Here is a 57,671-nt window from a genome sequence, read left to right on the forward strand (position 1 = left end):
ATGAAAAACGCACCGCCATGCCGAACTAAGTGAAGCCGCCGCAACATTATGCTTCTCAATAGCGCTTATTCTTCATTGAGTAGTTGAATTGGTAGCCGCCATAGAGGCTCATAGACTTCGTCTAGAGCACCGTCAAGTCTTAACCGATAGTCCATTTTATTAAATCCCCCTACTATTTCTGGTTTTGTCATACAAACAAACGGCTGCACTTACAACCCACATCTCAAGAATCCTCCTTTCAGGAAGGTGGATTCAGTGTCTTCTTTTAGTACTTTTATGGAGGCTACTCTATAATGTAGTCACATTTGAGTCAAAATCCTACAATGTGGCCACTTTTGTGCATTTTTTGATGACACAAATTATTCTACATAAAAATAAAAAAGCCTGATATGTCAAGCTTTTCGCAAATAATAAATGTAGACACTTTTGTGTCATTAGACACTTCTAATATGATGTGCCACATTATATAATGTCGGCCCTGCACAAGGCAGCCGATCATTATGACCGGCTGCCTTAATAATTCAATGGGCCAACTAAAGATAATACCCCTCGTCTCCATGGACTTTTAGATAGTCTCCCATTGCCTTCAGATCAAAACGTATCTGTAGCGGTCCTTCATCATTCCATGCACCGATATGAATGTGCGGGTGTCTTGCGTATCCGTTGTTTCCAACTCTTGCAATAACATCGCCAGCCTTTACCTTATCACCTTCGCAAACAATTATATCCATTACGTGCGCGTAGTAAACTCGAACCCCATCTGGACGCAGAAATGTAATCGAACTCGCTCTAGTATCCTCCCTTCCCTCCATGCTCCATCATGTGTCGCTTAAAGTCAGCAATATCTTTCTGCGTGGCTTGACCGGCATCCTGCAGATCCGGATCAGTCCGAAGCATCCACTTCCTAAACGTGCTCCAAGTTGCCTTGTAATTGTTAATCGTGGAAGTGGTTCTTTTCACTCCCAACGTTTTTGATTTAATATCAATTCGGCCTTCTGATATCTTGCCCGAGATTGTACCCAACGCGGGTTCTGTTCTAAAACTCGTATTAGACCGTATAGAAACTAATTCTACACGGCCCTTCAAAAATCCTATTTTATTGGATAGATTGTCAACAGTCACGTTTCCGCGGACTTATTACGAACCCGGATATAAGATCAATGATTGATATAATGGGCATATAATTGCTCGAAGGTTGTAAAATGTTCGACTTCTCTGCCGACCTTACCATATTCGTCTACATATTCATCCATCATTTCAAGGAACTTCTCTTTCATTACTGGTAAATCACTTGCATCAAAGTACTGCATGAGATCAAATTTCTTGGTTCCTTTTTCCGCAGCCATTTCATCAAGATATCCTTGTACTCCAAAGGCTGAAAGAAAGGCATAGGAGGCATCGTTCGTTTTAACACTGTTCAAGATTTTATTGCGGTAGTTGCACCACAATTCTTCGTAAGTTCCCCTCAGATTATCAAAAGTCGGAGCGGGTTTAACAATGAAGTTATCACACATCTTGCTATGTAACCTCGTAACGCTGTTCAACATATTAAAAGAAGCAATTCGGATCTCTTCAATGGTATGAGCTTCGATGACTGACATGTATAAGGATTCGAGATCATCTGGAACATAGCGATACGAGCGTATTTCTTCTAAATATCGCTTGATTCCTCGTTTGATGCACGTGTTGTTCATGTTGACCAAGGCATTGACCAGATTGTACAGAACGCCGGCAGATGCATGTCTCACTGAACCGATATTATCACCCAGCATCGTATCGCTGTATGCTTGCTTAGCCAGATCGATCCATTTTTTTGCTCGATTAAGACACGCTTCTCCTATCGGCTCCGCAAGCGCATCAAGAGCTTTTTGCTTAAAGTCGTTCAATTTCTCCAAATCCTCAGGCTTTGCATAATAGAGAATTTTAAGCTCGGTTAGGCTTGATACGTTGGGACTCTCTAAGATGGATTGTGCGTGTATTCTTGTATCCCATGGTGTGCAATAGATGTCATAGCCAACGTCATCTAAGATGAAGCAATCGGATATTCCCCATCCCCTTTCTGTATTATTTATGATAATTAAATCAAGATCGCTCTTCTCGTGAAAGTCCCCGGTGCTAAACGAACCAGTAAGCCCAATAATTGCGATATCGTCTCGAAAATCTCTTCTTGCGCGTTCGATCACCATGTTGATCAGCAGTTCATTTTTGTCCAGCAGCTTCTTCTTTATGATTTCGTTCATTCATTACACCCCTTTATATGAGCCGGCCGTCCTTCATTACAACAACCTTTAACTAGAGTCTATCGATTTAGAGGTGCGGTTGCTATGTATAAGTTGATTTAATTCATCTTTGCACAAAATCCGCTAAGCCGACGATCTGACGATTTAGCGGATTTCATTAGTTCTTTTTATAAATAATTTTAAATCAATTGTTCCCGCGTCTACTACTGCAGCTGCCCCTCGATTAATTGAAGAACGCGATACAAGAACGTCGCCGCTTCAGCCCTGCTGGTCGTACTCTTCGGCTTCATATAGCCGTTAGAACCCGTAACCAGCCCATACTCGAACATCGTTACCACGCTGTCCGCAGCATATGGCGCAATCTGGCTCGCATCACGGAAGCCCTCAAGTGTTGAACCTGATGCGGACGGCTTTATTGCCCCCGTCGTTTGCAGCGCTCGGGTCAGCATAACCATAGCATCCTGGCGACTGATTGAATCACGAGGAGCGAAGTTAACTTCGTTCACCCCCGAAGCGATTCCCAATTGCTTGGCGATGGACACCGCATCGTAGTAATAATCATTCGGCTTCACATCGGCGAACGTCGAGGCGATTTCGGCATGCAGGTCAAGCATGTTTGCCAGCATCAAGATAAAATCAGCTCGCGTTACCTGATTTGCGGGGCTGAAAGTGCCCTTATCAATCGAGGTGCCTTTGACGATGCCTCTTTCGGCCAGCTTCTCGATCGCCTCGCGCGCCCATTCATGCTTGCCAAGGTCGGTAAATGCAGCCGGATTCTTCCCGCCGATAGCATAGACGCCGACATGGTCGATGGAGAATCGCAGCATATCCTTATCTTTGTCATAAGACGCGCCATTAATTGCCGCCGCGCTATCGCCCATCAGCTCGAAAGCTTGCAGATCAACAGCTTGCTCTCCCGCTTGAAGCGAATACGGAATGGCAATCGAAATCGGTGCCTTCGCATTTTTCCAAGACAGAGACTCACCGTCCAGTTGCAATGCAACTTCTACGATTGGCCTGTTGCCGATCCGCCCGGCCGCTTCGTTACTGCGATACTCGCCCGCATAATCGCTTACGATTACGAGCAGCTTTCCAGCATTCTCCTTGACTCCTGCCAGCATGTCACCAGTCAAAACAAGCTGAGCGTACGGCGTGGAGATATGCAGAATCAGATTAGACTGGTTCGTCAGATTAGCCGCCGGAAGCTCCAAAGCATAGCTCCCAGCCGCGTTCGACGACTTCAATTCAACATGAACATGTTTATTACCTTTGCTGTCGGCCACTGCCCTCTGAATGGCGGCATTCAGATCCGACGCCCCGACCGCAGCGGCAGCCTGCTGGCCGTTCATCGTCGGGACAAGCACGGCTTTGACTGAACCGTCCGATTGCAACGTATACGGATCTTGCGCCTGACCGCCTCCACCACTGCTGCCTCCACCGCTGCCACCACTGCTGCCTCCACCGCCGCCTCCATTGCCTCCACCACTCGTAGGCGGCTTGCGGTATTCGAAGGTTACCAGCTCGGGAATCGTCATGTCATCCGTTTCAAGCTCGACCGTATACTTCCCTTGCTCTTCTCCGGTCAACGTAAAGGTGATGCGGAAGCTTCCGTCATCCTCAGTGCCCGTCTGACCGGTATATTGAATGTTGCCTTTTGGGTCAAGCACTTTCACATACAAACGTTCTTTCTTGCCGTTCATGACCAGACCGTCAATCGTGACTTTCTTCGTGGAAGCGTCCACAGCGGCTTGTATGCCGTCCAACGTCTTTAGCTCTTGCTTCGGGGCAAGATCGTACACGCCGAATTCATAGAAGGAATAACCGTAAAACGTTGCCCGATTCAATCCCTCAAACTTGATGTATCTTGCCGTCGTTGCCGGGAATACCAGGGTGTTCTTGCCGTCGGCAGCTTTAACCACGCCATTGTTGCCGACTTTCAAGGGCTCCCACGTCTGCTTATCATCCGAGACGCTCAGACGGTATTGGTCCGCGCGCGCATATTCCCAATCGATGCGGATCGTATCGAAGGTTTGCTGGCTATCCAGATCAACCTGGAACCAAGCCGTATCGCGCACTTCGCTCGCCCAACGCGTGGCCGGTGCGCCGTCCAACGCCTTCGCAGGCTCCAGACCTGCGGCCTCCGTCGAGGATGCCTCTGCTTCTTTATCTTGTGCGATGCTGCCAGCCTCATAATACACACCTTCCTTCAGCGCCGTATAAGCGCCCTCCGTTACAAACTCAAGGCCTTTAGCTTCTTCCAGCTTCGCATTGAATGCCAGCAAATAGTCCCTGGCTTGCTCAGGGTCGCTCTCTTGCGTACGCTCCATCATGATCAAGGCGTTGCGCATAGCGCGTACCGTATCGGCATTGCTAAGCTGCTTGTTGTCCGCGTACTTATCAACAAGAGCCAATAGGCCTTCAGCGCCCAAACGAGCTTCTATTACGAATTTAACCGTCTTGGATTTGGCAGCCGCCACCGTCAGCTCCAGCACATGCTTACCCGGCTTACCCGTCAGATCTACAACAGTTCCTTCCGTATAAGGCTTGCCGTCATACTTGGCCGTAACTTTAACAATCCCGCTCCCGTCATCTCCCGGAATGGTCCAGGTGAAGGCGGCCTGTGTCGTATCAGGCACGATCGTATGCTCCGAGATCGGCTGTCCGTTCATGAGCGCTACAACATCGGGCGGAGCAGCGTCTTGCTTCTGATAAGTGCCTTTAGAGAATTGGTATAGCCAATCGTAAAGCACGCGGGTAGCAGGGTCTGTGCTTTTCGCCGCGTTGTATACAGCGTTGTTGCCTTGATAGTAAGCTTTATATCCATGCTGCATCAGACCGGTATCCACGCCGCTGTTCAAGTACTCGATGAACCGCTCGCGGAAGACGGCGTCGTTGATCATCCGGTCGTCGAATTCCAGCTCCAGCGACATGCCGTACCGCTTCGCCATATCCGCTGTATCCTCCAGACGCGAAGGGTCCAGTTTCTCGAAGAAATAGTTCGGCTGCAGAGATACGGCATCAATGCCGACATCCTTCCACATGAATGCCTTATAGGCCATAAAATGAGGAATCCAGAACAGCTTCAGGCCTGCGTTATGAACGATGTCGCTCGCTCTCTTGACCATCTCCGGCCCGGTCGCATGCGTGCTGATTTGTTCCTCCAGCCAATACATGCCGACGAGCTCCAGGTTCGAGTAGCCCGCAGCCGTCCATCTGGCTTGCACTTCATTGACCCACCACTGAATCGCTTTGGCCCTGTTATCCAGCGATGCGGCATCGCCGACCGCACCTACATCGAAGTTCAGGTCCTCGTCGTCAATGCTGCCGAAGTCGGACTGATACTCGCCCGGTTCTGGAATCATCAGAACAACCTTCGTTTTATGGTCGGGCTCGCCAAGCTTCACGCCTGCCTCGACCGTCGCCTCGTTCAACGCGCTCATATCGCCGCCAGCGTTAAACGTTTTATCCAAATACCATTCCCATTCCTGTTTTCTGGCTTTGCCAGCCGCTTCTGTAGCTCCGAAGCCTCTGCCGTTATCCGATGTCAAGCCCAGATACAGCACGCCGTCGAACAGCCAATCGACAGGCTCTCCCTGCTCGTTCACATAACTGATATTAGGGATAGCCCGTTCCTTCGTCCAATTTCCTGTGCCGTCCGCGTAGTGTCCGTTATACAGCAAGCCCAGGTTTTGAATCCCGCCAGTAGCATCTCCAGGCTGCAGGAGGGCGTAAGGCTCAGGCTGTACCGGCTGCGCTCCGGCGATCAAGCCATCCGCACCAGTAATCGTCACCTCGTCAATCATGCTCCATGCCCTCGGATGCATGGAGAACACTACTTTCACATACCGAGCGTATACGAGTCCTTCGGTATAATCGCCACGCTTGACAGCTCCCGTTTCAGGGCTGCCGTCCCATGCAAATGTCTCGATGTTGGTCTGGTCGCCCCATAACAACTGAGTTGCATTATGAGATAATACACCCCAGCTCACCCCATCGTCCGACGCGTAGAACGAAACGGTGAGCGGCACAAGCGTTTCGTTGTTCGGCCAATCGTGCAGGAAACGCGCGCTCACCTCCTGAACCGTCTTTTGCTCGCCTAGATCAAACACAACCGAACGGGATTTCTTGTTGCGGTGGCCCACCCAGTTGCCGCTGTCACGCGAGGGGTCGGCGGCATTGCCGTCCGTCAGCTTCGTCCCGTCATCCGGGAAAGCGCCCTCCGGCTGTTCCGACCATGTGTACGTTTTCCCTTGGGCCAGATTATAGAAGTCGGTGCTTTCTCTGCCCGCCTCCTCCGCATTCACAGACGATATTAACGATAACAGCATGACTGGGACAAGCAGCAAAGCAGTCAAACTTCGTCTAGTTTTCACCTAATCTCACGCTCTCTTTCTATGTATAATTAGTTCTGCTCCTGTTCCTTCAACTCCGCAAGAGCATCAAGCATATTCAGAATAACGGTCACTGCTTCAGCTCTCGTCGCCGAAGCGGCCGGCGCGAACCGGTTGTCCCCGCGACCGTTCATCACTCCCGCCTCCTGGGCTGCTGCCACATACGGCTTCGCCCAAGCCGGGATTTGATCCGCGTCCGTGTAAGAGAGCTCATGCCCTTCCGCAGTCTTCAGACCCAAGCCGCGAACAATCATTGCTGCCAGTTCTGCTCGACTAATCGAAACCTTCGGTCGGAATGTCCCATCCGCATAGCCGCTGATCAGGCCGGATGCCAAGGCTTGTGCAATATAAGGCTTCGCCCAGGTTTGAATCGAACCTGCGTCCGCGAAGTCCAGCGAACTGTTCGCACCTTGCAGCTTCAACGCTTTGACCAGCATGACGACGAATTCGTCTCTGCTGACCGTCTTATTCGGCTTGAACGTCTTGTCGGTGTAGCCCGCTACGAATCCAAGCTCAACCGCCCGTTTGATGGACGCTTCTGCCCAATGGCTCGCAATATCGTTCAGCCGAACCGTTGTCGATCCGCCGGACTCCCCGCCGTTGCCGCTGCCGTTCTCATTGCCATTGCCTGGATCTTCACCTCCCGGATTCGAACCGCCGTTTTGGCCTTCTTCCGGATCAGGAGTTACTGGAGTCGGAACCCATCCTCCGCCGCCGGAGCCAGGCAGCGCTTTGATTTTGATCTTGAACGTTTTCTCCGCGGATGCAGCTCCCTTGCTGATCGTCGCGGTCAGTACGACCTCCATGTCGCCTGACCCGCTTGACGGACGTTTCAACAACTGTCCATTCGCATTCAGGTAGTCGGGTTTTGAGCTGCTCCAGACGATGCGCGTACCGAGCTGCCCTTTCTGCGGGAGGTAAAGGTTGGATGCGATACTTCCGTTTACATTAAGCTCGATCAGACCCATTACGTCTTCGATCGTTAGACGATCACGCGCAACGCTCAGCCCTGCATACGCCTGTTCGGCCTCAGGACGAGATAGCTGGGCGGTTTGAATAGCCGCAGTCGCTTGCCCAATCGCTTGCTGAAGCTGTGCCCAGCCCTCAGGAGAGTAATTGTCCTCCACAAGCTTGTCGGCCTCGATAGCCGTCAACAGGTCGATAATCGGCCGTAGATTGCCAAGTTTATATTCCTCGCCATACACTTCAAATTCCTCAAAGGAATAGCCGAACATAGTAGCTCTGGACACGCCTTCGAACTTCACGTATCTGGCTGGCGTGCTCTGGAAGGTAGTCACGACTCGTCCCGGCTTTCCGTTAATCTCCCCGTTGTTGTCTTTCACAACGTTCGTCCAGTTCTCCTTGTCCTCGGACACGAGAATGCGGTACTTCGAACCATAAGCTGTTTGCCACAAAATAGATACAGCATCAATGTTCTTCACTTCACCTAGATCCACCATGAACCAGGTATCGTCCACCCAATCACTGGACCATCTGGTATCCCCTCTGCCGTCCACCGCTTTATCCGCCGTGTAGGACGAGGATTCCGGTTGCGAGGATTCAGCTTGCTTATGCAAAGCCAGATTTCCATGCAGGTCCAAGTAGGTGTTCCTTACGATGAGTTCGTCAATCAAGCCTTTAAAAGCATTCGTTTCGCTGCCGATTTTGGCTACCGGCAGAACGAATGTTTCCAGCTTGGAGCCGTCTTTGAGAGTAGCCTTATATTCACTGCCGTTAATGAAGATGGAGGTCCCCGTGTCGTCGCCGATCATCATGACATGGGTCCAGCGATCGGTCGGCAGCTTATAATTGAATTCACTGACGTAATTTTCTTTTGTGATGGCGATTTTGCCGCTGCCCCCAATGTTGTATTTCAGCTGTCCGTCCGGAGATTCCAGCAGCACAACTCCTTGCGGGTTGTCGGCGTCCGGTTTGATCCACATGGACATCGTCCAGCCGAAACCAAGCGTGCGAAGCGGCGTTTCCACGTAGCTGGCCCCGCCGTTTAGCCTCACGGCTTGACCTAAGATTCCCTTCTCTGTGCCTGCGTTCACCGCGTTGCCGTCAAAGCCGTTCCCCGAACGGTCCGCGAAGCCTTCGTCGAAGGTATAATCCAGCACGAGATGCCGCTCATTGTCGATTTGAAGCTTGTGTGACTGATGAACACCCGGCGGGTCCACGTACCTTGCGGCATCCGCCTGGAAGCTTGCGAAGTTCCGATCGATGCGGTTGCCTCTCCACAGCTTTTCCGCCAGCACTTGCATGGAAGGCAAGATCCGCTGATGCGAGTCCGCCATGGATACGCCTTTCTCTACGGACACATCGTTCCAGAGCGCGAACATGCCGCCTTTGACCTGCGGATGCGCATAAGGAAGCTTCGTCTCCAGCCAATCGTTAGGCTCCCACTCGTTGTAAATAAAATCGTAGTTCAAATAGCTGCGGTACAGCTGCGGAACGATGTAGAGCAAATTCGTATTGGTATTGATAATATCGTAGCCGAGCTCCACGGCCTGCTGAGCGCTTCCGTATGGCTCATACCAGATGTCCATCGTCGCATTGTTGATGACCGGCGTCGTGCCGTCGTATGCGGACAGACTGCCCCATAGACGGGCGCGTTTGCCTTTGCTGTTAATGTGGTTAAGGAGCATATCCACGTACCTGCGGAACGCCTCCTTGTCGTCGCCGAAATATTCATCCGTGCCGATGTGCACATCCGGGCCGACGAAGGTCGGATTGCTGCCGTCGAGATACTCGTCAAAGAGTGCTTTAATGAAGTCGAGCGTCTCTGGACGATTGATATCCAGCTGATTGTTGCTGCCCAATTGAGAATCGTAGGCGATGAACGCGCCGGAGTGGCCCGGCGTATCAATTTCCGGCACGACGTTTACGCCGTATTCCATCCCAAGCAGCTGCAGGTCTCTGAATTGCTGCTTCGTATAATAGCCGTCCTTGCTCGTCACTCCCGGAAATTTCTCGCTCTCCAGACGGAAGTAACCGACATCGCCCACATCATCGTTCAGGTGAATCTGGAACCGGTTCATCTTATAGTAGGACATCAGCTTGACATAGTCCTGCAAAAACTCGATCGTATAAAACTTGCGGCCCACATCGAGCATAAAGCCCCGATCTGGGTATTTCGGATAATCGCGCGATTGCCCCTTAGGCATCGCCTTATGATCGGCAGCGTGGCCGAGCAGCTGCAAGATCGTTCTCGTGCCGAACATGACTCCCGTCTGCTCGGACGCAGCAACAGAAGCATACTCGCCGATATTCAGCTCATATCCCTCTTTCCCCAATCCCGCTTGCGCGGCATCCAGCATCAAATAGATATCTCCCTCTTGAGGAGAACCAACCTCAACTGTCAGTGACAACTTCGTTAAATCCAATAAGTCCTGCTGCAAAATGTCAGCCGTTCCCCGCAGAGCCGCTTCATCATCTGCATGAATGACGATTTTGGATTTGTCCGACAAGCGGAACTCGCCGGTTGCGCCCAGCCACTCACGCAAAGAAGGAATGACGCGCGGCTCCGGGTTCCGATCACTCGTCTGCTCGTAGAGACCGGGTACGGTGACTAGCGCATTATCCGTTAAGAGATATGTCGGATCGCTGTCGCTCTGGATTTGCAGCAGCAGCTGAACCTGAGTATCGACAAGCGGCGCATGAATATTGCCCTGCACGTCGATCACCGGCAAGCTGTCCGTGTTCACCAGCGTCAGCGTATAACCTTCCGGTACAGCGGGCAGATTCAGCAGGGTATCCCCTTCGGAGACGACGATGCTGTTTTTCACCGCGTCCATTATTGGCTGCAGTTGCGGTCTGCCTTTGTATACCTCGAATTCCCAGAAGGAGTATCCGTAATAAACGCCCTCAATAGGACGTCGCGTCTCCCCTTGAAACTTGACGTATTGCGCCACTGTCGACTCGAAATCGATCGTATCTTCACCCGGCCCGGACGCGATGAGCACGCGGTTGTCCGCGAATACGTTCTGCCAGGATACCGCATCGTCGGATACGAGAATTTGATATTGCTCCGCCGGAGTCTGCCAGTTGATGATTACTCTTCCGATTTCTACAGGCTCGCCCAGATCAACGTAAAACCACTGATCGTCCGTTCTTTCCGAAGACCAGCGGCTTGCATTTTCGGTGCCCCCATCGACCGCTTTCTCAGGTCCGAAAAAATCCACTTCGTTCGACGACGAATAAGCCGTCTTCCCTAGAGCCATATTCCCTGTTGCGGCATTGGACATCTCCGAAGGGGTGGTCACCATTATGAAAGCGCTAACAAAAATAACTAAAAAAATAACCCTCTGCCGTAAACCCACGAATTTCCCTCCCATTGTAATTTGAATTACCACAAGCAACCCGCATGACCTTCCATGCTATTTGCTGCGGCAACTTCATTATAAGTAGAGGGCAATGAAGCATCGATATACATGTGTTTACATTCCATATACAAATGTGGACATTTGACCTTCTACGGTGAATCAAGGCTAAGCATGCCAGCATTTCGATCATATCTGGTGTCACTATCAAGGCGCTTTCCACTAAACTCGGACACAGTACTATTCGAGTCTCGTTAGATAGAAGTGGCTTTTCTTCATGTTATGGAATATCGAATCCTTCTATTGGTTCCGTCAGTTTGAAATATTCCTTTATATAATTCGGGTTTAAGACGCATAAAGAAACGCATTAGAGCAGCTTGTTCGATTCAATAATTCGCCCTGACCGCCTTTCAGCGGAGTAATCGGAGCAGAACAAATTGAACCGCCCTGCCTTCGACAGAGGACAGGGCGGTTGCTTTGCTTTAAGGAAACATAAAGGTCTGAACGGAGCATGCTCGCTTCAAAAAGTCCCAACGCCGCCAAAAAATATCTTAGTGTGACCAAATGTGTGGCTACGACTAAAAAAATCAAACGTGAGGACACAAGCCTAAAATGTTACGAACGCAAAAACCGAAACGTACAGAGAGAAACAAAAAAAAACTTTTTACGTAAGGGTTTATCGGCATTTTGGTGGAGCCTAGGGGGATCGAACCCCTGACCTCATCGCTGCCAGCGATAGAACTGCTTTCCGATGAGATCCGATTAAAACTGCTGAAGCCTTTCCCTGTTAGGTTTTCACAGTTATCTTAAAGGTCTTATCAGATGCAACGACATAATAAGTCGGATTAGAATTGTGTCTCATGGCATATAGACAGCTTGATATGCACTTCAAATAGTTTTTTCTCCAAAATCAATTAACGGATTGTAAAGTCAGATGCGACAACTCCTCTGAAAGGGATTCGTATGCCTTTTCAACTTTTACGATCCTCTAACCATGTCTTGCTGCGACCAAAATGGTTTCATCCGATACATTTTCTTTATGCATCGCTACACCCTGCGAAATAGCGCGGTCTGCTTAACGCCACATAAGCCAGATTTAATGTATCTTTCACAAGCGATTCTTCAATCAATTCAGATTGGTGAGTAATCCTGCCCGTTACCTTAATGAAATTGCATGGAAACATAGTTAGACGCTTATCTAATCGGTAATCGGCTCGACTTTCAATGGGACTTTGTTCTTGTCCCCCGACAATATATAACTGATTGAAACAAGGCTGCCGTTTTGCGAACGGCAGTCTTGTGTGTTGTTCATGTGGATTGGATCGGATCTAGATGACAATGTTTCTGGAGTGTGTGGTCCGTAGTTTAATTTTTAACTGAATCCCAAGCATTTTTAAAATCATAAATAGTTTGATATCGTTGTTCTCTATCTTTCCTAACTGCTCGTAAAGCGACTTCGTAAAGTGATCTGTTTGCTTCCCATTTTGAAAATGAATGATCCATTTCGCCACCAAGTAATCCAAAAGCGATAGCTCCCATCGTGAAAACATTCGTTCTTGCATCAATAGGCGCACCTAATATAAACTCTTCAGGAGATTTCGAACGTCTTGCTCCCCAAAAGCTCTCTCCCATGTCATTTACAGAAGGTGCCAACCTGTAGAAGTCGATGTCACAGATCCTGGTTAAATCCTTTGAAAAATCATACAGAATACTACCATCATAGAAGTCAACCGCAATGTAGCCTTTGGACTCCACATATTTATTGAACTCATATATAGTATCAAGTGACTGCAACCTTTTCTCTATGGATAACTGTTTGAACCTGTAGAAAGGCGATTCAGGATGACTATGTTTTGGTTGAACGGCAAACAACCAATGTGAATGCAGGCATTCGCCATTAATCCATTCAAATATAGCAGCATACCCATCTTTCGTTTCAAAATGATCAATAAGACTAATGAGATTTGGATGTCCTAAGGTCTTGTACAACGGAACGGCAACCTTTAACCTAGAAATTGCATCTCTAGGGTTTCCGGAAAACTCCATTGGTCTACAACCCGCGTATTTAACAAATAGCTTTTTATCGTTCTTTTCGATTCCGAAACTGATGTTACCAGAATCTTGCTGATCAAACACACAAAAAACGGTACCAATAGATTGAAGCCATGTGAAATCGTGCTGATCCTGAAGTTCAAAAGATACATTGTCGATCTTGAACTTAATCGGCTGTTGATTCATATAATCGTCCCCTCAACTTGGGGATTCACGTAGTTTCCAGGGCTATTTATACGTTATCCCCTGATTTTTATTTGCCCTATTATCGATTAAATGTCTTCCCATAAGACATCACTCCTCTCATTTCTAAAAACACAAATATCCAATAAATATGATTTGCAAACCAAGGTTGTGTTCATTCATTTATAAACTTCTCAAATTCATTTCTTAACCAATGCTGATTTTGATATGCGAAACGATTACTGTACCTTTAGATCATGTTATCAAATGGATTATAGCAGCCTCCCTTACAGCTCGCTCTTCAACACACGCTTGCTTTCTTCGGGAATCATGAATGTTTCTGCGTATTCTTTACGGGCTTCAATCCCCCGGACACGGGCAAGATGCTTGTAATATTCAAGGTAAGGGAACGACTTGCTGCCCGTTACGAACCAGTGCTGTGATACAGCCTTCATCCACAGATCGAACGCTTCTTGAGAGAAATCGACATATACATAAGGCTTGTAGTCAACGGCATCCTCCCAATTCTCCGCATAATACAGCGTGGAGGCGAAGAAGGCTGGCAGCTCACGCTCGAAGGAAGGCAGACCTGCATAGAAACGGGCATCGTTCACAATGCGGTGTGTCGTCATATGGTCTTTGTGCATGCTGTTTTTCCAGTGTGTAATAATCACGTTCGGCCGTACTCGGCGGATCACATCACACACAGCCCAGCGGTTATCGTCATCATCCTTCAGCTCACCATCCGGCGTATCCAACACAATGGCTTCCCCGTTCAGCATGTCTGCAAAAGCCTTGGCTTCCCTTACCTTCTGCTCCCGGTATTCTGCCATATCCTGCCCGGCAGGGACACCGCGCTCACCAGCCGTCAGGGCAAGCGTTACGATATGATCTCCCTTTAAGGAATGGTGGGCTAGCACACCTCCTGCTGTTAGCTCCGCATCGCCGACATGCCCGCCAATGGCGAGAATCGTTAATTTCTGATCGCTCATAGTGATAACTCCTTTCGCATAACTGCAAAGTATTTGACAGTTCTGAACCCAGCCTTCTCATAGATCCGAAGGGCCGGGTTGTCCTTGCCTGTATATAGTGACATATAGTCCGTGCCAATGTTCTTGAACGCCTCACAAAGCTTGAAGAATAATACACTGCCAAGACCATGACCTTCATGGTCCGGGTGTACGCCGATCCCTGCAAAATATCCTCTTCCGTTGTCCTGACGAATAACGGGTCCGGCGAATCCTGCTGCCTTGTCGTCTCTGACGGCGATCACAACCGGAGTTCCCTGCTCCGTTGAAGCCGTAATCTCCTTTTGCCACAGCGGATTGTCGAAGCCTTGAAGCATTTCGGTTACACCGTGATGCTTTGCTGCGTCAAACAGCTCCACGGCATACCCCTCTGAAGCGGCCTTCTGTTCTTTCGCTATCATCTCATCAAGGTAGGTGAACGCGGACAGATCCAAATACATCGCACATTCGGTAGCCCGTTCTATGTAACCCTGCGCTGCCAGGAACGAATGAAGTCTGCTGCCGATCGGAACGCCCGGTGCATTGTTATGTTCATGCTTCGGCGTATCCGGAATATACCAGGGCAGCATCATCGGATTGAAAAAAAGTACCTCGGATTGCTTCTTTCCCAGTGTCCTGAACCGGTTCTCAATCGCTTTAAGCAGCTCTGAGTAAATCTCGTCACTCTGCAGCTCCTCAGCTATCACAATACAAGTCAGATACCCTGCAACCTGCCCCAGCGGAAGATCATCCCCCGTGCATCCGCAGGCAAAGCCCTTCACCTGGCCGTTATCCATCCAGAGGAAGGTATTCTCTGGATCCAAATAAGGGCTCGATAGAAATATACGGTCCAGGCTTTCAGGTGTAAGCTCCTTATAGCCATCCTTCACCGCTTCCGTATTCCAAAATTCGATAACGGCTTCTGCATAACGATGATCCCAAGTCGTCAGCATACGGCGCGACACCTCCATGCTCAAACAAGAATTTCGATTCATTATAGGCAAGCCGGGTTATCGCTTCTCCTGCTTCCCGGCAGTTCTCAATGCTTTGTTACCGACAGGCTTGAATTCCTCTATATGGTATTTTGCAGACAATCCAGCAGGAAAGTCACCGCAAGCAAAATACGGATATAAGAAGAACCGCTGATGCCGCATGAATGAGGACGGCGGAGTCAAACCTTGCCTTTATGCTGGAGCACATGAAGAAGATAGGCGTTATGTTCCGCGAGGTCTGCAGCCTTGGCTCTTTCCTCATATTCATCGTTCTGTTGCCGGCATTCGGTTCATTCGCTACTTCTTAGCCTTTTACAGCCCCAACGGTAACCCCCTCCAGGAAGTACTTCTGCAGGCTAAAAAATAGAATGAACATCGGAATGGCGGATATCGTTGCTCCGGCCATCATCGGTGCGAAATAGGTTGTGTTGGCGAACCGGAAGTTTTTAAGCCCTACCTGTATGGTCTGCATATCCATCGTATTCGTTACGAGGAAAGGCCAGAAGAAGGTATTCCAACTGTCCATGAAGGTAAGGATTGCCATGACGGCAAGAACGGTTTTGGATAGCGGCAGTATGATTTTGAAATAAATCTGAAACTGGTTGCATCCCTCAATCTTGGCACACTCGAGGACTTCTGAAGGAATGCTTGACATAAACTGCTTCGCCAAAAAGATGTTGTACACCGTAACTAATCCGGGAACAATCATCGCCTCGTAGGTGTTCTGAATCTGGAATGTGTTAACGATCAGGATGTAAAGAGGCACCTGTGTCACCTGATATGGAATCATCATGGAAACGAGCAATACGGAGAACAGGACCGTTCTGCCCTTGAATCTGATTTTGGAGAATGCGTATCCCGCCAGACTCGCAAAGAATACGTTAGACACCATAACTGCGGATGCCACAATCAGCGAGTTGAGAAGCCACTGTACGGAATGTTCACTATAATCGAAGAAGAATTTATAGGAATCCAGCGATATTTTGGTAGGAAACAGTGCATAGTTCATCGCCCCTGCTTCCACCGGATCTCCGAATGACGAAATAAACATGAAGTAAATCGGAAACAGTGTAGCCAGAGCGAAAATAACCAGAATAACCATAACTGCTATATTGCGTGTCTGTCTGCGAACAGGCTTGCCGTTGTGACTGTTGTATAAAGCCATATCGGTGCCCTCCTCTCCTTAATACTCCACTTCTTTGCCCATAAATTTGAATTGAATGAATGAGATTGTAGCAATGATCAAGGCCAGAACAAGCGATTGGGCAGCTGCTTCGCCGAATTCAAAATATTTAAAGGCGTTGTTGAAAATAAGCAGGCCGACCATCGTTGTTGCATTATCCGGACCTCCGCCTGTCATCAGGTAAGCGTTCTGGAATACCTGGAAGGATCCGATAACGCCTGTAACCAGGAGGAATAGGGTCGTAGGCTTCAGACAAGGAATGACGATATACCACAGCTTTTTGAGAAAGCTTGCCCCATCCAGTTCAGCAGCTTCATAGTAGCTCTCGTCAATACCGAGCAGGGCGGCGAGATAAATAATAATGCTCGTTCCGTGACTGGAAAGCCATGACATCAGAACGAGAGAGAACATCGCGGTGGAGCTGGAGCCGAGCCAGTTGTTGTTGCTGATCCCGAACAGGCCGAGTAACTGATTAAGAATACCGGAAGGCATCGGATCAAAAATCCACAGCCATACCACGGACAAGGCCACGCCGGACGCAACTGCAGGCAAATAGTAGATGGCTTTAAACACGCTCTGAGTTTTCTTGCGCAGCGGCAGAATCAGGATCGCTACGGCAAATGATATGAACAGGCCGACCGGTACGGTAAGCACCGTGTAAACCAGCGTGTTCTTAATGGATTTCCAGAACAGGCTGTCAGCAAATGTGGCAGCGTAATTCTCAAATCCGATAAAATTGGAGCCTAGTGGTTTATACTTTTGAAAGCTGATGATAAACGCACTTACAACGGGGTAAGCGGTAAACATCGCAAAGACGATAAGTGCAACGGCGATAAAGGCGTAGCCATATCCGCTGTCACCTTTAATCCGGCGTCTTTTTACAGGTTTGGCGATTGGGGACATTATGCAAAGCTCCTTTCACTGTGCGGTTCAACAACCTGCATGTAAGAACCAAGGCAGCCGCATGCCACAGCATACGGCCACCAAGGGTGCAAAGAATTAGTCTTTTACGATTCCATCTTCTCCGAAGGCATCAACAGCAGCGGTCTTCACAGCATCATACATCTGTTCTGGCGTGATTTCGCCGGCAATCAAGGCCTGCAGTTTAGGGATCATAACTTCGTCTTCTAGCTTGATGGATTTAGCACCGAGATCCGTTGGAATGTCGGTACGTGCCGGTGTAGCTTGAGAGAGCAAGGTCTCTACTGCTGCCACGTTGTCTGGATTTCTGTTAATTGTCATTTCCTTCGCAGCTTCTCTGCCGCTTTTTGTAATATGAGCAGCGAACAGATCATTGTTCGTTGTAGCGGCTACTTTACCGGAAGCCAGGAAATGAGCAGCTTTCACGACATTGGCTTTATGCTCAGGAGTCGGCTCTTTCTTACCGCGGAATGCGACATAACCGTCAACGGCAACGCTGGCCTGCTGCTTCTCGCCAAGAAAGGTCGGAACCGGCAGCACGATGTACTCAACTGGAATACTTCCTTGAACGGCACTTCCGTCGTTCGCTTTAATCTTCTCATTGTTCTTGTTCGCAGAGTTCTCGAACGTAGCCAGACCTTTACCGGTAATCATCGTTTGACCGGTCAGGAACATATTCCAGCGCTTGCCAGCATCCACGGAGCTGAGCTCTTTCGGCATGGAGCCGTCGTCGATCATTTGACGGATCGCCTTCAGGACTTCAAGGAAGTTTTTGCTTGTGTAAGCATACTTCAGATCTTTATCGAAAGCGTGCGGCATGCCTGCGTTCTTGATGAGAATGTTCAGATAGTCCTTGGAGGCAACGCCAGAAGTTGCGAATACGAAGCCGTAACGGGATGTTTTATCCCCTTCCTTGACTACACCCTTCTTGATTTGCTCCCGGAATTCCTCATAGGTCCATCCCTCTTTTTGAACCTTTTTGTAATCAATGCCGGCTTCTTCAAGGAACTGCTTATTTCCGCCGATCGCGTGAACCTCCATATATCCCGGGAAGCCGTAAAGGGCGTCCCCAAGCTTCATATATTCCAGCGGAGCCGCATCAAAATCCTCAAGCATTTCAGGAGTAGCGGTATCCTTAATGTCCATCAGCATTTCCTGCTCAACATATTTGGAAAGACCGCCGGAGCCGATGAAGGCGATGTCAGGCGGGCTGCCTGCGTTCACCTGGGTATCCAGCTTCTGAGTCATATCCTCCCAGCTGGCGGGCTCGATTTTCAAGGTCAGATTCGGATAAAGAGCATTAAAGTCCTTTTCCATCTGAGCGAAGTTGTCTTGGAAGTTAGGAGAGATTGGCGGAAGAAGGGCTGTGATCGTATCTTTGGCCTCGGCCTTTGAGCCGCCGCCGTTTGACCCGGTGTTCGGATCAGCGGCCTTCGGCTCGCTGCCGCCGCCGCAAGCCGATAATGCAAGAGATAAAGCAAGAACAGGTGCCAACACACGCAATTTCTTTTTCATAAAATCACAAACCTCCCTTAGAATATACAAATTTACGATTTCTGCAGTTGTGCGAAAGCCTTCTTCAAGCTTCCTTCATTCTCGTTCAGTACCTGCTTCGCCTTCTCGGCGTCTAGGCCTGTCTTGATCATCATGATGGCCAGCTTACTGCTCATGTAAGCGCTTTCCAAATAAGCAATAGCTGTTTTGTCGTCTACCCCCGTAGCTGCCCTAATGATTCGTACCGAGCGGTCGTACAATTTGATATTGCTCGCCTTCAAATCAACCATCAGGTTGTTGTAGGTCTTGCCGAGCTTTACCATGGTGCAGGTTGTCAGCATGTTCAGAACCAGCTTTTGTGCCGTGCCCGCCTTTAATCGGGTTGATCCCATAATGACCTCAGGCCCCACGACCGGAGCGATACACACATCACAGACCGGCTCGACCTTAGAGTTCTTGTTGTTAACCACACCGATGGTGGCTGCTCCAATCTCTCCAGCCTTCCGTAGTCCTGCGATCACAAACTGTGCACTGCCGCTGGCTGTGATGCCAACCACTGCATCCTTGTCCGTCACGCCGCAGCGTTCAATGAGTGCTATCCCCTCCTCTGCGTTATCTTCATAACCTTCAACTGCCAGCCTCAGCGCCACATCGCCACCGGCGATATGACCCTGCACCAGCAACGGGTCAGTACCAAAAGTAGGAGGACATTCCGAAGCATCAAGAACACCAAGTCGGCCGGATGTCCCAGCTCCTATGTAAAACATCCTACCACCGTTTTTGAGCACATGGTGCAAAATATCAACCGCTTTCATAATTCGCGGTATTTCAGCTTTTACGGCGTCAGGCACCTTGGCATCCTGCTCGTTCATAAGACGCAGCATTTGTTCTGTTGTTAACTCGTCGATCATCTGAGTCTCCTCATTGATCTCTTCTGTCGTCAGGCCCGCCAGATACTCATCCATGGCTATCCCCCTATCCATGTTATGTAAATTTCTTAATTGCATCTTAGCGAGAATTCACAATTTGGTCAATAGTTTTTGAAATAAAATTTTATAATAAAATATATTTATGATTTTTTATTTCTCACAAAGACATAAAAAAACACCGGCAGAATCATCCCCCTCCCGGTGTTTCTCCTATTTATTTGCGGTTTTTGCTAGTAATAATGTTGTGGGTTCTTGTTAGATATTTTTTAACATTTCTGTAATCTGCACTGGCGACGCCAGCAAATAAAATGTCGATTACCGTCAGCATGGCGATGCGCGAGCCCATCGCGCCGCTCCGGATCGTCAGCTCCGGCGTCGAGATGCTGAGCACGATATTGGCTTTCTCTGCAAGCTCGCTCTTGTTGTATTTTGTGATGGCGATGATACATGCTCCCGACTTCTTGGCAATTTCAAGTGAATCCAGAATGTCCACCGTCTGCCCAGAATTGGAAATGAAAATAGCAACATCCTGCTTCTCGAGCAGTGTCGCGGCTGTCAGCTGGCTGTGGCCGTCCGTATAGGTATGGCACATTTTGTTGATTCTCGTAAACTTCTGTTCCGCATCAATCCCCACAAGCCCTGAAGCGCCAATACCGAAAAATACGATCCGCTTGCACTGTCTCAGCACCTTGACCGCACGATCAATCTCATCCTTGTTAATTACACTCAGTGTATCTTCTATCGATTTGATATTATTATGGGATATGTTCGCGATAATCGTGTTCAGATCATCACCGGGCTGAATATCCGTATACTGGTGCCGTTGCTCCTCATCCATAGAACCGAGCGAAGCCGATATGCTGACAATGAAGCTACGGTAGCCGCTGTATCCCATTGTCTTGCAGAAACGGAGCACGGAAGCATCACTTGTCTTGGTCAGTTGAGCGAGGCTTTTGATCGAGAGATGAGGGATTTCCTCCAAATTTTCAAGAATGTACTCTGCGAGCATTTTCTCCACAGGTGTCAGACTGTCCTTCATATCTCTGATCTTGATCAAAATATTATCATTAATTGACATATGTGTATCTACTCATCCTCATCGTCTGTAATAGTAAAACAGCCTGCCAGCGGCGCCCAAGCACCGCAAAATTAATTAAAGCATAATCTCAAAGGCGGCAAAAAACAAGATGAATCTACCGCTACCAGCAGTGCGCTGCATTGTCGTCCTCTCGAAATTTTATTTCATCTAAAAGTTGTGATAATGAAAATTCACAAAAAAGACGCTAATTAGCGACTTTCTATGGGATCATGTTCTTGTCCTCCGATATGTATGTATAAGCATCTTGCTACTATTGATAATTGATGTGTTTCTGCTTCCAGATGCCATTGTCACACTCTATGTTGGATCTTAACTCTACGTTTATATAATCTCCCCAATATCCCAATTACCACGGACAGGGGATTGGTAGTCGATTACTAAAAAACACTGAAAAATTGAAAGGTAGCCACCTCGAAGTTGATGTCAATGAGCAAAATGAGGGGGCTCGCGCTTTTTATAAACGGTATGGATTTGTGCAAACAGGACGATCAGAATTAGACGGAACAGGTCGGCCATTCCCCTTACTTCATCTAGAATTAAAAAATTGAGCCAACGGATAACGATAGAGCAATAAAGCAGCGGTAGTCTTGGACTCTTTTTCGTCCTAGTTCCTCGCTGCTTCTTTCCTTGATAATTTTGGTTTAATGATTGCCTGGTCCGAGCGGAAATGCAGACGTCAATCTGGCAAAGTCATCGGCTAAGTTAATATTAAACACCAACTGACGGTCAATGTCGGAATAGATCCGATAACGCGCCAGCCCGTATAACGCTCCCCCCAGCATGATGAGCAAGCAAAATACGACCGTACTATTCCATATCGTCATTCGTACTAGCGTGCGTTTAATCATATTGGGGTTTGCTCTCCTTTTATTTGGCGGACTTGATGTATTGATTCACTTGCTGCTCCAATATCGGAAATGGCATATTACCGTTTCGAAGAAGAACGGAATGAAATGCTTTGATATCGAAGCGATCCCCGAGTTCCCTTTTCGCCTTCTCTCGAAGGGATTGAAATTGCTCCGATCCGATCGCATAGTATTCCTTTTGTCCTGGATAGGCAATAACACTGTCGATAAAAGCATCGTCCCCCCTTCCAGTGACACTCATCAGATACTCATTAGCCTGTTCTCTTGTCCACTTCAGCCCATGGATACCCGTATCTATCACGGTACCTATTGAAAGGTTCGCCAAACGGATTAGTACGGTGTTCCGATCAAGCAAGCCCTTCTCCGCACATAAGCTTTCCATATAGACCGCCCATCCCTCTACGTATCCAGGCGTCATCGTTATTTTGCGGATTAATGGAATGGTTGGTTGATCATATTGAATCGAAAATTGAAAGTGATGTCCTGGAATACCCTCATGCAACGCAAGCATTTTAACCATTTCTTCGGAGGTCGGGTTTTCGAGCGGAATGACAAATCTCCCGCTCCTATCACCATCTATAGATAAGGGGATATACATTCCACCTGCCGATGCGATAAGAGCCGAATACGCCCGCACATCCACGGGATGGTTCGGGATAAGCTCGTCTTCAAACCAATCGGACAAGCAGGGCGTGGCATCCGACAGACTGCTATTTAACGCTTGCAGCAATTCATCTCCGGTTAGGAATCTGGTTATAAATGTAGTCTGTGCTTGACCCGAAGCACCGCTTCTTAGCTCCTTCACGATCTCTTCTACCTTGTGTTTAGCGATCTCGTGCATTTCCTGAGGACTGAGGTCCGTACCCGTAGTAAGTTTGAGCCTTGCAGAATAATACTCGCTGCCGTCCGGCTTACTCCAGATTCCTTGGCTCACGGATGCTTGTTTTATAAGATCGTTCTTGATCACATCGGCAAGTTTGCCGTAAGAAGCCAGTACATGATCGGTTAGGGTTTGCGCTAACGCTTTTTTTAGCTTCTCCTCTTCGGAGGGATCGAGTTTTAACTCTGTTAATTTCTCTGCATATAAACTGTACAGAATCGTTTCTTCCGGTTTCGTATTCCGCAAAATGCTGTAACTCGTAAGCATTTCCTTAAGAAATTCAGAAGCAGGGACAATACCTTTCTCCCGTCTGTCTTGAATTCTATCTATGACATGCGCGACTTTATCCGAAAATTTCAACCCCTGGCTTTCCAGCTCTGCCTGAAGCATCCGTGAGGCGGTATGATCGAGCTGACGTTACATTATCTCCTCAAACAGATGGACCACTGTCACATCCATCCCCAGTTTAAGCAGCCCCTTGGCCGCCTCCAATCCAAGCAAGCCCCCGCCAATAACAGCAACCTTCTTGTACTGATCTGCTACATGCAGCATGTTCTGGCAATCTGCGATATCTCTGAAACCTACAATTCCTTCTTTATCTGCTCCTGGAACAGGAAGCATAAACGGGTTGGAACCGGTTGCAATAATGAGGGTGTCATATGGAACCTCCATACCATTGTCTGCCTTCACGATTTTTTGTTCCGTATCAATATGCGTTACAGTCGTTCCCGTATATAGCTCTATTCCGTTCTCTAAATACCAATCCCAGTCGTTCAGAATGATGTCTTCTTGCTTCACTCTTCTCTAGCACATACGATAACTGAATACGATTGTAGTTGGGATAAGGCTCGCTTCCAAATACGGTGATCCTGTAGGTGCTGGGCGCCAGTTTTTATATCTGTTCCACCGTGTTGATGCCCGCCATCCCGTTGCCAATCAAGACTAGATGCCGACGTTCTTGTACTTTCACCATGCAGAAACCTCCTAAATATATATACGAATCCATGCAAAAGAGAACTTGTAACCTACTAAACATCACACGTACAATCGAACCAGTTTTAGCAGATTTTCTCTGTTTCCATCATAAGAAAAGAGGGTTATAAAAGGAACCCCCTTACTTTAATTTTTAACTGAATGATCCATCTTATGGTAACCTGATGTCTCTCCTCCAGCTTGGAATGGAAAAAGCAGCTTCTGTTAGTTCGAATCTGCTTTGATTGATTAATCATCTTGTTATGCCCGTTCAATGAATTCTTTCAATTGGAATGATCTTTGGTACGATAATCCCCCTATATCCTCTTCTTATTTATTTCTGTAGTTTTCTTATAATTTGACGGTAATACTAGCAACGTCCTCGCCATTGATTCCTTTCCAGTGATCCAACACTTCCTCCAGTTTCCTAGCTTTTTCATTTGCCCAACGTTTGGAGTGGGATCTTCCTGCGCTTCCTTGAATGACTTCGTTCCAATCTTCGGCATCTCCTTCTAAACAACGGGCCAGTACCGTCAATGACGTTGCCGAAAACACATTGTAGAATACCTGCTCATATGTCGGAAACACTTGCTCCAGTAAGACTCTACTGTTAATCCCCTTTTTAACAATAAATATCCGGAAACGTTCTCCAATACTCCTCGGCCTTTGCTGTAGATCGGATAAAAAAACGCTATAATAGCGACTTCAATGGGAATATGTTCTTGTCCCTCGAGAAAGTTTCCTAATAACCTAATTTGACATATCAATTATCACCTCCTATCCTCTCAAACATAAGAAAACACAAAAAAAGCCGCCAAATTAGCGACTTCCAATGGAACGATGTTCGTGTCCTTCGACAACTCGGTTCAGCAAATTCCAAAATTGTTCAACCATGACGGATGGCGGATACGGCATCGAACGGATAATCCACCATTCCAATACACCCACTGATGCTGAAATTAAAAATTGTACTGTAATGTCCCTGTTCCTGTCCTGATCGAGATTGATTGAATCCAGATGTTCCATCAGACTTTTTCTGAACATGGTCTCCATTTGGTTTCGAAATACCATGCTTCCCTTGCTCTTCAGCATAATCGAGTAGAAAGAAGCATGCTGCTCCAAATATTCAAAAGTGTGAAGTAGTGCGGTTTTGGAAGGAAGATGAACCAGGTCATCTCCAGACATACAATGTCGAACCAACTGGTTAATCTCAGCTGCTATGCATTGCTCGCGCAGATCGTACTTGTCATCGAAATGCAGATACACCGTTCCTCGATTGACATTCGCTTCTGCCGCAATTTGATTAATCGTTATGCTCTCGAATTCCTTTTCTGACATTAGCCTCATAAAAGCATCATTAATCGCTTGCCTTGATTTTTGAATACGCTTGGCCATAATCCTTCTCCCCTTTATCCCATTCAAAAAATGGTCACTTTGAAGTCCTGTGTTGAAAAATCAACAACTGAGCTTGTTTTAACCATTGAACCCCATTTATCGCCCTGATACATTCACTATATAAAACTCATGTTGTTAGATCAACATGTGATCAATTCAAGAGGAGGCTTATCCATGAAAGTTATTAATTCGACAATTTTGAAACTCCCGAAAAACAATAGGACCTAAAATGTTTATGTATTTTATTTATTACAAAATAATCGATAATTTAATTTAAATTAATTCAGGAGGTTTACAACATGAAACTTACAGGAAACACGATTTTTATTACAGGCGGCGGCTCGGGAATTGGACGTGCGTTAGCAGAAGCTCTCCACCATCTTGGAAACAAAGTTATTATCTCTGGTCGACGTAAAGAGCGATTGGATGAGACAATCAAAGCGAATCCCGGTATGTCCGCAGTGGAATTGAATGTACAAGATCCTGCCAGCATAGAGGTGGTTGCCAAGCAGCTAATCGAAGAATTCCCGGATTTGAATGTCTTGATTAACAACGCCGGCATCATACAGCCCGATGACGCGGCGGGCGTGATCGATGAGGATGTTTTGATTTCGACGGTCGAGACAAACTTGTTAGGCCCAATTCGGTTGACTTCTGCATTAATCGTTCATTTGAAGTCCAAAGAAGAAGCTATTGTCATCAACACGACTTCGATCCTTGGTTTTGTACCGTTAGCCGCAACTGCTATATATTCCGCAACGAAGGCTGCGCTTCATACCTATACGCTGTCCCAAAGATACATGCTTAAAGACACTTCGGTTAAAGTGATAGAAATGGTGCCACCGTGGGTTCAAAGCAACAACGATGAACCGCGTGCGATGCCACTTTCGTCATTCATTGATGAGACGATAAAGGTACTAGGTACGGATACAGACGAAGTTCTGGTCGAAGAAGCGAAAGTGTTTCGAAATAACCCTGGCCCGAACGAAGGTATTTTTGTGACCCACCTTAACGATACGATGAAGTCTGAACCTCCAAAGATTCATTAATTTACCTATAATTCAGCGTTTGCTCAAAAGGTTATGTTTCGTGTCGCCAGATTTGTATTATCATCTGGAGAAACAATTAAGTGGGATGGAAAGAAATATGAGTTCCGGCGTGAAACTATTCGGTAATAGGAACAAGTTCTTGTCCTTTACGGCAATCGGTACAAGTTCTTGTCCTTAGCTTGGGACACGAACTTGTACCGATAAAACAAAAAAAGCCGCTATAATAGCGACTTTAATGGGTATATGTTCTTGTCCCTCGACATTTATATTTAGTGTCATACACTTTAGGCTTACCTATTTTATCGATAAAAATATAAGTTGAAAATATTAAATGCCGGTTCTATTTACCAACCGGCATTTTTTCCTTATTATTTAATTGACTCGAGGTACTGAACAACATTAATTGAGTGATCTCCACCCGCCTTAGCGTGAGCCATTAATGTAATAGTATGGGGACCTAACAAATCTACTGTATTCGGATTATCGTTTATTATTCCTTTCACAATATCAAGCTTACCTAGCATAGCAGCAGCAAACAGATCAATTCTGGCCCCTTTATCCAACAAGTGAAGCGCTATATCACGTTTTCCCATATGTGCAGCTGCACCAAGGGCCGTTTCCCAATCGCCATTACCCCAATCCCATGCAGCATTAAGTAAACCTGGTTCTTGTTCGAGCATCTCCTTAACCTTATCAAAATCGGAGTGCGCATTATAAACAAATTCTTTAACTAATTCTGGAGCAAGACTATTGGACATTGGTTATCTCTCCTATCATCATTGTATAAATTGCGGAACCCAAACTGATCACTTTCTACTTCGAAATGTATGTTTGGTGTTTTTTGATGAACTCGGGTTGCGTTACATACTCTACGTAATTTACTGCTCCATTAAAATCCAAATAAGCCTGATAGCGAGTGCGAATAGCTGGTTGTATAATGAAATCAAGAACTCTATCTTTCGCAACCCATCGGCTATCGGTTGTTTCTTCAGTAACAGCTAACAACTCCCCACCAACGGGTTTACATACGAAATCAAACCCAACTTGCGTAGGAACATCTGTCACGCCATCATACCATTTAAAAATCCCTGTATTCGAATAGACACCAATTAAGTAGCTAACTGTGGTATCAATTCCGCTTTCCTCTTTGATTTCGCGAACCAAAGCATCCATCAGATTTTCTCCAACTTCCACTTGTCCACCTGGGTAAACCCAACCACCGTCACGGGTTTTTACTAAAAGGATATTTCCTTCTCCATCTTCCACAAATCCACCTGCGGCTACGATGTGTGTTGGAAATGGCATAGATAGTTACGACCTCCTTATGCAGTAACGTTTGTATTTTTATTCCACAGCCTTCTCGCACTTTCCTGCCCGTTAGCTTAATGAAGTAGCATTGGGTTACTTAGATATTCATCTAATCGGTAATCGGACTATGTTCTTGTCCTTTACGGCAATCGGGACAAGAACTTGTACCGATAAAATAAAAAAGCCGCTAAAATAGCGACTTTCAATGGGACCATGTTCTTGTCCCTCGACATAAAAAACCGGATCAATGTGTTTGCTTATCTCATCGATCTGGTTCTCTTCAATTGCCACGACAAACAACCGTAGCCGATAAAGGCAGCCTTGACCACTCTCTATAATCATTTCATAAAAATCGTGACAGCACACAATTATTGAAAACTGAGGTGATGTCCACTTATTTCTATAGTTAAAAGAAACGGTTATAAGTGCTACCTTATTCGACATTGTTGCTACTCCCTACTCGATATTGACTTCAATTGCCTTCGAAGCCGTTTTGAACACCCCGCCGCTGCGCTTCTCGGATATGTCCGGTATGAACAGATTCGTCATCTTCATAAGCGTACGGATGTTGACGGTTCGTAGTCGTCTGCAACAACCATGTATCCAAGTCCACCAAGCCCAATTATCGCTATCTTCTTGCCAAAGGAAGCACCCCGAAGGCAAGCGGCGAGTACATTGCAATCCCAGCACACAATAGCGGTGCGGCAACATCATATGACGTCAGGAATTCGAATTTGAAAACTCTGTCGATAGCCGCAAAGTTTGAATGTTCACGGATGAAATAAAAACTATCTGTCAAACTTGAAAGATACACCTGTTAATTTTTCAGAAACATTCCATAATAATTTTGAATCCTGAGGATCGTATAACTTTTCGATGATCGGGTCACTCTTTGGATAGCCTTTTCTTCCACCTTTGCTATCTGGACCAATATATTCCCCTCCCATAATCGTTGATTCCGTGGCACTATATAAGGTAGGCAACGCGCCCATATGTGCTGGTTGACTAATGATGCTGGTAAACATCCTTTTGAATATACTTGCTTGCTTCCCTGAACCAAAGGAAGATAAATTGGTATTCGCTATTCCAGGATGACAAGCGACACTAAAGGAATCAATTTGATGGCTGTTAAATTTATTTTGTAATTCTTTAGCGAACAATAGATTTGCTAGTTTACTTTGACCATAAAACTTTTGGCGGTTATATCCCTTAGATCCGTCCAAATTACCGAAATCAATAATGGCGTTATGAGCAAGTAGACTGCTCAGAGTTATAACTCTCGATTTTGGAGTTGAAATCAAGCGAGGCAATAGCAATCCAGTCAGTGCAAAATGACCTAAATGATTACCTCCAAATTGGGATTCAAAGCCATCCTTGGTTAATTGTAATGGCGGGAACATAATGCCTGCATTGTTAATGAGAATAGACAAGGACTCGTTCTTTTCGAGGAAATCTGCAGAGAACTTCCTAACACTATTCAAATCGCTTATGGCAAAATTGTACCATGTCTAAGTTTTTTTAAGAGAAAACCTGTCAGCTCGATACCATTCTATAAACGAGTCTATAACGAGAAAATACCTACCCCTCTCCCGGGCAGGTATTAAAGGTGAATCGTATGAATGGCTTACCAACATCGATCACTAAATATTAGTCCAGAAGGCTGTAGATCTGAATGCTCTCCACCTTGGCATCCTTGATATGAAACGACATCACATCCACATAATTGGATGGCTCGTAACGGTAGTCATCCTCCTCGTTAGGGGCTCCATCACCAAGCAGTTTCCCCTCAGGGTAGGCGTTTTTGAGTGTATCCAGGCTATCTCCTGCTTTAATGTTTCGCACTGTCGCGTACTTAGGATCTGTAATTTCGATATGAAAGATGGAGTCTTGTTTCCCCTCCGGTATACTGATTGTTTTAATCTCCAGACCAGGATACGTATAAACCTTTTCTGTAAAACCGATTAACGTATCCATGTTTGTTCCATCGCCGGCACTGTACGTATGAGATTTCAGGTTATCCGGTTTGCCCAGCATCTGTTCCATCTGATCTTCATTCGCTGTATCCGAAATCGCGATGGTGTGCTCATTATAGACAAAAGCAAGCTCCTTCAGCACCACATTGCCTTCCTTCTCCATCGAACCTTCCTTAATAGCTTCAGCACTCTGTCCTTCCGAATTTTCTGAAGCAGGCGCAGTAGAATTTGATGCTCCTTCGCCTTTGGCCTGTTCGTCGGGCGTGTTTTTTTCAGCCGAGTTCTGCGGCGCTTCTGGCGACTTGGCACCATTGGACTGACAGCCCGTCAGTGCCATCGTTAGTAAAATACTCAGCAGGATAACAGCTGTAGCTTTGTTTATCAATTTCATCATGATCCCTCCATAAATGTGTGATTTCTTCTTATGAAGTGATTATAAAAAAAGCATTTGTTAGTCTCATAACAGAATTGTATCAATCTTGTAACGTTAACTATTTACGCGCGTGTTTACGCACGGGGTAACACAATCGTAACGGTCGTTCCTTCCCCGATTTGACTTTCCATGTCGATATATCCATTAAACCGCTCTACAATCTCTTTGCAAATAGAAAGTCCAAGACCTGAACCGTTCGCTGTGCTTGCATTTTTCGCCCGGTAAAAGCGTTCCTGCACTCTCTCCAGCTCATCACCCGCGATACCGATACCTTGATCACGTATCCGTATAACGACCTCGCTTGGCGTATGTTCCAACTTCAATTCGATTAGCGATGGACTGCCTGAATATTTGATGGCATTGTCCACAAGGTTGGCGATCGCATGGGACATCAGCATTGGATTCACGTTGGCGTGGACTCTCGTCAGAAGCTTATCCTCCGGTTCCGCTTCCGCCTCCCTGAACATAATCTCGATTCCTTTATCTTTGGCCTTGGCACCCATACTCGTTGCGACTTGCTGAATCAGTTCGTTCATTTCCGTCTTCCGGGCTTCCAGTTCGTTAGAACCAGCCTTGTCGAATCGGGATAGCAACAACAGTTCATTAATCAAGCGCGTCAGCCGATCCGATTCCTGCAGCAGATGAGCATAGATTTTTTGCAGCTCCTTGTTCTCGTTCTCCCCTTCAACCAAGTATTGAGAGAAACCACGAATTGCTGCCAATGGTGTTTTTAACTCGTGAGATACGTTGGAGACAAATTGTTTCTGGTACTGAATGTAATCATGAAGCTGCCGCCCCATGGAATCCAGCCCATCTGCCAGCATGCCCAGCTCATCCTTCCGGTTTAGATGAACTCTCCGAAACTCCTGTCTAGAGAAACTTTGCGCAGCGCCAAGCAACAGCTTAATCGGCTTGGTTGTGTTGCGGGCAATCCACAGACTGGATAACGTAATCAGTACAATAAATCCGCCTGCACCCGCAAACAGGATATAACGGATTTGATCCATAATCGCATAAAAGTAGGAAATGTCCTCCACGAACTCATACACATAAGCGTTTTGGTAGTATTGATCCTGAATGGGAGTGGCAAAATAAAGCAGATGATCTTCCGTTACGGTGTAGGCATAACTGCCGCTCAGGGCTTTCTCAATATTCTTTTCAAAAATAAGAGGTTTGCCATCATTAATGATGATGCCATCCACAGCCAAGCCCAGCAACTGCTTGGAGCTATCATAGATACGTACTTCCTTGCCTGAAGCTTTCAGCTTCTCCAGAGCAAGTCTGACGATTTCTTTTGTCTGCGGCTCTCCTGTCGATGATCTATGCTGTGCCAACACCTCACGGAAGGACAACTCGGACAGATCCGCCTTCTCCATCATCTGTTTTTCAATGGTAATGAAGCTGTAGTAATCGATGGCTTTATTAACCGCAAAAATGATGATGCCAAAGGACAGCACGGAGAAAAATAAATAATTCAGCAGTAACCGGGTTGCATACTTCAGGCCTCGCCACCTCCAAGTTGATAACCAAATCCATAGATCGTCCTGACATACTTCGGTTCGTCCGCGTTATCCTCCAGCTTCTTCCGTAATCGCATGATGGTCATATCCACACTGCGACTGTCTCCCATAAAGTCATATCCCCATCCGATCTGCAGCAGCTCATCCCGGGTAAAGATTTTGTCTGGCCTTTTGAGTAACGTTTCCAGAATTTTAAACTCTTTGGCCGTTAAAGACACGGGTACACCGTTTTTCAGCACCCTTCGGCTTTCCAGATCAAATGTCAGCTCTTCATGAATGATGCGTGTAGATTTCACTTCTGTTCCTTCACTTGATTCCTCCTTGCTCTCGTTTCTTCTCAGAATCGCCTTGATCCGAGCGAGCAATTCACGATTGTCAAAGGGTTTGGTCATGTAATCTTCCGCCCCTAGCTCTAGTCCCAACACCTTGTCGATTACCTCATTTTTGGCAGAGAGCATGATCACAGGAACGGCACGTTTCCCGGTGATTTCCTTGCACAGGTCATATCCGGAGCAGTCAGGCAGCATCAAGTCAAGCACCACCAGGTCCGGCCCAAAAGCATCCAGCAGTTGCAGGGCTATTTTACCGTTTTCAGCCGTTTGAACGACGTAGTTTTCTCTTCTCAGTACGAGCTCAATTAAATCTCTGATTGCGACTTCATCGTCAATGACAAGTATTTTCTTCAATGTGCACCCCTTCTAGCCTTGTTCCCCAGCTTGAATCATAATTTACCCTCATCTTAGCACAGACACTTTAGATTCCTCCACCAACTGATTCCACTGAGCCCAACATAACTTGTAATAAACCCGAAGAAAGGAGAACAATCCATGGATCTGCTCTGGGTACTCATTGTTGGTGGACTTATTGGCTGGTTAAGCGGCAACTTGTCTTGGTGAAGAGATCGTAAGGTACCTTAAACGAAAAAAGTACCTCTCTCGAGATGCAAACGAATCTACAATATATTCAATCTGTTGGAACGTAACCATATCAACCATTCACCGTTACTTGTGGTATCGACTCATGTTCCTGTCCTTTACGGCAATCGGTACAAGTTCTTGTCCTCGACTCGGGACAAGAACTTGTACCGATAAAACAAAAAAGCCGCTAAATTAGCGACTTTGAATGGTACCATGTTCTTGTCCCTCGACAAATGTATTCCGAGAATAGCTCCCGGCTCCTACATCCTGTTTTATTACTCGCCGGTTTCAGCGAACTTTTGAATACGCTCGCCGATTTGATCACGAACACGCTGGAAAACAGCCCATTTTTCTTCATCGGCACCCTGAGCCTTGGCAGGATCGTCAAATCCCCAGTGCTCACGGTGAACATGCGGAGGTGTCATCGGACAACGATCTGCAGCGTCGCCGCACAAGGTGACCACCAAGTCCGATTGATTTAACAACTCCGGATCAATGATATCCGAAGTTTGGTTCGAAATATCGATCCCCACCTCGTTCATTGCTTTGACCGCATTCGGGTTTAGGCCGTGAGCTTCGATGCCGGCGCTGTAGACTTTCCAATCATCACCAAGATGTTTTTTGGCCCATCCCTCCGCCATTTGGCTGCGGCAAGAGTTGCCTGTGCACAAGAAGTAAAGTGTCTTTTTTTCCATCATCGTTTCTCTCCCTTGAATTAAAGTATGGTTAGCCAGATATATAATCCTAAAAGGGTTATAAATAACGTTGGGATGGTCAATATAATCCCTGTCTTAAAGTAAGTCCCCCAGCTTATCTTCACGCCTTTCGTCGAAAGGACATGCAGCCAAAGCAAGGTGGCTAGTGAACCAATCGGTGTAATTTTGGGACCTAAATCAGAACCAATCACATTCGCATAAATTAAGGCCTCTTTAATGGCAGCCGACGTGTTTGTCGCATCGATGGCGAGTGCATCAATCATGACGGTCGGCATATTGTTCATGATGGAAGAAATAATCGCAGCAATGAATCCCATTCCCATGGTCGCAGCAAACAGCCCTTGATCCGCTACGCTCTGTATGACACTTGCCAGAAGATCTGTAAGACCAGCATTACGTAAGCCATAGACCACAACGTACATTCCTATCGAGAAAAATACAATGGCCCACGGAGCCCCTTTGAGAACTTCTTTGGTTTGTATAACCGGACTTTTTCTCGCCATCAGCAGGAAGAATATCGCGATAACACCAGCTACGATCGATACGGGGATACCCACAAATTCACACACAAAGTAACCGATCAGCAGCACGCTCAATACGATCCATGATAATCGGAACATCTTAGGATCTTGAATTGCCGTTGAGGGTTGTTTAAGCTGCGTCCCAGCGAACTTTCGCGGGATGCTCTTGCGGAAAAACAAATAAAGCACAAGGATACTGGCTACTAAAGAGAACAGATTGGGAACCAACATGCGACTGGCGTATTCGATAAACGTAATTCCGAAGAAATCGGCTGATACGATATTCACCAGGTTGCTGACTACAAGTGGTAGCGAAGTTGTGTCCGCAATAAAACCACTTGCGATGATGAAAGGGAATACCTTCTTCTCGTCAAAATTCAGCGCTCGTACCATGGCAAGCACAATCGGAGTTAAGATCAGAGCCGCACCATCGTTTGCGAAAAATGCAGCGACAACAGCTCCAAGAACGGATACATAGACAAACATCCGGATACCGTTTCCTCGAGCAGCATTCGCCATATGTAAGGCGGCCCACTCGAACAACCCGATTTTATCCAAGATCAATGAAATGATAATGATCGCGACAAAGGCGAGCGTTGCATTCCATACGATCTGGGTGACATCCCATACATCCTGAAAGTCAACGACTCCCACAAGCAATGCCAGTACAGCACCACCGCAGGCAGACCATCCAATGGATAGATTTTTAGGCTGACAAATGACAAAAACTAAGGTAACAAGAAAAATGATGCTAGCCAGGACAACAGAAACCAATGTTCAAACCTCCAATTATGCGATGACTTAAATACAGTAATAATCAATATATAACTATATCCTTATATAATGAACAGAGAGCAATTTTGCATCACTCATATGCTAAATATTCCTGTTAATCACAGGCACAGTTAACTTCCTTATTCATGGATGACAGGACTTCTTGAGCACTTGGCATCTCATTTAGCACGGCTTGGATATATGGCTTGTCATCAACATTCAAGGAATAATAAACCCATTGGCCACGACGGGCTTCATTTACAATCCCCTGAGACTTAAGCTTTCTTAAGTGCTGGCTAATCGCTGGCTGAGACATGTCGAAAATATCTACAAATTCGCAAACACACCATTCTCTTTGCTTAAGAAGCGTTAACATAGTAAGTCTTGTTTTATCTCCAAGCAGTTTTAGCTTCTCGGCAATTTCGCTCATTTGCTCCAATAAGATTCACCCCATTCTTGTAAGATACCATCATAACCATATAATTTAATGCTTATATATTAATCGAAAGAGTGTTTGATTTCAAGTGTGTAGACGCTACTCCCAAAATTTCTCCTTAATCAACACCAGCATCCATCCTACCTGCAGTTTGTGATGGCTTGAACGATACTTTGGTTCTAACCGTAAGTAGGTTTTCCACGAATGCGGTAATAAAATCTAAATCAGCATATTCGAATTTCCTCCCGTAATCGAACTAACCGAACAATAAATCCAGAATCTTTTCATTTGCCTTTCTGTTCTTTCCGATATAAGGGTAGCAGTGGATATGAATCGCTGGATTGAAGTTGATTTCTATGATGCTGTAATTGGTATCGGTTGCTTCTTCCTCTAAAGAATCAATCATCATATCCACACCACATATGGTCGCTCCTGCAGCTTTAGCTGATTGAATGGCAAGTTCCTTATAGCTGTTTGGCATTTCATCCGTAAAATCGATACTGTCTCCTCCCGTACTAAATTTGAATTTTCTCTCAGATAGATAACTTCCCCTGAATGGGGTATATCGTTCCAACCCATAGCATGGTTCTTTAAAAACATCTCTTCTGCTTCCCCTAACTGAATTTTCTCAAGGGGAGTCTTATACCCTTTACCTCTAAGTGGGTCTTTATTCTTCTCATGAACAAGCTGTTCGATCGTGTGGATACCGTCACCGACGATATTTGCAGGGACACGATGCAGTACCCCTACAACCTGATCCCCCATGACCAGAAAGCGATATTCCTTTCCTGTCATAAATTCCTCAAGGATTCGTTGTGAAATCCCCGGTATTAATCGTTGAAGTTCATTAAATCACAATTATAAAAAATACAAAGTCGCTAATTTAGCAACTTTGTATTTGGCATAATCAAATTTTGATGTTAGTTCGTTCAATCTGAGATTCTATTACATCATATAGAGCAAGCTTATAGTTTATTTTATCCAAGTTAAAATATAGTTCCCTTATGCTTTTCTCAATTTCTTTTTTATGATGGAGCATCATCATTTTTCGTTCCGAAATCGTCGAGTCCCCTTCTTTATACAAGTATACATACTTCTGAATTTGAGCAATCGGCATTCCTGTTGCTCTAAGCGCAGTAACGAAGTGTATCCAGCTTAAATCATCTTCGTCATATAACCGCTTCCCATTTTCATTTCTCTTCACATGTGGAAGCAGCCCCTCCTTTTCGTAATATCGTAGTGTGGGAGCCGCCATTCCTGTCAATTCAGTAACTTCCCTTATAGTCAACATAAATAAAACTCATCGCCTCCTATTAAAGTTAACTTTAATTATGTTTTTGGCAGTTCTAATTAAAACATCCATATTCACGCTATAAAAGATGAGGAAGATATGATAAAACCAAAGATTTTACTGTTTAATTATACACTTATTTTTTCAGCGAAAAAGTCTTGACTTAAAGTGAACTTTATATTCTATGATAACAATGCAATTAAAAATGAGTTCTGAAAGGATGAAGTTACAATGAAAAATATCTCAATCGTCACTGGTGGTAGCCGCGGACTTGGTCGCAATACTGCCATCAGTATTGCCCGTCATGGCGGTGATGTCATCCTGACCTATCGTAGCCAAGCAGAAGAAGCAAAGTCTGTTGTTGCTGAGATCGAATCTCTGGGTCGTAAAGCAGTGGCATTACAACTTGATGTTGGAAACATTGCCAGCTTTACAGCCTTTGTTGAGACAGTTCGTTCGACCCTGCGGTCTACTTGGGATAGTACCACTTTCCATCACCTGGTGAATAATGCTGGCCACGGAGAAATGATAGACTATACCGAAACTACAGAAGCTCAGTTCGACGGCCTGTTTAATGTGCATGTCAAAGGCGTATTTTTCTTGACTCAGGCCCTTCTGCCGCTTCTTGCAGATGGTGGTCGTATTGTGAACTTCTCATCGGGACTCACTCGCGTTTCTTTTCCCGGATTCTCCGCCTATTCTGCCGCAAAGGGGGCGGTCGAGATTCTAACCATCTATTTGGCCAAAGAACTTGGTCACCGAGGTATTACCGCTAATACCATTGCACCTGGAGCAATCGAAACCGATTTTCTAGGAGGTTCTGTACGCGACATACCTTCTTACAATGACACGTTTGCCTCGATGACTGCCCTTGGTCGAGTCGGCGTACCCGAGGACATTGGTCCCGCAGTCGCCAACCTACTTGGATCCGACAATCGCTGGGTTAATGCGCAGAGAATCGAAGTATCGGGTGGTCAGAACATTTGATCGCAATTATTTCTGAAAATAACGTTTAGTTTGGAACTTCACATAAAATAAAAGGATTGTCTCAATTATTTTGAGACGGTGAAATTCAATTGGATGTTTATCTAATTGCAGATACACTAACCTGTCCGTTAGCTTAATGAAATTGCATGGAAACATAGTTAGATACTTATCTAATCGGTAATCGGACCATGCTCTTGTCCTTTACGGCAATCGGTACAAGTTCTTGTCCTTGGTTCGGGACAAGAACTTGTACCAATAAAACAAAAAAGCCGCTAATATAGTGACTTTTAATGGGAATATGTTCTTGTCCTCCGACAGCTATCTTTATCGCTCTGATCAGCTGACGTCTCTTTTTTATTCAACTATCGTTTCCCGTTAGGTCAATCGTCAATTCCATAAATAACTATGTCATTTCGCAAAACTGAACAAATTTTAAAGAATAAGGGATCCTCTGACTGCCGCTACAGCCGGAGAATCCCTATTAAAGTAACGTGCCCATTAGGCCGCTGGGTCAACCGCACAACTAAGCTGGAACGTAGGTCAGCCTTATCACCTTCTCGCCAATTCGATCGCTTGCCACGAGGCGCAGCGGCGGCCGCGGACCGGCGAAAAACGGCTTGCCGTGACCCAGCACGACTGGATGGAGATAGAGTCGATACTCATCAACTAGACCGAGCTCCGTTAGACTGTGGGCCAACTCCGGCCCGGCAACTTCAATCTCCCCTTCATGCTGAGCCTTTAGCCCACGTATGGCCGCTGCGAGGTCGCCCTCGATCAGAGAAGCGTTCGGACCGACGGACTTTAACGTCCTCGACACCACCCACTTCGGCTTGCTTTGCCACGCCGCTGCGTATTCCCGTTCCGGCGCATCCCATTCAAAATGGTCTCCGTCCCAATACCGCATGGTCTCGTACATGCGGCGCCCGTACAGGATGCCCGCCAGGCCGCGCACGTCGTCGATGAAATGACGGAATAGCACGGGGTCGGGCTGAAATGCCATGTGGTCGTGGTCGACGAATCCGTCCAGAGACTGGTTCAATGCGAAAACGATCTTTGCCATGCGACTGACTCTCCTCCCTGGTTTTCTCGCACATTCATCATCAAGATTACACGTTCCATATGCAGCCTCCTTTATGTCTACATTTTATCATCCAACAGCATGTCCGGTTTCTCATGGATTGCTAATGTGCACAGTCCTGGCCTGACCGAATACAAATTTAATTTAACGAAGGATGGTAAATTAAACAATTCTGCCCGTTATCTTAATGAACTAGTGCAGTGAAATGTAGTTAAATGCTTATCTAATCGGTAATCGGAACATGTTCTTGTCCTTTACGGCAATCGGTACAAGTTCTTGTCCTTGGTTCGGGACAAGAACTTGTACCGTTAAAACAAAAAAGCCGCTAAAACAGCGACTTTATATGGGATCGTGTTCTTGTCCCTCGACATCTTGTGGCAAGGAACAAAAAATTATATCAATCTCCGTTTGAAAGGACGCAGGAAAGCCATAGAGTCATTCATAACGAATCGTTTCTGGGAGTACTTCTTCCCTTCCCAAAGGAAAGAAGCAGCTCGAACGAAGGTGATCCATAATATTAAGAACTCGAACAACTTCTGCAGATTTACTCCGAGCCTCTCAGTTGCTGTGTCGAGGCACCTCAAGAATTCAATCAAGTAGTTCTTGATTTCCTGTCCCAAAGGATTGAATCATTTTGATAACAGAAAAAGATCCGCACCTTAAAAAGATTTATAAGAAGGTTTGTATTATTAAGGTAACCTGCCCGTTAGTTTAACAAAGGCAGCCGATCACAATGATCAGCTGCCTTCTTATTTTGAATAAGCTATCGTTTCCCGTTAGCATTATGGTTCAACTAAACAAAAATCATTTCTTAATGATTAGAGTAATGCTTTTTTGTTCGAGTTGACTTTGCGCGTTTGATTTTTTGTTCCATCAACCATCATTCCATCGATGTTCCTCTAACAGAATTGTTGAATCACAGTAATAGTTATGTAACGTTATGTTTCGCAAAACATTAAACATTTGTGTGCTGTCATAAAAGATATTCAATAGTTATTTAGAAGGCTGTCGATTTCTCGACAGCCTGGACAGAAGAATTACTTCTGCTGTTCATTGTATTTCAAATGTAAAATGGGGTATGGGCGGCCTGCTCCATCCGTCAAATCTTCACCGGTTATTCCGAAACCACTTTTTAAGTAAAACCTTGTTGCATTCTCATTTTGTTTATTCACATCAACGGACGTGATCCCAAAACCATTGATGCATATTTGCATAATTTGTTTCCCATACCCTTTGCCAATTTTATCGGGATCGAGAAATAGTGCTTCCAAGTGATTTTCATTGATGGCGGTAAAACCAATGATAGAGTCTTCGGTATACCAGAGACGTACATCAAGATGAGGAAAATACATGGGTAATTCTTTTTTGATTTCCTCTTTATCCTTGAAACTCAAAAAATGATGAGTGGCCATTACCGATCTTTCCCAAAGATTTATTATCATATCATAGTCATTAACAGTTGCTTTTCTGTTTTGTATCATTTCGTTCTGCTCCTTTTTCTTTTTAATTTATCACGCTCCTTTCATCACTTTTTTGTAGATGGTGATCGTATATCTCCAATTGATATATGACTTCATGCTTACCACTCTTTTCGGAATTATATTAATCGATTTGCAATCAAACACATTACACTTTAGTTATCTACTCTATCATATTTAATTGATGCCATTCAATAGCCGTTCCTCTCTTTTACGGTAGAACCATATTATCGCTAGCTCTATCATTAAATGAAAAAACAGACTGCCCACCATATTCCAGATCGTATCCTTTCGTTTATAGTGGGCCAGTTCATGCTCGATCACATGTTTAAGCAGTTGTTCATTAACTTTCTGAATGCATTTTCGAATATTTTCATAACGGATCGCGACACAAGTATGACGAAAATACTCCATCATTGTTACTCTTTTTTCTGCTGATCTGTCTCAACAATTTCATTTATCACTTTATCTTAATATACATTGTTACTTTGATATAAGCAGGTATCAGCGCCTGCTTATTAATGTGTGTTATTTCAACTATCCTGCCCATTAGCATAATGAAATTGCATGGAAAACCCAGTTAGATACCTATCTAATCCGTAATCGGTACAAGTTCTTGACCTCGACTCGGGACAAGAACTTATACCGATAAAACAAAAGAGCCGCTAAATTAGCGACTTTCTAAGGGACCATGTTCATGTCCCTCGACAATTACAAATTTACCTCTCCACATTTCTGCCAGAAAAAAGACTAGCTAAATCGAGGATTAATTTAGCTAGTCTCTCATTAAACGATATAAAAAGTCTCATAGAATGAGACTTTCTGTAATTACCATACTTACTAATGAGATTAACCTTTATCTAGCCGAAGCTAAGCAAAGACAGGCGGTAAAAAGCCGGCTTCATTCATAAGGCTATATTGACCTATCGTCTCCCGTTAGTTCAATGATGGTTCCTTGATTTGATTTATTACATAGTATCTAAATTTGACTTCACATCATTGCTCAAAAATCTTTCCCGCCCTTCTTTTCTTTTAAGACAACATTGGTACATGCTGAGTCGGTCTTTGTATCACGTCCATTTCTAGTATCAAAATGTATCCTACCCCACAAAAATGTTCCGTTCCCACAAAAAAGTGCCTACTTTTCACCAATTAGTAAGGGTGATAACCTTACATACAGAACGATCGATCCATAATTGATTGAGCGACACACGGTCGTTAAAAAAACCATAGGTGAGGTGCTAAGAAATGAAGGAATATCAACTTATTTTGAAAGAGAAGAAGATCGTTTGGGGAGAAACCATAGATATTGAGCGGCTCATTGACAACAAGCCAGTCAACTCCATCAGACAGGGCGCAAACTCGAACATGGATTGGAATTTGCCTGCAGGCGTATATCGAGCAAAAGAGATTGTTATCGAACTCGATAAAATGCTTGAGGCCATGCTGGTTCAGCTGGGCGAACCAGTGAACAGCGATCCGACAGTACTCTTAGATAGCCTGTTAGCCAATTTGGCGATTTCCGGACGTTTGTCATCTTTGCCCTTAAAATCATTGGAACTTGAAGATCATGCTGGTAAAGAGATCAGAGCTCAAGCGGTACGTATCGGAGAACAATTGGTAAGCTGGGACAGAGAGATCAATGCTGAGAAAAAGACATTGGCTGAGTATGGGTCAGAAACGCTTAGTGAACTGGAATTTCGAAGCCACTGTTATGGTCATCCGCTGACCCCGGAAGCCACTGCTCAGGTTTGGGGACCATTCGGCGGACCAAGGATTATGCAGATTTATAATGAATACTTACACCAATTCGTTTTACTTAGGGATGCCTTGTTGCCATTTGCCAATTGGGAAGAGGTTCCGTTTGAAGTCAAGGAATATAGGGAATTCAAAGGCTTGCGTTTTCTGGAGCCATCCCGAGAAGTATTCTTAACGCAACTGTTCAAGAAAAAATTGACACATAAATCGATCATCCAGTATGCACAAAGTGTGGTTAGTTCAGGGTTGGAAAAAGTCGGTTACGGCTTCCAATATCGTCTAGGTACCGTTTTGCCGGCTGGTTTGGGTGAGTCTGCCCGTACGGCATCCCGTTATCTCCTGAGATGGCATCCCGTACAAACGATACAGGTAGAAGATGCAGAAGGTTTGGCCGCGGTCTCCTTCGATTATGAATATGATGATTATTATTCCGCGCCCCGTAAAGAGGCAGGAAAAGGAACACCGGCAGACGACGAATTGCTTCCTGAATATGGGGAGGATTACTATGAACCATCTATTGCCCGGTTGCTTCCAAATACCAGTACAGATCGAACGACCCTACAGTTCAGTTTGGAGATGAAAGGCAACGAGGTTGCAGTAGATCTTGGTCAACTTTTTAGGGGGCAGCGCTTTTTATATCGGCCACAAAGAAGCAGCTATGCCGGGAGCGAATTTATAAAACGAGAATACATTAACTGGCACCCTGCTGAAGACATTCTCTCGCATTCCGGATTGGTCACCAATGCAGATGGCATCCATTTCATTCCGACTGGCAAAAACGAACTTGTCCTATGGGCTTTACTAGGCAAACTCTATCCCGAAAATGTAGTTTTATTGGATAAAGGAGATCAGGAGGAACTGGAAGCGGCTTATGTTTCCGGCAAAGGCTTCGGTACGCAATTTCTAGTACTGTAAGTCGTGAAATGAAATCCACCGTACATTTTGGATAGAAAGGGCGAATCTATATTGACCAGACAACAAAAGTTTTTGACAATGAATTTATTTTTGTTGACCTTTATTCTGGGGACCAGTGAGTTTTTGATGGTCGGATTATTATCTGAAGTTGCCACAGATATGAAAATCGCCATATCGACTGCAGGCTTTCTGGTGACGGCTTTTGCGCTTACCTTTGCTATTGGTACCCCGGTCTTCACAGCATTATTCAGCCGATTTTCCAAATTCCCGCTCATCCTTGTCTTGCTCAGCATATTTATTGTTGGGAATATCGTCACGGCTTTATCAGGATCATATGGCCTGCTTCTGGTGTCCAGAATAATCACGGCCGTAGTTACCGGCGTCTTGATTGCACTCGCGATGTCAGTGGCAAGTGAAGTCATGCCTCCGGAAAAAAGAGGGCCGGTGATCTCCATCATCTTTACTGGTTTCACTGTGGCGAGCGTCCTTGGCGTACCCCTTGGCACTTTTATCGGACAATGGGGCGGGTGGCATTTGGCCTACTGGTTTACCACATTGTTGGGAATCATTTCTTTGATAGCAAGCATCGCAACCATTCCTAGAGGACTAAAAGGAAAACACAGTTCACTCACAAAACAACTCAGATTGCTCGCTTATGCCAGAATTGTGCTTGCTTTCGCCATTATGATGTTAAGTATAGCAGCTACTTATAGCATCTATACGTATTTAGCTCCTTTGCTTCAGGATGTGCTTTTTGTTCCGGCTCGTTATATTAGTCTCATCTTTTTACTGTATGGTGTTGTGTCTATTTTCAGCACGCTAATCGGAGGAAAGCTGGCTATCGGAGACGGGATGAGAAAAATTCGCTATGTGCTTCTGGCTCAAGCTGTCATCTTGGTGTCACTTTATTTTACTTCCGGCTCTCTTGTTGGGGGACTTGTCAGCATCTTATTCATGGCTCTTGTTGTTTATCTTATGAACTCGACGATGCAGTTGTACTTCATTGATTTTGCCGATGAGCATGTTCCGGAGGCAAGAGACTTAGCCTCGTCCTTAACCTCCGTTGCCAACAATGTTGGCATTGCGATCGGATCCGCTTTAGGTGGATTTGTCACTACAAACATGAAGCTTATTGATCTATCCTGGTCTGGGGGGATTGTGGCCGTACTCGCAGCAGTGTTAGCATGGGTCAACTATCGTTTGAAGCAAGGAACTGCTAGTACGACTAAAGAGAATAATGCACTGCGTGAGCAATACGAAGGAAATATATAATTAAGACATATAAAGCAGGAGGTAATTTGGAAAAGTACCTCCTGCTTTTCGAGTATCAAAAGAGCCCGATCAAAGGCAAGGTTAATGGTAAATGGGCAGATTGTAGCTTATTATGCATTCTTGTGATTTGTGTACAATACTTCATCGGGAAAGTTTTCGATATAGTTGGTTCCAAAATCGCATAACATGATGAGCATAGGGGCAAGTTGCTCACCTAGCTGAGATAAGCAATATTCCACTTTGGGCGGTGAAACAGGATAAACCTTGCGAATAATAAGTCCGTCGCTTTCTAGCATTCTTAGCTGCATCGTAAGCATACGTTGGGTTGCTTCAGGAAGTTCCCGTCGCAGCTCATTATACCGTACTGGACCTTTTGCTAAGCGGTTTAAAATGGATATCTTCCATTTCCCACTGATTAAGCCGAGTACAATTTCCGAGGTACACCGATATTCTTTGTCTCTAAAGTTTATCATCTGTCGACACATCCTTTTTAGAAAAGATTGTGTAAAAGTAAGTTGTCTCTCTTCAGCCAATTCGAATTACATACCATTCATTCCATATATTATGTTCAAGCACTTAATTCTTGTCAAGGACTTCTGGACCGATTAGTATGAAATTAATAAAGGAGGTCTAGCCTGAGATAGCCTCTGAGATAAGATTCGAGAAGAAATCCTCATTCCCCTTCTCTTTCCCCTATTTCCTAAAACAAAAAAAGTCGAGCAAATGTCAGATTATAATCCTGGATCTGCTCAACTGTAATACGACCTTATTTGCTTGGATACAAATTTGGTTTAGATCGATGTGAGTATATTTTTCGACTCACAGTCAGGTAAAAATTGCTTTCATCTCCCTTGCCAAGCAGGTTAACGGCCGTTCCAACCCAACCGGCGCTTTGCGCTTCTGGAACTCAGCCATTAACTTGAACACTCCCTCCAAGAAATTCATGACTATATATATCGGAGATTTTGTCCAGCACACGCTGCGCATGTTCTGTAAATTTCAAGTCCGCAATCCGATCTTTGAACAGAAACACGCCAGTCTCATTGCTGTTTTTGCCCAGAGCTCCCTCATATAATAGTTTGGCTCCATGAGTAGGCGGAGAGGAAAAAAACTTCATAAACAGTTCAAACCCTGCGGTCAGTCCGGAATCTTTTCCTTTTCTTAGCGTGTTGTTAATGCCCGGGTCAACGCTGCGGATCTTGATGCCTTCCTTGGCAAGCTGCGGTGCGACGGCTTGGGTCCACAACGAAAGAGCCAGCTTTGAAGTCGCATATGGTCCATACATTTTGCGGAAGGTTTTGGGATGCTCCAATTTTTCGATCGTAAACTCCTTCGTAAATCTAAACACCTGCGACGAAGTGTTAATCACCGTTTTTAAGCTGCCGTTCTTCAACAGCTCCTTCAATTCCATCAGAACAATATAAGGAACGACCGTCAACAATTCATAATGCAATTCGCGGCCTTGTTTCGAATAGCGCAGCTCACTTAAGCCTCCTCCGGCGTTGTTAAACAAAATATCGATCCACTGTTCCTTGCTTTTTATTTCTTCCAAAGAGTGTCTCAAGCTGTCATAATCGGTGAGATCCTTCACTTTATAGGCTCGGAGCCGTCCGTCCTTGAGATGATTTTGGAGGAATCTATCGTCCTCTGGAAAATCCGACCGGTTTAAAGCAACCACCTGCCAGTTCTCCGACAGCATTTTCCGGGTCAATGCCAACCCGATCCCGTTACTTGCGCCTGTAATCAGTGCAATATGTTCTCGTTGGTTCTTACTCAATTCATGTCCTCCTTCATTCAGAATTTCATCGGTTATATGTGCTTATCAGTCGGAGTCGGGCAGGAGGATCAGTTTACCGCGGGCACCCCTGCTCTGGCTGATTTGAACAGCTGAACGCCATTCTTTGAGTTCGAAAGTCTTCGCGACCGGAATAGTGAACTTGCCGTCCGCTGCGAATTGGGCAAAGTCGCCGACAACGTCATAACGTGCGGTATGTAGTTCTCCATAGCTGGTGCGAACGCCAAGTTCAGCGGCTGTGGCGAAATCGCTGACGGTAAGGACATGCTGGGGATGCCCGTTGACGATTTGGACCAGATCTTTCAATGAACCGCTGATTGGCGCCGTATCCAGGGCGAGATCAACCGGCTGCTTTGCCAGTTCGGTCACTCGTTCGACCATTCCATCACCGTACGAGGTAACCAACGCCCCCATTGAGCGGAGCTTGTCGGCGTAGGTGGGACCAGCGGTTGCGATCACGCGGGCACCGCGCATGAGGGCAATTTGAACGGCGGCGAACCCTACCGTGGTGCCGGCTCCGTGCACGAGTACGGTCTGACCCGATTTCACCCCAAGAGTATCAATGCCACGGTAAGCGGTTTCGACTGCCATTGGCAACGCTGCAGCTTGAACAAAGTCGAGTCCGGCCGGCATACGGAACCAGTAGTACATAATCGCTTGATCCGACGCACCGGCGCTCGATCCATTCATGAAATCTGCGGCACCCAGAACGGAATCGCCGATGGCAACATCGGTTATGCCCTCTCCGATTGCATCTACAATACCTGCTACGTCCAGCCCGATTCCGCGAGGCAAGGGCAGTTGACCGGCAAAGTGGCCTTGGCACGTCAACCAGTCAACCGGATTTAAGCCGCAAGCGCGTACTCTCACGCGAATGCGTCCCGGCCCTAGCTCTGGGATCGCCACTTCATCCAAGCACAAGACATCAGTTGGTTCTCCGTATTCGTGAAACCGGATTGTCCGCATGGTATTCTCCATTGTGATGTTCCCTCCATTTTGCTCTGATAAAATCGTGTTCTCTGTGATATCGAACGGTCTTCCAAGGAAAACAACGAAATCCTTAACTATAAAGTTCACTAGAAGGCAGGGTGTCATGATGGGAAGCTATGTCCCCTGCCCTCGCTTTAATAGTCAGGTGTGCGAACTGAGGAGCTTAGATCTGGGAGCCGCCTCCATCGACAGGGAACTCAGACCCGGTGGTATAGGTGGCCTCAAATGCTAGGAATGCAACAGCCTTGGCTACCTCAACTGGATCGCCTAAACGCAGCATTGGGATCTGTTGTCTCATCTGTGCCTTTGTCTGCTTGGCAGCTTCTTCCGGCATTGACTTTTCCATGATGCCTGTGTCAATAACGCCGGGACTGACTGCGTTGACGCGAATATTTCGAGGTAATAACTCGCGCGCCAGACCCCGAGTCATGGAGCGCAGCGCCGCCTTACTAGCTGCGTAAGCACTGAGCATAGGGAGACCCACTACGTTCACGATTGAGGTGGTAAGGACTACCCCGCTACCTGAGCCTAGCAACGGAGCGAGTTTCTGCACGGTAAAGTACGGTCCTTTGGCATTGATTGTAAGTATCTCGTCGTACTTTTCTTCTGTCATTGTCTCGAAAGGGACAAACCCCGTGACACCAGCGTTAACAAACAGGGCATCTATTGTTCCAAATTCAGCCTCCACTTGATCGGCTAATGCGGCGATATCCTTCATTGAGGCGGCATCGCTTAAGACCGCGATCGCGTTGTTTCCAAGTTGTTCACGAGCCGCATCCAGCGTCGCCTGAGTACGTCCAGTAATCAGAACGTGTGCGCCTTCATCCACTAGCAACTTCGCCGTCGCAAGGCCGATTCCGCTGCTACCTCCTGTGATCACGACCTTTTTGTCAGAGAATTTGCCCTTACTGAATAGTTCCATTTAAATCGTCCTCCCTTTGTATAATCCGTAATCGGATGATTAGGTACAGGAGCGATTATACTTCAATAAATTTAATAAGTAAACTAATTTAATTAAATTAGTTTACTTAATTAATTTCATACATAAAGGGTCGCAAATTTGTTATAATATGTTTTATAGGCATCAAAGGGAGGTACTTATCCGTGAGAAAAGCTGTGAGTGTAGATACATATGTGGAAAAAATAAAACCCATTATAAGAAAAACAAAATTCAGTCAACTGAAAGTCGACGATCTCGCTAAATATATGGATATCAGCAAAGTGACACTCTATAAGCATTTTTCCTCCAAAGACGACATCATCGAACAAGTCGTGGATTATTACATTGATTATTCGAAGAAGGCTGACACCGTTGTCAAAGACGATTCCGTCTCTTTTTTGGATCGTTTTCAATTAACATTTTTACAATCTTTGATGTGTGCCGCGTATATCTCTGATTTGTTCTTGCAAGACCTTAAGGAATTTTATCCACACCATTTTGAGAATCTGTCCGTTGCCCTACAAAATCGGAATAAAAGCTTACAAACTTTTTTTGAATCCGGTATGGAGCAACAGATTTTCAACAGATTGAATGCCGTGTTGTTTATGGTTCAAGATGACGCTGTTCTGCGACGCTTTATCGATCCGTCATTTTCGATTCAGTATGATATCACTTTGAAACAAGCGATTATGGATTTCTACTACATGAAGCAGTATCAATTGCTAAAACCTGAATATCTGAAGATCATAGACAATTCCAATATTGAAATGAAGATCGTTAATATTTTGCAAGCCATTTCATAAGTGAAGCGTCAGTTGGTACTCGGACAACTCGCCGTCGAGGAGAAGAGCAACGAACAAAAGCCCACTAGTTTTACAACGATGAAAAAAGAGGGGATCCGCCCCTCTTTGCTATTTCCGCCAATACATCTCCGATTTAATTGTCTTTCCGAACTAACAGTGAACAGCACTCCGCATATCAAGTGTGAGTAGCAATTGTCTGAATTGATGCAGCAGCATTTCTAGAATAGTGGCTTGCTTGTCTAAGGCAACGTTGACGGTGGTTGCTAGTAACTTTTCTGGGCTAGAGTCCATTTCTTGTTCGCTTTGTATTTCCTTAAGAGGTCTATTACTATAGTTGAACTGTCCAAACTCTTTCACGCCCCCAGGTTTTCCCTCAAGTTCACCAAACGTATTGCTACTTCGCTCTCCTCCTCGTTACTTCAACGGAAACGGCAGCCGATCACCTTGCCGGCTGCCGTATGTTTCCGAGCTATCATCCCCGTTAACTTATCCCCACCGCGTTCCATGCCTGAGCACCACAGGAGCGATCCGGAGACTTAAACGACGCTCTTCGGCGCAATTATTCGTCGTCCCCTAGAATCATTTTGTCCAGCGTCGTGCCGGCAAGCACCATTGGGTACACGTTCTCATTGGTCGGGATGACGAACTCGACGAGCACAGGTCCTGTTGTCTGCAGCGCCTCAAGCCAGACCTTGGAGGCCTCGGCCTTTGTCGTTGCCCTTAAACCCTTGATTCCGTATGCTTCCGCAAGCTTGACGAAGTCCGGACTGCCGGACAGATCAATCTGGCTGTAGCGTCGTTCGTACATCAATTCCTGCTGCTGCTTAACCATGCCGAGCACCTGGTTGTTCAAGACCACGATCTTGACCGGAATCTGATGAATCGCGCAGATCGCCATCTCCTGCGCGCACATCTGCATGCCCCCGTCGCCGTTGATCGAGACGACGAGGCGATCTGGATTTCCGACTTTAGCGCCGATCGCAGCCGGGAAGCCAAAGCCCATCGTGCCAAGACCGCCCGATGTGATGAGTGAGCGAGGATGCTTAAAGCGGTAAAACTGCGCGGTCCACATTTGGTGCTGGCCTACATCAGTGGTGATGATCGCATCTCCTTGCGTCGTCTCGCTAATCATCTCGAGCACATATTGCGGTTTAATGACAGTATCCGAATCGGTATACCGAAGCGGATGCTGCACCGTATACTCTTGAAGCTGCTCGAGCCAGGTATCCGTCTGAGCTGCTTGCGCTTTCGTGTTCGCATAAGCCAGCACGTTTTTAATATCGCCGATGCACGCGATCTCTGTCTTGACGTTCTTGCCGATTTCCGCAGGATCGATATCGATATGGGCGATACGTTTGGCCTGAGGCGCAAACCCGTCCAGCTTCATCGTGACCCGGTCATCGAAACGCGAGCCGATCGAAATAATGAGATCCGCATTCTGCACCGCCATGTTCGCCGCATATACGCCATGATGTCCGAGCATGCCCAACCACAACTCGTCATCGCTTGGAAACCCGCCGAGGCCGAGCAGAGTCGTCGCGACCGGAATCCGCGTAGTGTGGACGAATTTGATCAGCTCCTGGGAGGAGTTCGCATAGACAACGCCGCCGCCTGCGATAATAACCGGCTTGCGCGCTTCTGCAATCGCCTGAAGCAGCGCATCTATTTCTGCCGGATTTGGTTCTGGGGCTCCATGGTATCCGCGCAACTGAACCGTGTCCGTTGGACGATACGCCATCCGCTGGTTGGTCACGTCTTTTGGAATATCGATCAAGACAGGGCCTTTGCGGCCCGTATTTGCAATGTAGAACGCTTCATGGATGATGCGAGGAAGGTCTTGTACATCGCGAACCATGTAGCTGTGCTTCGTAATCGGCATCGTGATGCTAATAATGTCCGCTTCCTGAAAAGCATCCGTGCCCATGACAGTCGTAGATACGTTCCCCGTTATGACTACCAGCGGCACCGAATCCATATAGGCGGTTGCGATGCCGGTAACCAGATTTGTTGCTCCTGGACCGGATGTCGCGATGCATACCCCAACCTTCCCCGTCGACCTAGCATAGCCGTCCGCCGCGTGAATCGCGCCTTGTTCGTGCCGGGTCAAGATATGCTTGAATTCAGGCTGATGTACCATCGCGTCGTAAATATAGAGCACATTACCTCCCGGATAGCCGAATACGCACTCTACGCCTTCCTGCAGCAAGCCGCGCAAAAGCACCTCCGAACCGGTGATATATTCCTCTGATGGCGTCGTTGTTTCATTCGTCATTCCTAATTGCTGTTCCACTTGGGCAGCCTCCTTTGCAAAATAAAATCCCCTCTCCTCCTGAGCAAACTGACATTCGATCAAGTCAGCTCATACAGGGACGAAAGGGGAATTTTTCGCGGTACCACCCAAGTTCGCTGCCACCCTCGCGAATGCAGCCTCATGAGGTAAGGCTGATGCCTTACCTGCGGCGCGTTAACGAGCACCATTTCGGTTAAGTCTACTTGCGGGCATGGAATGAGACCAGCCGCTTTCGGTTAACAGCTCCGAGACGACACCATACAAAGGGTTAAGGCAAAGGTTTCAGCGTTTCCTCTGCTCTCTGGGCATAAGCGCCTTTGCCGGCTTTCTCTTCATCGCCTGCTGGTAATAAACAAATAACCCCTTCCTTCCCAAGGCTCATAGCAGCTGCTAGAAGCCTTGGGACGAAAGGGGAATCGCGGTACCACCCAAGTTTACTGCAACCTCGCAATTGCAGTCTCATGAGGTAAAGCCGTTGCTTTACCTGCAGCATGTTAACGGATGCCAAGCCGGTTGATCCTACTTGCGGGCGTGCAATCACGCCTTCCGCGTTCGGTCAACAGCTCCGAGACGACACTATACATACGTTACGACGGAGGTTTCAGCAATCCCTCTGCTCTCTGGACATAAACGCTATTGCATAGCCTTCTCTTCTTCGCTATATTTGGATTTTTCTGATAATAGCACAGACTCGACTTTTTTTCAAACCGAATGGATACTAAGCTGCTTCATGTCTCACCTCAAAATGAGGCAACAGCAACTAGATCAAGTTATCCTGCCCATAAGCAGAGCGAGGCCGCCGATCGATCCACTGTAACCTCTCGTGTTGTATTTATTGAGTTCTTGTACCCGTTAAGTTTAACCCATTTATGAGTGCCTTCTTATACTAAACTCTTGGAGAAGATTCAAGCTGCTCTCCATGCTGGCTCTGATAATCAATTAACAGTTGCTGCATCTTATCCACCGTGCCATCTGGATGAGGAACATGAATGGAAACGGTCAAATTAGAATCGTTCAAGTAATGAAACGAAACAAGATCAAAATTCAAGATCCCGAGATTCGGACAATGCAGCGTCTTAGGAGCATCAATAGCATCAAGAACCTCGTGGGAATCCCAAAATTCTCGAAACTCCCTGCTAGCCTGTGAAAGCGCCTCGAAATGCTCGGACCACCAAGGATCGTCGACGTGACGCGCATACCCGGCATGGAAGTTAGCAACGATTCGCCGAGCATGCTGTTCCCATTGGTCGCCCTTTACATAGCGGAAACGGGGAGAAGTAAACGTCATCCAGACCAAATTCCGCTCCCGATCCGACATAACCGCGAGATTCCCATTCAATGCGCAGTAGGCTTCATTCCAGGCAATGATGTTCATGCGCGCATCCATGACATTCGTTGGGGAAAGGTTCTGGCTATCCAAAAAACGTTGAAGTTCCGGAGTTACCTTAGAGCGTTGCTTTGTACCGGTCAAGGGAAATTGCTTACGGGCCAGATGGTACAGATGCCTGCGTTCCGATTCATCTAACCGAAGCACTTTCGCTATTCGATCAAGGACCTCAGCGGATACGTTGATATGACGCCCTTGTTCCAAATAGGTGTACCAATCCAATCCCACGTCTGCCAGCAGAGCTACCTCGCTGCGGCGAAGTCCGGGTGTTCGTCTGCGTCCGGAATCCGGCAACCCTGCTTGCTCTGGGGTTATTCGTTCACGGCGCGAACGCAAAAAACGGGACAATTCCTCATAACGGTCCAATCTGTTTGCCATGTTCTCCATGCCTCCTACCCATTCATGAACGTAGGATTCCCAATCCTACGATAACTAGATCTCTTCCTAGCCTCTTCGGGTCCATTTAGACTAGTTTATGTCCTCCTTAGGAGGAATAGCAAGAATGGATAGACAGTGATGATCGGCCCCACCTGTTCAACTCCATTCAGACCCTATCATTGAGGTGATGAAAATGAAAGTAGCCGCCATAGTCGGAAGCATTCGCAAAGATTCATACAACCTGAAGTTAGCCCGTTATATTCAAAACCGTTATCAGCATCTTTTTCAGTTGGATGTGCTGAACATTCGGGATCTCCCCTTTTACGATCAGGATATCGAGTCCGTTCCACCGCAGCCGGTTATTGATTTTAAGGCGAAAGTCGCGGCTGCCGACGCGGTGTTATGGATCACTCCGGAATATAATTCGACCATTCCCGGCGTCATGGCGAACGCGATTGACTGGTTATCCCGCGTGGATCGAGTCATGATCGGAAAGCCCTCATGGATCGTCGGATCTTCCATGGGATTGTTGGGATCGGTCAAAGCGCAGGGTCATCTGCGTGACATTCTGTTCGCATCCGGTATTTCCTCGCCGCTGTTGCCTGGAAATGAAATGTACATTGGTCTTGTTCATGAGAAGCTTGATGAGAAGGGTGAGCTGACCGATGAACCTACCATTCAGTACCTTGATCTTGTAACCGACAATTTCGTGAAATGGATGAAGGAGCTCTCCCAATTGAAGCAGCTCCAAAGTTAAAAATAAAAAGAAACCTTGGAGGGAGTAAGATGTTTGAGCATATCGTGCTATTGAAATTCAAGCCCGATGTTTCTATTGAAGTAAAAGAAAGTGCAATAAAGCGCGCACATGACTTTAAAGGGAACATTCCGGGGATCGTGGAACTTAGCGCCGGGATTAACGTTACGGAGGAAGTAGAGCTTATGCAGGGATTTACGCTGGGGATATGTGTCACTTTTGAGGAGCGACAGGCTTGCCGAGATTATATTCAGCATCCCCTGCATCAAAGTTTATTGCAATCCATTGGCCCGTCTGTTGAAGGAATCGTCGTTATGGATTACCCGTTTGCTTAATGTTCCCGATACTTGTCATGCTGAAGCATGGCATCTCCCGGAGCACCATAGGTAGCCAGGACATCATCCGCCACCTCGAAAAGTCGCATACCGCTCGAATGTCGGGAACGCTCTTCCGATTTGTTTAAGGTTCGTCAAGGCAGACACATGCAGACCGCGTTTCTTACACTCCAATGCAACTTCAATCGGAACCGCATTTATTCCGCTATTAGTGACGATGATGATGGTTTCTCCTGGACGTAAATCGTATCCGGATACAATTATGTTCAAATTTTCATGTTGCACCTGCAACTAAAATTTTCATCATTTTACCTCCAATATTTGATTTGTTGTAACCGCTACAGTTGTAACTGCATTGATTACAACTCGTGTATAAAAAAGCCCGCATCAAGCTTTAATTATTGGGGCCTACCTTCTTTCAGCTTTATGTCAATAAAATCAACGATCTGCTGAAGCGAGGAAATTTGAATCATAATATGTTCACGTTGACTTCTTAATTGATCCACCAGTTCAGGATAATTAACGGAATCGGAGTCGACTGAGGCAGCCAAAAATGGCCGCATAGCCTCGAGCGACATTCCCGTTTTTTTGAGGCAGGTTATTTGCTTGATCCTATAAATGTCCTCTTTTCGATAAAAGCGATGCCTGTTTTCCTTCCGTTCTGCCTGAGGTAGCAGCATGATCTTTTCGTAATAGCGGATTGTATCCTCGGAAATACCGGTTTGCTCGGCGACTTGCTTGATCGTAAAAGTTTGTTCTTCCATTATGTCTCCTCCCTAAATTGCCGTTTTGAGCATTATACATCTTGGAGCATACTCCAAGTCAAACTTATTTCCATCATTTATCCTTAATCAACTTTTTTGTTTTCGCCCCTTGACTTGGATTCGACTCCAACTTTTATTATGGGATCTGACAGGGAGAAAACTCCCGGCAAAAATCTATCTTAAGAAGGGCAGGAACATTAATTATGGAACTAAAGATTACCGCACCCTCTCCAGTCGTCTCGGTGAAGCCGATAGTGCTTTCAGCCCCAGGCCGTGGCGAGAATCTGCAAGTGAGAGTCTCCGCGCCGACGACCGGTCGTAACTTACCTATTATTGTTTTCTCACACGGTTCTGGCTCATCGTTGGAGGGTTACGGCCCCTTGGTTGACTTCTGGGCTGCACACGGCTTCGTAGTCATTCAACCTACCCATCTCGACTCAAGGACATTGGGTCTCCCTCAGGACGATCCCCGCACACCACGGATATGGCGTTTCCGAGTGGAAGACATGAAGCGCATCCTTGATCAGCTTGATTTCCTGGAATCTGCCGTTCCCGGCCTCAGCGGGCGCCTTGACCGAAGCCGCATCGCCACAGCCGGACACTCCTTCGGCGGCCAGACGGCGGGCAACCTGTTAGGATTGCGAGTCCTCAACCCCGAGACTAAGAAGGAAGAGGACCTGTCCGACTCGCGCATCAAAGCAGGCGTGCTATTCGCCACCGCTGGGCAAGGTGGGGACAGCCTGACACCGTTCGCGGCCGAGAAGATGCCGCATCTGAACGTGAGCTTCGAGCACATGACCAAGCCCACCCTCGTGGTCGTCGGGGATCAGGACGACACTCCTAACAAATATCAGCTGACCGTTCGCGGGCCGGATTGGATGACCGACCCTTACTTCCTCAGCCCGGGAGCCGAGAGCCTGCTCACCCTTTTTGGTGCAGAACACTCACTTGGAGGGATCGCTGGTTACGAGGTTAAAGAAACAACAGACGAAAACCCAGAACGAGTTGCCCTGATCCAGAAGGTTACATGGGCTTACCTTCGACATGTACTCGATATTGAGCAGACCAACTGGTCGGCAGTGAAACAGACTTTGTCCGAGACGACCCATTCAATTGGTCGAATTGAATCCAAATAAAGCTCTAGAGAAAGACAGCGAGCTCCCCCGCCGGCCCAATGCCTGTGAGGGAGCTCACTCTCTTTTTCTGATCAGCACGCAAAAAATTAAAAGATTGTCGGTACCATTCCCCCATCTATTCGGATCGGGGATCCTTTGAAGGCGGAGGCTCCATCTCCCGCCTCGTTTGGCCGGATCGCTTCTTGCCTTCTAAAAGGCGGCGTATTCATGTACGGTTTGTTAAGGTACGTTAGCGATAGAAGTCAACCATATCTCCAAACAGCCGTTTAATAAATTCAAGCTCGCTTTCGCTGTATCTTTCCAAAAATCCGTACATTCTTTGCCTTTCCTTCGCATGAAGCTCATCATGAGCAGCAAATAGCTTTTTGCCGACAGGCGTTAGCCGAAAATACACTTCCTTTTTGTTATCGTTAAGCTGGGCTTTTCGCACCCAACCTGCCTTTAGTAATTTATTTGCGATCTTGGAGGTATTTCCTTTACTTAAATTCATTCTTTCCGCGATGGAAGTGAGATTGATCGGCTCCTGCTCTCCGATGCATGCAATGGTGTGCAGTTCCGTCATATTCAAGCTGAATTCCGATTCAATATGCTTCCGGATCTCCTCCAGGTATGTGGCAGTTATTCGGGTTTCATATTGCTCTTTTTGCTCAAGAAACTGAACGAAAAATTCATGAATGGAGGTTTTGTTCTTACTGGCAGTATCCATGATTATGCTGGCTCCTCGACTTATTTGTTTTATTATATCATAGATTGTTCTCTGAGAAACAAACAGGCATACCCGTATTGAGCTTGGGGTTGACAGAATAAAGAGTGACCAAGTACAATAATATTGTTTCGTGTGAAACAAAAATTATATATAACTTTTGTCACTCTCTTTTTAACAAACAATAAAAAAAGATTCTAACGAAACAATATTTAATGAAGGAGGAGCATACCTGCCTATGGAAATCGTGAATCCGAAGACATTGACGGATAAGGTTACATCTGTAATTTCTCATGTCGTGGTAACTACTGCCTCTAAACTGGCCTTCATTTCAGGTCAGGTTTCTGTAGATGAAACGGGAGCATTGGTCGGTTCAGGGGACTATTACGCGCAAGCAATTCAAGTGTTTACCAATCTTAAGTATGCATTGGAAGCCGCGCGGGCGGATCCATTGTACATTGCAAAAATGAATATTTTTGTGGTAAACCACAACCCGGAACTGATTTCGATTATTTTTGACGCCGGATTTCATGTGTTTGGCCCTAACTGGCCGAAGACAGCAAGTACCTATATAGGCGTTCAAGCACTAGCCGATCCTGAATGGCTTATCGAAATAGACGCTATCGTGATCTTCCCATAATATTTAAGAAAAGAGGTTATTTATATGAAATATGAAGTCATCCTTATCGGTGGCGGACCTGTCGGCATGATGTTGGCTGGAGAATTGGCATTAGCCGGTGTAAAGGTCTGCGTTATTGAGCGATTAAAAGAGACAACTCCATATTCACGTGCGCTTACCGTACATCCACGAACCCTTGAAATATTAGATATGCGTGGAGTGAAATCAAAATTAATCAGTAAAGGCCGCTTACTTTCAAGAGGGCATTTTGCCGGATTAGAAACTCCTTTGGATTTTTCGATGTTGGATTCTTCTTCCAATCACACCCTCTTTTTACCGCAAAGTGAGACGGAGCAGGTGTTGGAGGAATGGGCTCTTAGCCTTGGCGCAGAGGTCTGGAGAGAGGTTGAGGCTCTATCTGTGCATCAGGATGAGGATGGGGTTGACGTTAAGATCGCGGGACCTCATGGAGAAACAACGTTAAGATCAGCTTATGTGGTAGGTACGGATGGAGCTAGAAGTTTGGTTCGCAAACATGCAAATATATCATTCGAAGGTACAGATGCGACCTTCACGGCTATTCTGGGCGATGCCGTTCTATCTGATTTAGCTCCTATGAGTGTCATATCCCGGATTACAGAAAAAGGATTGGTCAGCATCATGCCAATCAATGATCATATCTATCGAGTCTTGATGATCGATATGGAGAGACGTAACATCTCTAAGGATGAGACCGTTACATTGGAAGAGTTTCGTTCATCGCTCATCCGTACGACCGGAAGCGACTTGGGATTGAACGATGTGAAATGGATGTCCCGTTTCGGAAATGCTACGCGGCAAGCGGGACGCTATCGGAATGTTCGATTGTTCTTGGCGGGAGATTCAGCGCACATTCATTTTCCCGCTGGTGGACAGGGAATGAACGTCGGCTTACAAGAAGCGATGAACTTAGGCTGGAAGCTTGCAGGAGCAATCAAAGGCTGGGCCCCGGACTGGCTATTGGACAGTTATCATGCCGAACGTTTTCCATGGAATACGGCCTTGCTCCGGAATACCGAGGTCCAAACCCTGCTTCTGGACGTGACTCCTCCCATCACGGAACTGCGAAGCATGCTGGCTGATCTGATTCAAATACCGGAGGCTAATTATCAAATCGCTGCACAAATTTCCGCAATGGATGTACATTATGCACCCGACGCCGAAGCGCCTCCCCATCCTTTAAACGGGAAACGGTTCAAGGATCTCAGCTTAAAGCTGAAAGACGGGCAATTGGTGAACTCCTATCCGCTCCTGCACAAAGGTACTTTTCTTCTGTTGCATTTCCATTCTAATGAACAGAATAGCGGCCAATGGGAAACGTATAGCCATCTTCAAGTTGTACATGCCTCTTTGGCTGAGGCTGACGCGGATTGGAACGACGTCCAC

General features: G+C 46.2%; 50 protein-coding genes and 3 pseudogenes (2 of these 53 running past the window's edge). 11 read left to right on the plus strand and 42 right to left on the minus strand.

What is annotated here, in order from left to right:
• The 12 genes from MKY48_RS16475 to MKY48_RS16530 form a co-directional block, all read right to left on the minus strand.
• Nucleotides 1-47 carry the 5' end (the start) of an HD domain-containing protein gene (locus MKY48_RS16475; RefSeq protein WP_339293451.1) on the minus strand. It extends 841 nt beyond the left edge of the window, so only the first 47 of its 888 coding nucleotides appear in the window; it begins with the start codon at nt 45-47; its stop codon lies off the left edge, out of view.
• A gap of 1,110 nt (nt 48-1,157) precedes the next feature.
• A complete protein-coding gene (locus MKY48_RS16480; RefSeq protein WP_339293452.1) occupies nt 1,158-2,240 on the minus strand; it encodes a nucleotidyltransferase domain-containing protein in 1,083 nt (360 codons plus the stop codon).
• Between the two features lie 203 nt (nt 2,241-2,443).
• The gene (locus MKY48_RS16485) at nt 2,444-6,613 is read right to left on the minus strand and encodes a DUF4855 domain-containing protein (RefSeq protein ID WP_339293453.1); all 4,170 of its coding nucleotides are present in this window, start codon (nt 6,611-6,613) and stop codon (nt 2,444-2,446) included.
• A 29-nt stretch (nt 6,614-6,642) separates the two neighbouring features.
• Nucleotides 6,643-10,953: an S-layer homology domain-containing protein gene (locus MKY48_RS16490; protein ID WP_339293454.1), complete on the minus strand. Its 4,311-nt coding sequence runs from the start codon at nt 10,951-10,953 to the stop codon at nt 6,643-6,645.
• Nucleotides 10,954-12,318: 1,365 nt separating this feature from the next.
• Nucleotides 12,319-13,191 (minus strand): serine/threonine protein kinase, encoded by an 873-nt coding sequence (locus MKY48_RS16495; RefSeq protein ID WP_339293455.1) that lies wholly within the window; start codon nt 13,189-13,191, stop codon nt 12,319-12,321.
• A gap of 284 nt (nt 13,192-13,475) precedes the next feature.
• A complete protein-coding gene (locus MKY48_RS16500; protein ID WP_076323546.1) occupies nt 13,476-14,180 on the minus strand; it encodes a PIG-L family deacetylase in 705 nt (234 codons plus the stop codon).
• Complete coding sequence (locus tag MKY48_RS16505) at nt 14,177-15,148, minus strand: GNAT family N-acetyltransferase (RefSeq protein ID WP_339293456.1); 972 nt, start codon at nt 15,146-15,148, stop codon at nt 14,177-14,179. Before MKY48_RS16505 ends, MKY48_RS16500 begins: the two co-directional genes overlap by 4 nt.
• Before the next feature lie 343 nt (nt 15,149-15,491).
• Nucleotides 15,492-16,352, minus strand: a complete 861-nt coding sequence (locus tag MKY48_RS16510) for a carbohydrate ABC transporter permease (protein WP_076323548.1) — start codon at nt 16,350-16,352, stop codon at nt 15,492-15,494.
• 18 nt (nt 16,353-16,370) lie between these two features.
• The gene (locus MKY48_RS16515) at nt 16,371-17,273 is read right to left on the minus strand and encodes a sugar ABC transporter permease (protein ID WP_076323549.1); all 903 of its coding nucleotides are present in this window, start codon (nt 17,271-17,273) and stop codon (nt 16,371-16,373) included.
• Between the two features lie 96 nt (nt 17,274-17,369).
• On the minus strand, nt 17,370-18,806 hold the full coding sequence (locus MKY48_RS16520) for an extracellular solute-binding protein (protein ID WP_339293457.1): 1,437 nt from the start codon (nt 18,804-18,806) through the stop codon (nt 17,370-17,372).
• A gap of 32 nt (nt 18,807-18,838) precedes the next feature.
• Entirely contained in the window at nt 18,839-19,750 is a 912-nt protein-coding gene (gene murQ, locus MKY48_RS16525; protein ID WP_339293458.1) for an N-acetylmuramic acid 6-phosphate etherase, read from the minus strand.
• 178 nt (nt 19,751-19,928) lie between these two features.
• On the minus strand, nt 19,929-20,792 hold the full coding sequence (locus MKY48_RS16530) for a MurR/RpiR family transcriptional regulator (protein WP_076323552.1): 864 nt from the start codon (nt 20,790-20,792) through the stop codon (nt 19,929-19,931).
• Between the two features lie 368 nt (nt 20,793-21,160).
• On the opposite strand from MKY48_RS16530, the pseudogene MKY48_RS16535 reads away from it, so the two are divergent.
• Nucleotides 21,161-21,361: pseudogene (locus MKY48_RS16535) on the plus strand (GNAT family N-acetyltransferase); the annotation flags it as partial.
• Between the two features lie 93 nt (nt 21,362-21,454).
• Here the strand turns inward: MKY48_RS16535 and MKY48_RS16540 are convergent.
• The 5 genes and pseudogenes from MKY48_RS16540 to MKY48_RS16560 form a co-directional block, all read right to left on the minus strand.
• Entirely contained in the window at nt 21,455-21,661 is a 207-nt protein-coding gene (locus MKY48_RS16540; RefSeq protein WP_339264709.1) for a hypothetical protein, read from the minus strand.
• Between the two features lie 19 nt (nt 21,662-21,680).
• Nucleotides 21,681-22,919 carry a DUF885 domain-containing protein gene (locus tag MKY48_RS16545; RefSeq protein WP_339293520.1) on the minus strand — a complete coding sequence of 413 codons (1,239 nt, stop codon included), beginning with the start codon at nt 22,917-22,919 and terminating at the stop codon, nt 21,681-21,683.
• Nucleotides 22,908-23,532 (minus strand): annotated as a pseudogene (locus MKY48_RS16550) (FAD-dependent oxidoreductase); the annotation flags it as partial. The pseudogene MKY48_RS16550 and the gene MKY48_RS16545, both read right to left, overlap by 12 nt.
• A 350-nt stretch (nt 23,533-23,882) precedes the next feature.
• Complete coding sequence (locus tag MKY48_RS16555) at nt 23,883-24,119, minus strand: hypothetical protein (RefSeq protein WP_339289877.1); 237 nt, start codon at nt 24,117-24,119, stop codon at nt 23,883-23,885.
• 231 nt (nt 24,120-24,350) lie between these two features.
• Nucleotides 24,351-24,926 carry a TetR/AcrR family transcriptional regulator gene (locus MKY48_RS16560; protein WP_339289879.1) on the minus strand — a complete coding sequence of 192 codons (576 nt, stop codon included), beginning with the start codon at nt 24,924-24,926 and terminating at the stop codon, nt 24,351-24,353.
• 299 nt (nt 24,927-25,225) lie between these two features.
• Between MKY48_RS16560 and MKY48_RS16565 the strand changes: the two genes are divergently transcribed.
• Nucleotides 25,226-25,975 (plus strand): SDR family NAD(P)-dependent oxidoreductase, encoded by a 750-nt coding sequence (locus MKY48_RS16565; RefSeq protein ID WP_339289881.1) that lies wholly within the window; start codon nt 25,226-25,228, stop codon nt 25,973-25,975.
• 368 nt (nt 25,976-26,343) lie between these two features.
• Here the strand turns inward: MKY48_RS16565 and MKY48_RS16570 are convergent, their stop codons facing one another.
• From MKY48_RS16570 to MKY48_RS16630, 13 genes are all read right to left on the minus strand, one after another.
• The gene (locus MKY48_RS16570) at nt 26,344-26,733 is read right to left on the minus strand and encodes an ankyrin repeat domain-containing protein (protein ID WP_339264714.1); all 390 of its coding nucleotides are present in this window, start codon (nt 26,731-26,733) and stop codon (nt 26,344-26,346) included.
• Between the two features lie 55 nt (nt 26,734-26,788).
• On the minus strand, nt 26,789-27,280 hold the full coding sequence (locus tag MKY48_RS16575; RefSeq protein WP_339289883.1) for an NUDIX domain-containing protein: 492 nt from the start codon (nt 27,278-27,280) through the stop codon (nt 26,789-26,791).
• A 108-nt stretch (nt 27,281-27,388) separates the two neighbouring features.
• Entirely contained in the window at nt 27,389-27,727 is a 339-nt protein-coding gene (locus tag MKY48_RS16580) for a hypothetical protein (protein WP_339289885.1), read from the minus strand.
• Between the two features lie 344 nt (nt 27,728-28,071).
• Nucleotides 28,072-28,764, minus strand: coding sequence for an SDR family NAD(P)-dependent oxidoreductase (locus MKY48_RS16585; RefSeq protein ID WP_339264720.1), 693 nt, complete (start codon nt 28,762-28,764; stop codon nt 28,072-28,074).
• Between the two features lie 166 nt (nt 28,765-28,930).
• The gene (locus MKY48_RS16590; RefSeq protein WP_339289886.1) at nt 28,931-29,647 is read right to left on the minus strand and encodes a hypothetical protein; all 717 of its coding nucleotides are present in this window, start codon (nt 29,645-29,647) and stop codon (nt 28,931-28,933) included.
• A 116-nt stretch (nt 29,648-29,763) separates the two neighbouring features.
• Nucleotides 29,764-31,146 carry a HAMP domain-containing sensor histidine kinase gene (locus MKY48_RS16595; protein ID WP_339289888.1) on the minus strand — a complete coding sequence of 461 codons (1,383 nt, stop codon included), beginning with the start codon at nt 31,144-31,146 and terminating at the stop codon, nt 29,764-29,766.
• Between the two features lie 41 nt (nt 31,147-31,187).
• Complete coding sequence (locus MKY48_RS16600) at nt 31,188-31,895, minus strand: response regulator transcription factor (protein WP_339264725.1); 708 nt, start codon at nt 31,893-31,895, stop codon at nt 31,188-31,190.
• A gap of 506 nt (nt 31,896-32,401) precedes the next feature.
• Entirely contained in the window at nt 32,402-32,821 is a 420-nt protein-coding gene (gene arsC / locus MKY48_RS16605; RefSeq protein ID WP_339293521.1) for an arsenate reductase (thioredoxin), read from the minus strand.
• Nucleotides 32,822-32,841: 20 nt separating this feature from the next.
• Nucleotides 32,842-34,137, minus strand: coding sequence for an arsenic transporter (locus MKY48_RS16610; protein ID WP_339289889.1), 1,296 nt, complete (start codon nt 34,135-34,137; stop codon nt 32,842-32,844).
• A gap of 115 nt (nt 34,138-34,252) precedes the next feature.
• Nucleotides 34,253-34,576 carry a metalloregulator ArsR/SmtB family transcription factor gene (locus MKY48_RS16615; protein WP_339264728.1) on the minus strand — a complete coding sequence of 108 codons (324 nt, stop codon included), beginning with the start codon at nt 34,574-34,576 and terminating at the stop codon, nt 34,253-34,255.
• A 253-nt stretch (nt 34,577-34,829) separates the two neighbouring features.
• Nucleotides 34,830-34,988 carry a hypothetical protein gene (locus MKY48_RS16620; protein WP_339289891.1) on the minus strand — a complete coding sequence of 53 codons (159 nt, stop codon included), beginning with the start codon at nt 34,986-34,988 and terminating at the stop codon, nt 34,830-34,832.
• A complete protein-coding gene (locus MKY48_RS16625; RefSeq protein WP_339289893.1) occupies nt 34,979-35,368 on the minus strand; it encodes a hypothetical protein in 390 nt (129 codons plus the stop codon). Before MKY48_RS16625 ends, MKY48_RS16620 begins: the two co-directional genes overlap by 10 nt.
• 112 nt (nt 35,369-35,480) lie before the next feature.
• Nucleotides 35,481-35,864 (minus strand): MerR family transcriptional regulator, encoded by a 384-nt coding sequence (locus MKY48_RS16630; RefSeq protein ID WP_215156926.1) that lies wholly within the window; start codon nt 35,862-35,864, stop codon nt 35,481-35,483.
• A 231-nt stretch (nt 35,865-36,095) separates the two neighbouring features.
• Between MKY48_RS16630 and MKY48_RS16635 the strand changes: the two genes are divergently transcribed.
• A complete protein-coding gene (locus tag MKY48_RS16635; protein WP_339289895.1) occupies nt 36,096-36,851 on the plus strand; it encodes an SDR family oxidoreductase in 756 nt (251 codons plus the stop codon).
• A gap of 523 nt (nt 36,852-37,374) precedes the next feature.
• Here the strand turns inward: MKY48_RS16635 and MKY48_RS16640 are convergent.
• The 3 genes from MKY48_RS16640 to MKY48_RS16650 all read right to left on the minus strand — a co-directional run bounded on the left by MKY48_RS16640 (nt 37,375) and on the right by MKY48_RS16650 (nt 39,821).
• On the minus strand, nt 37,375-37,911 hold the full coding sequence (locus tag MKY48_RS16640; protein WP_339289896.1) for a dihydrofolate reductase family protein: 537 nt from the start codon (nt 37,909-37,911) through the stop codon (nt 37,375-37,377).
• Between the two features lie 1,055 nt (nt 37,912-38,966).
• On the minus strand, nt 38,967-39,410 hold the full coding sequence (locus tag MKY48_RS16645) for a GNAT family N-acetyltransferase (protein WP_339289897.1): 444 nt from the start codon (nt 39,408-39,410) through the stop codon (nt 38,967-38,969).
• A 174-nt stretch (nt 39,411-39,584) separates the two neighbouring features.
• Complete coding sequence (locus tag MKY48_RS16650; protein ID WP_339289899.1) at nt 39,585-39,821, minus strand: M48 family metalloprotease; 237 nt, start codon at nt 39,819-39,821, stop codon at nt 39,585-39,587.
• Between the two features lie 834 nt (nt 39,822-40,655).
• Between MKY48_RS16650 and MKY48_RS16655 the strand changes: the two genes are divergently transcribed.
• Together MKY48_RS16655 and MKY48_RS16660 are read left to right on the plus strand one after the other, a co-directional pair.
• A complete protein-coding gene (locus MKY48_RS16655; RefSeq protein WP_339289900.1) occupies nt 40,656-42,080 on the plus strand; it encodes a hypothetical protein in 1,425 nt (474 codons plus the stop codon).
• A 51-nt stretch (nt 42,081-42,131) separates the two neighbouring features.
• Nucleotides 42,132-43,352 carry an MFS transporter gene (locus MKY48_RS16660; RefSeq protein ID WP_339289901.1) on the plus strand — a complete coding sequence of 407 codons (1,221 nt, stop codon included), beginning with the start codon at nt 42,132-42,134 and terminating at the stop codon, nt 43,350-43,352.
• A gap of 110 nt (nt 43,353-43,462) precedes the next feature.
• On the opposite strand, the gene MKY48_RS16665 is transcribed toward MKY48_RS16660, so the two are convergent.
• The 4 genes from MKY48_RS16665 to MKY48_RS16680 all read right to left on the minus strand — a co-directional run bounded on the left by MKY48_RS16665 (nt 43,463) and on the right by MKY48_RS16680 (nt 47,059).
• On the minus strand, nt 43,463-43,825 hold the full coding sequence (locus tag MKY48_RS16665) for a helix-turn-helix domain-containing protein (RefSeq protein WP_339289903.1): 363 nt from the start codon (nt 43,823-43,825) through the stop codon (nt 43,463-43,465).
• Between the two features lie 434 nt (nt 43,826-44,259).
• Entirely contained in the window at nt 44,260-45,129 is an 870-nt protein-coding gene (locus tag MKY48_RS16670) for an SDR family NAD(P)-dependent oxidoreductase (protein ID WP_339289905.1), read from the minus strand.
• Between the two features lie 45 nt (nt 45,130-45,174).
• Nucleotides 45,175-46,242, minus strand: a complete 1,068-nt coding sequence (locus MKY48_RS16675; protein WP_339289907.1) for an NADP-dependent oxidoreductase — start codon at nt 46,240-46,242, stop codon at nt 45,175-45,177.
• Nucleotides 46,243-46,300: 58 nt separating this feature from the next.
• Nucleotides 46,301-47,059, minus strand: coding sequence for an SDR family oxidoreductase (locus tag MKY48_RS16680; RefSeq protein ID WP_339289909.1), 759 nt, complete (start codon nt 47,057-47,059; stop codon nt 46,301-46,303).
• Nucleotides 47,060-47,241: 182 nt separating this feature from the next.
• On the opposite strand from MKY48_RS16680, the gene MKY48_RS16685 reads away from it, so the two are divergent.
• The gene (locus tag MKY48_RS16685; protein WP_339264747.1) at nt 47,242-47,880 is read left to right on the plus strand and encodes a TetR/AcrR family transcriptional regulator; all 639 of its coding nucleotides are present in this window, start codon (nt 47,242-47,244) and stop codon (nt 47,878-47,880) included.
• Nucleotides 47,881-48,439: 559 nt separating this feature from the next.
• Here the strand turns inward: MKY48_RS16685 and ilvB are convergent.
• Together ilvB and MKY48_RS16695 are read right to left on the minus strand one after the other, a co-directional pair.
• Nucleotides 48,440-50,152 (minus strand): biosynthetic-type acetolactate synthase large subunit, encoded by a 1,713-nt coding sequence (gene ilvB / locus MKY48_RS16690; RefSeq protein ID WP_339293522.1) that lies wholly within the window; start codon nt 50,150-50,152, stop codon nt 48,440-48,442.
• Nucleotides 50,153-51,056: 904 nt separating this feature from the next.
• Complete coding sequence (locus tag MKY48_RS16695; RefSeq protein WP_339289911.1) at nt 51,057-51,935, minus strand: helix-turn-helix transcriptional regulator; 879 nt, start codon at nt 51,933-51,935, stop codon at nt 51,057-51,059.
• Between the two features lie 193 nt (nt 51,936-52,128).
• Between MKY48_RS16695 and MKY48_RS16700 the strand changes: the two genes are divergently transcribed.
• The gene (locus MKY48_RS16700; protein ID WP_339289913.1) at nt 52,129-52,692 is read left to right on the plus strand and encodes an NADPH-dependent FMN reductase; all 564 of its coding nucleotides are present in this window, start codon (nt 52,129-52,131) and stop codon (nt 52,690-52,692) included.
• A gap of 29 nt (nt 52,693-52,721) precedes the next feature.
• Entirely contained in the window at nt 52,722-53,024 is a 303-nt protein-coding gene (locus tag MKY48_RS16705) for a Dabb family protein (RefSeq protein ID WP_339289915.1), read from the plus strand.
• Nucleotides 53,025-53,087: 63 nt separating this feature from the next.
• Here MKY48_RS16705 and MKY48_RS16710 read toward each other — a convergent pair whose 3' ends face one another.
• Nucleotides 53,088-53,294, minus strand: coding sequence for an SIS domain-containing protein (locus MKY48_RS16710; RefSeq protein ID WP_339289916.1), 207 nt, complete (start codon nt 53,292-53,294; stop codon nt 53,088-53,090).
• 137 nt (nt 53,295-53,431) lie between these two features.
• Nucleotides 53,432-53,791 (minus strand): annotated as a pseudogene (locus MKY48_RS16715) (MerR family transcriptional regulator); the annotation flags it as partial.
• 200 nt (nt 53,792-53,991) lie between these two features.
• Here MKY48_RS16715 and MKY48_RS16720 point away from each other — a divergent pair.
• The gene (locus MKY48_RS16720; protein WP_044482033.1) at nt 53,992-54,924 is read left to right on the plus strand and encodes an alpha/beta fold hydrolase; all 933 of its coding nucleotides are present in this window, start codon (nt 53,992-53,994) and stop codon (nt 54,922-54,924) included.
• A gap of 229 nt (nt 54,925-55,153) precedes the next feature.
• On the opposite strand, the gene MKY48_RS16725 is transcribed toward MKY48_RS16720, so the two are convergent.
• Nucleotides 55,154-55,630: a MarR family transcriptional regulator gene (locus MKY48_RS16725; protein ID WP_339289918.1), complete on the minus strand. Its 477-nt coding sequence runs from the start codon at nt 55,628-55,630 to the stop codon at nt 55,154-55,156.
• A 235-nt stretch (nt 55,631-55,865) separates the two neighbouring features.
• Between MKY48_RS16725 and MKY48_RS16730 the strand changes: the two genes are divergently transcribed.
• Nucleotides 55,866-56,267: a RidA family protein gene (locus MKY48_RS16730; protein WP_063184662.1), complete on the plus strand. Its 402-nt coding sequence runs from the start codon at nt 55,866-55,868 to the stop codon at nt 56,265-56,267.
• A gap of 24 nt (nt 56,268-56,291) precedes the next feature.
• Nucleotides 56,292-57,671, plus strand: partial view of a monooxygenase gene (locus tag MKY48_RS16735; RefSeq protein WP_339289920.1) — the 5' portion only. It continues 117 nt past the right edge of the window; the window shows 1,380 of its 1,497 coding nt (coding positions 1-1,380); the start codon lies at nt 56,292-56,294; the stop codon falls past the right edge of the window.

The organism is Paenibacillus sp. FSL W8-0187, from assembly GCF_037969755.1.
Classification (GTDB): Bacteria; Bacillota; Bacilli; order Paenibacillales; family Paenibacillaceae; genus Paenibacillus_AQ.

What these genes read in the sequence shown, in the direction of transcription:
- MKY48_RS16665 (WP_339289903.1), bottom strand. Translation starts at nt 43,825, where the DNA reads ATGATAAACTTTAGAGACAAAGAATATCGGTGTACCTCGGAAATTGTA.
- MKY48_RS16505 (WP_339293456.1), bottom strand. Translation starts at nt 15,148, where the DNA reads ATGCTGACGACTTGGGATCATCGTTATGCAGAAGCCGTTATCGAATTT.
- MKY48_RS16515 (WP_076323549.1), bottom strand. Translation starts at nt 17,273, where the DNA reads ATGTCCCCAATCGCCAAACCTGTAAAAAGACGCCGGATTAAAGGTGAC.
- MKY48_RS16520 (WP_339293457.1), bottom strand. Translation starts at nt 18,806, where the DNA reads ATGAAAAAGAAATTGCGTGTGTTGGCACCTGTTCTTGCTTTATCTCTT.
- murQ (WP_339293458.1), bottom strand. Translation starts at nt 19,750, where the DNA reads ATGGATGAGTATCTGGCGGGCCTGACGACAGAAGAGATCAATGAGGAG.
- MKY48_RS16645 (WP_339289897.1), bottom strand. Translation starts at nt 39,410, where the DNA reads ATGATACAAAACAGAAAAGCAACTGTTAATGACTATGATATGATAATA.
- MKY48_RS16575 (WP_339289883.1), bottom strand. Translation starts at nt 27,280, where the DNA reads ATGCCATTTCCAACACACATCGTAGCCGCAGGTGGATTTGTGGAAGAT.
- MKY48_RS16730 (WP_063184662.1), top strand. Translation starts at nt 55,866, where the DNA reads ATGGAAATCGTGAATCCGAAGACATTGACGGATAAGGTTACATCTGTA.
- MKY48_RS16700 (WP_339289913.1), top strand. Translation starts at nt 52,129, where the DNA reads ATGAAAGTAGCCGCCATAGTCGGAAGCATTCGCAAAGATTCATACAAC.
- MKY48_RS16705 (WP_339289915.1), top strand. Translation starts at nt 52,722, where the DNA reads ATGTTTGAGCATATCGTGCTATTGAAATTCAAGCCCGATGTTTCTATT.
- MKY48_RS16510 (WP_076323548.1), bottom strand. Translation starts at nt 16,352, where the DNA reads ATGGCTTTATACAACAGTCACAACGGCAAGCCTGTTCGCAGACAGACA.
- MKY48_RS16630 (WP_215156926.1), bottom strand. Translation starts at nt 35,864, where the DNA reads ATGTTGACTATAAGGGAAGTTACTGAATTGACAGGAATGGCGGCTCCC.
- MKY48_RS16680 (WP_339289909.1), bottom strand. Translation starts at nt 47,059, where the DNA reads ATGGAACTATTCAGTAAGGGCAAATTCTCTGACAAAAAGGTCGTGATC.
- MKY48_RS16625 (WP_339289893.1), bottom strand. Translation starts at nt 35,368, where the DNA reads ATGACAGGAAAGGAATATCGCTTTCTGGTCATGGGGGATCAGGTTGTA.
- MKY48_RS16570 (WP_339264714.1), bottom strand. Translation starts at nt 26,733, where the DNA reads ATGTCCAATAGTCTTGCTCCAGAATTAGTTAAAGAATTTGTTTATAAT.
- MKY48_RS16530 (WP_076323552.1), bottom strand. Translation starts at nt 20,792, where the DNA reads ATGTCAATTAATGATAATATTTTGATCAAGATCAGAGATATGAAGGAC.
- MKY48_RS16560 (WP_339289879.1), bottom strand. Translation starts at nt 24,926, where the DNA reads ATGGCCAAGCGTATTCAAAAATCAAGGCAAGCGATTAATGATGCTTTT.
- MKY48_RS16720 (WP_044482033.1), top strand. Translation starts at nt 53,992, where the DNA reads ATGGAACTAAAGATTACCGCACCCTCTCCAGTCGTCTCGGTGAAGCCG.
- MKY48_RS16725 (WP_339289918.1), bottom strand. Translation starts at nt 55,630, where the DNA reads ATGGATACTGCCAGTAAGAACAAAACCTCCATTCATGAATTTTTCGTT.
- MKY48_RS16500 (WP_076323546.1), bottom strand. Translation starts at nt 14,180, where the DNA reads ATGAGCGATCAGAAATTAACGATTCTCGCCATTGGCGGGCATGTCGGC.
- MKY48_RS16580 (WP_339289885.1), bottom strand. Translation starts at nt 27,727, where the DNA reads ATGTCGAATAAGGTAGCACTTATAACCGTTTCTTTTAACTATAGAAAT.
- MKY48_RS16675 (WP_339289907.1), bottom strand. Translation starts at nt 46,242, where the DNA reads ATGACACCCTGCCTTCTAGTGAACTTTATAGTTAAGGATTTCGTTGTT.
- MKY48_RS16495 (WP_339293455.1), bottom strand. Translation starts at nt 13,191, where the DNA reads ATGAATCAACAGCCGATTAAGTTCAAGATCGACAATGTATCTTTTGAA.
- MKY48_RS16635 (WP_339289895.1), top strand. Translation starts at nt 36,096, where the DNA reads ATGAAAAATATCTCAATCGTCACTGGTGGTAGCCGCGGACTTGGTCGC.
- MKY48_RS16590 (WP_339289886.1), bottom strand. Translation starts at nt 29,647, where the DNA reads ATGAAATTGATAAACAAAGCTACAGCTGTTATCCTGCTGAGTATTTTA.
- MKY48_RS16565 (WP_339289881.1), top strand. Translation starts at nt 25,226, where the DNA reads ATGAAACTTACAGGAAACACGATTTTTATTACAGGCGGCGGCTCGGGA.
- MKY48_RS16655 (WP_339289900.1), top strand. Translation starts at nt 40,656, where the DNA reads ATGAAGGAATATCAACTTATTTTGAAAGAGAAGAAGATCGTTTGGGGA.
- MKY48_RS16695 (WP_339289911.1), bottom strand. Translation starts at nt 51,935, where the DNA reads ATGGCAAACAGATTGGACCGTTATGAGGAATTGTCCCGTTTTTTGCGT.
- arsC (WP_339293521.1), bottom strand. Translation starts at nt 32,821, where the DNA reads ATGGAAAAAAAGACACTTTACTTCTTGTGCACAGGCAACTCTTGCCGC.
- ilvB (WP_339293522.1), bottom strand. Translation starts at nt 50,152, where the DNA reads ATGACGAATGAAACAACGACGCCATCAGAGGAATATATCACCGGTTCG.
- MKY48_RS16650 (WP_339289899.1), bottom strand. Translation starts at nt 39,821, where the DNA reads ATGGAGTATTTTCGTCATACTTGTGTCGCGATCCGTTATGAAAATATT.
- MKY48_RS16480 (WP_339293452.1), bottom strand. Translation starts at nt 2,240, where the DNA reads ATGAACGAAATCATAAAGAAGAAGCTGCTGGACAAAAATGAACTGCTG.
- MKY48_RS16640 (WP_339289896.1), bottom strand. Translation starts at nt 37,911, where the DNA reads ATGGCAAAGATCGTTTTCGCATTGAACCAGTCTCTGGACGGATTCGTC.
- MKY48_RS16540 (WP_339264709.1), bottom strand. Translation starts at nt 21,661, where the DNA reads ATGATTAAACGCACGCTAGTACGAATGACGATATGGAATAGTACGGTC.